At 59.8% G+C, this 54,028-nt stretch carries 60 protein-coding genes and 1 pseudogene (2 of these 61 cut by a window edge); 29 read left to right on the top strand and 32 right to left on the bottom strand.

What is annotated here, in order from left to right:
* Positions 1 to 320 carry the 5' portion of a DUF4864 domain-containing protein gene (locus tag RCH06_RS08175; protein ID WP_327080955.1) on the bottom strand. 151 nt of this gene lie to the left of the window's left edge, so the window shows 320 of its 471 coding nt (coding positions 1–320); the start codon lies at positions 318 to 320; the stop codon falls past the left edge of the window.
* A 201-nt stretch (positions 321 to 521) separates the two neighbouring features.
* Here RCH06_RS08175 and RCH06_RS08180 point away from each other — a divergent pair, with 201 nt between their 5' ends.
* The 4 genes from RCH06_RS08180 to gshA all read left to right on the top strand — a co-directional run bounded on the left by RCH06_RS08180 (position 522) and on the right by gshA (position 4,262).
* Positions 522 to 926, top strand: coding sequence for a TspO/MBR family protein (locus tag RCH06_RS08180; RefSeq protein WP_327080956.1), 405 nt, complete (start codon positions 522 to 524; stop codon positions 924 to 926).
* Position 927: 1 nt separating this feature from the next.
* The gene (locus RCH06_RS08185; protein WP_327080957.1) at positions 928 to 1,674 is read left to right on the top strand and encodes a GDSL-type esterase/lipase family protein; all 747 of its coding nucleotides are present in this window, start codon (positions 928 to 930) and stop codon (positions 1,672 to 1,674) included.
* A 106-nt stretch (positions 1,675 to 1,780) separates the two neighbouring features.
* Entirely contained in the window at positions 1,781 to 2,443 is a 663-nt protein-coding gene (locus RCH06_RS08190; RefSeq protein WP_327080958.1) for an alpha/beta hydrolase, read from the top strand.
* Between the two features lie 232 nt (positions 2,444 to 2,675).
* A complete protein-coding gene (gshA, locus tag RCH06_RS08195; RefSeq protein ID WP_327080959.1) occupies positions 2,676 to 4,262 on the top strand; it encodes a glutamate--cysteine ligase in 1,587 nt (528 codons plus the stop codon).
* A 144-nt stretch (positions 4,263 to 4,406) separates the two neighbouring features.
* On the opposite strand, the gene RCH06_RS08200 is transcribed toward gshA, so the two are convergent.
* The 3 genes from RCH06_RS08200 to RCH06_RS08210 form a co-directional block, all read right to left on the bottom strand.
* Positions 4,407 to 5,360 carry a ketopantoate reductase family protein gene (locus RCH06_RS08200; protein WP_327080960.1) on the bottom strand — a complete coding sequence of 318 codons (954 nt, stop codon included), beginning with the start codon at positions 5,358 to 5,360 and terminating at the stop codon, positions 4,407 to 4,409.
* Between the two features lie 69 nt (positions 5,361 to 5,429).
* Positions 5,430 to 5,660: an oxidoreductase-like domain-containing protein gene (locus tag RCH06_RS08205; protein WP_327080961.1), complete on the bottom strand. Its 231-nt coding sequence runs from the start codon at positions 5,658 to 5,660 to the stop codon at positions 5,430 to 5,432.
* A 17-nt stretch (positions 5,661 to 5,677) separates the two neighbouring features.
* Positions 5,678 to 5,947: a hypothetical protein gene (locus RCH06_RS08210; RefSeq protein ID WP_327080962.1), complete on the bottom strand. Its 270-nt coding sequence runs from the start codon at positions 5,945 to 5,947 to the stop codon at positions 5,678 to 5,680.
* Positions 5,948 to 6,073: 126 nt separating this feature from the next.
* On the opposite strand from RCH06_RS08210, the gene ylqF reads away from it, so the two are divergent.
* From ylqF to RCH06_RS08250, 8 genes and pseudogenes are all read left to right on the top strand, one after another.
* Entirely contained in the window at positions 6,074 to 7,033 is a 960-nt protein-coding gene (gene ylqF / locus RCH06_RS08215) for a ribosome biogenesis GTPase YlqF (RefSeq protein WP_327080963.1), read from the top strand.
* A 133-nt stretch (positions 7,034 to 7,166) separates the two neighbouring features.
* Positions 7,167 to 7,376 carry a dodecin family protein gene (locus RCH06_RS08220; RefSeq protein WP_327080964.1) on the top strand — a complete coding sequence of 70 codons (210 nt, stop codon included), beginning with the start codon at positions 7,167 to 7,169 and terminating at the stop codon, positions 7,374 to 7,376.
* 220 nt (positions 7,377 to 7,596) lie between these two features.
* Entirely contained in the window at positions 7,597 to 7,833 is a 237-nt protein-coding gene (locus RCH06_RS08225; protein ID WP_327080965.1) for a hypothetical protein, read from the top strand.
* 274 nt (positions 7,834 to 8,107) lie between these two features.
* Positions 8,108 to 8,821 (top strand): annotated as a pseudogene (locus RCH06_RS08230) (Crp/Fnr family transcriptional regulator).
* A gap of 200 nt (positions 8,822 to 9,021) precedes the next feature.
* Positions 9,022 to 9,219 carry a hypothetical protein gene (locus RCH06_RS08235; protein WP_327080966.1) on the top strand — a complete coding sequence of 66 codons (198 nt, stop codon included), beginning with the start codon at positions 9,022 to 9,024 and terminating at the stop codon, positions 9,217 to 9,219.
* Between the two features lie 7 nt (positions 9,220 to 9,226).
* Positions 9,227 to 9,715, top strand: a complete 489-nt coding sequence (locus RCH06_RS08240) for a Crp/Fnr family transcriptional regulator (RefSeq protein ID WP_327080967.1) — start codon at positions 9,227 to 9,229, stop codon at positions 9,713 to 9,715.
* Between the two features lie 535 nt (positions 9,716 to 10,250).
* Positions 10,251 to 10,379: a hypothetical protein gene (locus tag RCH06_RS08245; protein WP_327080968.1), complete on the top strand. Its 129-nt coding sequence runs from the start codon at positions 10,251 to 10,253 to the stop codon at positions 10,377 to 10,379.
* A gap of 107 nt (positions 10,380 to 10,486) precedes the next feature.
* The gene (locus RCH06_RS08250; RefSeq protein WP_327080969.1) at positions 10,487 to 10,879 is read left to right on the top strand and encodes a hypothetical protein; all 393 of its coding nucleotides are present in this window, start codon (positions 10,487 to 10,489) and stop codon (positions 10,877 to 10,879) included.
* A 155-nt stretch (positions 10,880 to 11,034) separates the two neighbouring features.
* On the opposite strand, the gene RCH06_RS08255 is transcribed toward RCH06_RS08250, so the two are convergent.
* Positions 11,035 to 11,415 (bottom strand): rhodanese-like domain-containing protein, encoded by a 381-nt coding sequence (locus RCH06_RS08255; RefSeq protein WP_327080970.1) that lies wholly within the window; start codon positions 11,413 to 11,415, stop codon positions 11,035 to 11,037.
* A 554-nt stretch (positions 11,416 to 11,969) separates the two neighbouring features.
* Between RCH06_RS08255 and RCH06_RS08260 the strand changes: the two genes are divergently transcribed.
* Positions 11,970 to 12,905 carry a DHH family phosphoesterase gene (locus RCH06_RS08260; RefSeq protein WP_327080971.1) on the top strand — a complete coding sequence of 312 codons (936 nt, stop codon included), beginning with the start codon at positions 11,970 to 11,972 and terminating at the stop codon, positions 12,903 to 12,905.
* A gap of 102 nt (positions 12,906 to 13,007) precedes the next feature.
* The gene (locus tag RCH06_RS08265; protein ID WP_327080972.1) at positions 13,008 to 13,442 is read left to right on the top strand and encodes an EamA family transporter; all 435 of its coding nucleotides are present in this window, start codon (positions 13,008 to 13,010) and stop codon (positions 13,440 to 13,442) included.
* Between the two features lie 9 nt (positions 13,443 to 13,451).
* Here RCH06_RS08265 and RCH06_RS08270 read toward each other — a convergent pair whose 3' ends face one another.
* From RCH06_RS08270 to RCH06_RS08285, 4 genes are all read right to left on the bottom strand, one after another.
* Positions 13,452 to 14,171 (bottom strand): 2,3-bisphosphoglycerate-dependent phosphoglycerate mutase, encoded by a 720-nt coding sequence (locus RCH06_RS08270; protein ID WP_327080973.1) that lies wholly within the window; start codon positions 14,169 to 14,171, stop codon positions 13,452 to 13,454.
* A gap of 269 nt (positions 14,172 to 14,440) precedes the next feature.
* Entirely contained in the window at positions 14,441 to 15,499 is a 1,059-nt protein-coding gene (locus RCH06_RS08275; RefSeq protein WP_327080974.1) for a c-type cytochrome, read from the bottom strand.
* Positions 15,496 to 16,164 carry a c-type cytochrome gene (locus RCH06_RS08280; RefSeq protein WP_327081071.1) on the bottom strand — a complete coding sequence of 223 codons (669 nt, stop codon included), beginning with the start codon at positions 16,162 to 16,164 and terminating at the stop codon, positions 15,496 to 15,498. The genes RCH06_RS08275 and RCH06_RS08280 overlap by 4 nt, the downstream gene beginning before the upstream one ends.
* Before the next feature lie 291 nt (positions 16,165 to 16,455).
* Positions 16,456 to 16,962, bottom strand: a complete 507-nt coding sequence (locus RCH06_RS08285; protein WP_327080975.1) for an RrF2 family transcriptional regulator — start codon at positions 16,960 to 16,962, stop codon at positions 16,456 to 16,458.
* 216 nt (positions 16,963 to 17,178) lie between these two features.
* Between RCH06_RS08285 and RCH06_RS08290 the strand changes: the two genes are divergently transcribed.
* The 3 genes from RCH06_RS08290 (at position 17,179) to RCH06_RS08300 (ending at position 20,376) form a co-directional block, all read left to right on the top strand.
* Entirely contained in the window at positions 17,179 to 19,455 is a 2,277-nt protein-coding gene (locus tag RCH06_RS08290) for a nitric-oxide reductase large subunit (RefSeq protein ID WP_327080976.1), read from the top strand.
* 103 nt (positions 19,456 to 19,558) lie between these two features.
* Complete coding sequence (locus tag RCH06_RS08295; protein ID WP_327080977.1) at positions 19,559 to 19,822, top strand: DUF2249 domain-containing protein; 264 nt, start codon at positions 19,559 to 19,561, stop codon at positions 19,820 to 19,822.
* A gap of 152 nt (positions 19,823 to 19,974) precedes the next feature.
* Positions 19,975 to 20,376, top strand: coding sequence for a SirB2 family protein (locus tag RCH06_RS08300; protein WP_327080978.1), 402 nt, complete (start codon positions 19,975 to 19,977; stop codon positions 20,374 to 20,376).
* A 103-nt stretch (positions 20,377 to 20,479) separates the two neighbouring features.
* Here RCH06_RS08300 and RCH06_RS08305 read toward each other — a convergent pair whose 3' ends face one another.
* Positions 20,480 to 20,977, bottom strand: a complete 498-nt coding sequence (locus RCH06_RS08305) for a tellurite resistance TerB family protein (protein ID WP_327080979.1) — start codon at positions 20,975 to 20,977, stop codon at positions 20,480 to 20,482.
* A 228-nt stretch (positions 20,978 to 21,205) separates the two neighbouring features.
* On the opposite strand from RCH06_RS08305, the gene RCH06_RS08310 reads away from it, so the two are divergent.
* On the top strand, positions 21,206 to 21,730 hold the full coding sequence (locus tag RCH06_RS08310; protein WP_327080980.1) for an RcnB family protein: 525 nt from the start codon (positions 21,206 to 21,208) through the stop codon (positions 21,728 to 21,730).
* A gap of 285 nt (positions 21,731 to 22,015) precedes the next feature.
* Positions 22,016 to 22,633, top strand: coding sequence for a hypothetical protein (locus tag RCH06_RS08315; protein ID WP_327080981.1), 618 nt, complete (start codon positions 22,016 to 22,018; stop codon positions 22,631 to 22,633).
* Between the two features lie 28 nt (positions 22,634 to 22,661).
* On the opposite strand, the gene trxC is transcribed toward RCH06_RS08315, so the two are convergent.
* Both trxC and RCH06_RS08325 read right to left on the bottom strand, forming a co-directional pair.
* The gene (gene trxC, locus RCH06_RS08320; protein WP_327080982.1) at positions 22,662 to 23,099 is read right to left on the bottom strand and encodes a thioredoxin TrxC; all 438 of its coding nucleotides are present in this window, start codon (positions 23,097 to 23,099) and stop codon (positions 22,662 to 22,664) included.
* A gap of 81 nt (positions 23,100 to 23,180) precedes the next feature.
* Positions 23,181 to 23,732: a cytochrome b gene (locus RCH06_RS08325; protein WP_327080983.1), complete on the bottom strand. Its 552-nt coding sequence runs from the start codon at positions 23,730 to 23,732 to the stop codon at positions 23,181 to 23,183.
* 220 nt (positions 23,733 to 23,952) lie between these two features.
* On the opposite strand from RCH06_RS08325, the gene RCH06_RS08330 reads away from it, so the two are divergent.
* Positions 23,953 to 24,504 (top strand): DUF2242 domain-containing protein, encoded by a 552-nt coding sequence (locus tag RCH06_RS08330; RefSeq protein WP_327081072.1) that lies wholly within the window; start codon positions 23,953 to 23,955, stop codon positions 24,502 to 24,504.
* Between the two features lie 45 nt (positions 24,505 to 24,549).
* Here the strand turns inward: RCH06_RS08330 and RCH06_RS08335 are convergent, their stop codons facing one another.
* Positions 24,550 to 25,122, bottom strand: coding sequence for a pseudouridine synthase (locus tag RCH06_RS08335; RefSeq protein WP_327080984.1), 573 nt, complete (start codon positions 25,120 to 25,122; stop codon positions 24,550 to 24,552).
* 133 nt (positions 25,123 to 25,255) lie between these two features.
* A complete protein-coding gene (locus tag RCH06_RS08340) occupies positions 25,256 to 25,864 on the bottom strand; it encodes a DUF938 domain-containing protein (protein ID WP_327080985.1) in 609 nt (202 codons plus the stop codon).
* 315 nt (positions 25,865 to 26,179) lie between these two features.
* On the opposite strand from RCH06_RS08340, the gene RCH06_RS08345 reads away from it, so the two are divergent.
* Both RCH06_RS08345 and gltS read left to right on the top strand, forming a co-directional pair.
* A complete protein-coding gene (locus RCH06_RS08345) occupies positions 26,180 to 27,160 on the top strand; it encodes a YcjF family protein (RefSeq protein ID WP_327080986.1) in 981 nt (326 codons plus the stop codon).
* A 180-nt stretch (positions 27,161 to 27,340) separates the two neighbouring features.
* Positions 27,341 to 28,540: a sodium/glutamate symporter gene (gene gltS, locus RCH06_RS08350; protein WP_327080987.1), complete on the top strand. Its 1,200-nt coding sequence runs from the start codon at positions 27,341 to 27,343 to the stop codon at positions 28,538 to 28,540.
* A 103-nt stretch (positions 28,541 to 28,643) separates the two neighbouring features.
* Here the strand turns inward: gltS and RCH06_RS08355 are convergent, their stop codons facing one another.
* A complete protein-coding gene (locus RCH06_RS08355) occupies positions 28,644 to 29,345 on the bottom strand; it encodes a uracil-DNA glycosylase family protein (protein WP_327080988.1) in 702 nt (233 codons plus the stop codon).
* A gap of 26 nt (positions 29,346 to 29,371) precedes the next feature.
* Between RCH06_RS08355 and RCH06_RS08360 the strand changes: the two genes are divergently transcribed.
* Positions 29,372 to 29,857, top strand: a complete 486-nt coding sequence (locus tag RCH06_RS08360; protein WP_327080989.1) for a DoxX family protein — start codon at positions 29,372 to 29,374, stop codon at positions 29,855 to 29,857.
* Positions 29,858 to 29,939: 82 nt separating this feature from the next.
* On the opposite strand, the gene RCH06_RS08365 is transcribed toward RCH06_RS08360, so the two are convergent.
* The gene (locus tag RCH06_RS08365; RefSeq protein ID WP_327080990.1) at positions 29,940 to 30,842 is read right to left on the bottom strand and encodes a peptidoglycan DD-metalloendopeptidase family protein; all 903 of its coding nucleotides are present in this window, start codon (positions 30,840 to 30,842) and stop codon (positions 29,940 to 29,942) included.
* On the opposite strand from RCH06_RS08365, the gene RCH06_RS08370 reads away from it, so the two are divergent.
* Positions 30,841 to 31,014 (top strand): hypothetical protein, encoded by a 174-nt coding sequence (locus RCH06_RS08370; RefSeq protein WP_327080991.1) that lies wholly within the window; start codon positions 30,841 to 30,843, stop codon positions 31,012 to 31,014. The two genes, RCH06_RS08365 and RCH06_RS08370, sit on opposite strands and share 2 nt — an antisense overlap.
* Before the next feature lie 35 nt (positions 31,015 to 31,049).
* Here RCH06_RS08370 and RCH06_RS08375 read toward each other — a convergent pair whose 3' ends face one another.
* Positions 31,050 to 32,351: a YbaY family lipoprotein gene (locus tag RCH06_RS08375; RefSeq protein ID WP_327080992.1), complete on the bottom strand. Its 1,302-nt coding sequence runs from the start codon at positions 32,349 to 32,351 to the stop codon at positions 31,050 to 31,052.
* Between the two features lie 229 nt (positions 32,352 to 32,580).
* Between RCH06_RS08375 and RCH06_RS08380 the strand changes: the two genes are divergently transcribed.
* A complete protein-coding gene (locus RCH06_RS08380; protein ID WP_327080993.1) occupies positions 32,581 to 33,042 on the top strand; it encodes a methyltransferase family protein in 462 nt (153 codons plus the stop codon).
* 80 nt (positions 33,043 to 33,122) lie between these two features.
* Here the strand turns inward: RCH06_RS08380 and RCH06_RS08385 are convergent, their stop codons facing one another.
* Complete coding sequence (locus RCH06_RS08385) at positions 33,123 to 33,776, bottom strand: mechanosensitive ion channel family protein (protein WP_327080994.1); 654 nt, start codon at positions 33,774 to 33,776, stop codon at positions 33,123 to 33,125.
* Between the two features lie 359 nt (positions 33,777 to 34,135).
* Entirely contained in the window at positions 34,136 to 34,354 is a 219-nt protein-coding gene (locus RCH06_RS08390) for a hypothetical protein (protein WP_327080995.1), read from the bottom strand.
* A 235-nt stretch (positions 34,355 to 34,589) separates the two neighbouring features.
* Here RCH06_RS08390 and RCH06_RS08395 point away from each other — a divergent pair, with 235 nt between their 5' ends.
* Positions 34,590 to 35,297 (top strand): SOS response-associated peptidase, encoded by a 708-nt coding sequence (locus RCH06_RS08395; protein ID WP_327080996.1) that lies wholly within the window; start codon positions 34,590 to 34,592, stop codon positions 35,295 to 35,297.
* Positions 35,298 to 35,468: 171 nt separating this feature from the next.
* On the opposite strand, the gene RCH06_RS08400 is transcribed toward RCH06_RS08395, so the two are convergent.
* The 6 genes from RCH06_RS08400 to RCH06_RS08425 form a co-directional block, all read right to left on the bottom strand.
* Positions 35,469 to 36,185, bottom strand: coding sequence for a phospholipase D family protein (locus RCH06_RS08400; RefSeq protein WP_327080997.1), 717 nt, complete (start codon positions 36,183 to 36,185; stop codon positions 35,469 to 35,471).
* Positions 36,186 to 36,205: 20 nt separating this feature from the next.
* The gene (locus tag RCH06_RS08405) at positions 36,206 to 36,625 is read right to left on the bottom strand and encodes a hypothetical protein (RefSeq protein WP_327080998.1); all 420 of its coding nucleotides are present in this window, start codon (positions 36,623 to 36,625) and stop codon (positions 36,206 to 36,208) included.
* Complete coding sequence (locus tag RCH06_RS08410) at positions 36,603 to 37,235, bottom strand: nucleotidyltransferase domain-containing protein (RefSeq protein ID WP_327080999.1); 633 nt, start codon at positions 37,233 to 37,235, stop codon at positions 36,603 to 36,605. Before RCH06_RS08410 ends, RCH06_RS08405 begins: the two co-directional genes overlap by 23 nt.
* Positions 37,236 to 37,687: 452 nt before the next feature.
* A complete protein-coding gene (locus tag RCH06_RS08415; RefSeq protein ID WP_327081000.1) occupies positions 37,688 to 38,821 on the bottom strand; it encodes a hypothetical protein in 1,134 nt (377 codons plus the stop codon).
* Positions 38,822 to 38,913: 92 nt separating this feature from the next.
* Positions 38,914 to 39,381: an ORC-CDC6 family AAA ATPase gene (locus tag RCH06_RS08420; protein ID WP_327081001.1), complete on the bottom strand. Its 468-nt coding sequence runs from the start codon at positions 39,379 to 39,381 to the stop codon at positions 38,914 to 38,916.
* A 113-nt stretch (positions 39,382 to 39,494) separates the two neighbouring features.
* Positions 39,495 to 41,309 (bottom strand): glutamine--tRNA ligase/YqeY domain fusion protein, encoded by a 1,815-nt coding sequence (locus RCH06_RS08425; RefSeq protein ID WP_327081002.1) that lies wholly within the window; start codon positions 41,307 to 41,309, stop codon positions 39,495 to 39,497.
* 138 nt (positions 41,310 to 41,447) lie between these two features.
* On the opposite strand from RCH06_RS08425, the gene RCH06_RS08430 reads away from it, so the two are divergent.
* Positions 41,448 to 41,927, top strand: coding sequence for a hypothetical protein (locus tag RCH06_RS08430; protein ID WP_327081003.1), 480 nt, complete (start codon positions 41,448 to 41,450; stop codon positions 41,925 to 41,927).
* 78 nt (positions 41,928 to 42,005) lie between these two features.
* Here the strand turns inward: RCH06_RS08430 and RCH06_RS08435 are convergent, their stop codons facing one another.
* Entirely contained in the window at positions 42,006 to 42,641 is a 636-nt protein-coding gene (locus RCH06_RS08435) for a DUF924 family protein (protein ID WP_327081004.1), read from the bottom strand.
* A gap of 156 nt (positions 42,642 to 42,797) precedes the next feature.
* On the opposite strand from RCH06_RS08435, the gene RCH06_RS08440 reads away from it, so the two are divergent.
* Positions 42,798 to 43,631 (top strand): undecaprenyl-diphosphate phosphatase, encoded by an 834-nt coding sequence (locus RCH06_RS08440; protein ID WP_327081005.1) that lies wholly within the window; start codon positions 42,798 to 42,800, stop codon positions 43,629 to 43,631.
* A gap of 73 nt (positions 43,632 to 43,704) precedes the next feature.
* Here the strand turns inward: RCH06_RS08440 and RCH06_RS08445 are convergent, their stop codons facing one another.
* From RCH06_RS08445 to RCH06_RS08460, 4 genes are all read right to left on the bottom strand, one after another.
* The gene (locus RCH06_RS08445; RefSeq protein ID WP_327081006.1) at positions 43,705 to 44,547 is read right to left on the bottom strand and encodes an alpha/beta hydrolase; all 843 of its coding nucleotides are present in this window, start codon (positions 44,545 to 44,547) and stop codon (positions 43,705 to 43,707) included.
* 231 nt (positions 44,548 to 44,778) lie between these two features.
* A complete protein-coding gene (locus tag RCH06_RS08450) occupies positions 44,779 to 45,606 on the bottom strand; it encodes a proteasome-type protease (RefSeq protein WP_327081007.1) in 828 nt (275 codons plus the stop codon).
* A gap of 42 nt (positions 45,607 to 45,648) precedes the next feature.
* Positions 45,649 to 48,261, bottom strand: a complete 2,613-nt coding sequence (mutS, locus tag RCH06_RS08455; protein ID WP_327081008.1) for a DNA mismatch repair protein MutS — start codon at positions 48,259 to 48,261, stop codon at positions 45,649 to 45,651.
* 213 nt (positions 48,262 to 48,474) lie between these two features.
* Complete coding sequence (locus RCH06_RS08460; protein ID WP_327081009.1) at positions 48,475 to 49,662, bottom strand: MFS transporter; 1,188 nt, start codon at positions 49,660 to 49,662, stop codon at positions 48,475 to 48,477.
* 172 nt (positions 49,663 to 49,834) lie between these two features.
* Between RCH06_RS08460 and cho the strand changes: the two genes are divergently transcribed.
* Complete coding sequence (gene cho, locus RCH06_RS08465; RefSeq protein WP_327081010.1) at positions 49,835 to 50,695, top strand: excinuclease Cho; 861 nt, start codon at positions 49,835 to 49,837, stop codon at positions 50,693 to 50,695.
* A gap of 22 nt (positions 50,696 to 50,717) precedes the next feature.
* Here the strand turns inward: cho and RCH06_RS08470 are convergent, their stop codons facing one another.
* Complete coding sequence (locus tag RCH06_RS08470) at positions 50,718 to 52,952, bottom strand: FUSC family protein (protein ID WP_327081011.1); 2,235 nt, start codon at positions 52,950 to 52,952, stop codon at positions 50,718 to 50,720.
* A 439-nt stretch (positions 52,953 to 53,391) separates the two neighbouring features.
* Positions 53,392 to 54,028, bottom strand: the 3' portion of a protein-coding gene (locus RCH06_RS08475; protein ID WP_327081012.1) for an inositol monophosphatase family protein. Its footprint extends 383 nt past the window's final position; only the last 637 of its 1,020 coding nucleotides appear in the window; the start codon falls outside the window, past its right edge; the stop codon is at positions 53,392 to 53,394.

Genomic DNA, 54,028 nt, shown 5'->3' on the forward strand with positions numbered 1-54,028 from the left:
TCCGGCTTCAGGAAAGCGACCGACGCCGGGCGGTACAGGGCCGGGTAGCTGTTGCGGACCAGTGCCAAAAACTGCGGTGCCGTGCCTACAATCTTGCGCACGTTGGGCGCGGCAAAAGAAAACGCCTTGACGGCATCGTCTTGGGCCAGCGCCGCCAACTGGCCTTCCACCACGCTGCGAATGCTGATCTCTTCAGCCGGCGTCAGCGGCGCTGCCTGCGCGGGTGTCAGCATGAAAAAAGCCGCCACGCCGATGGCCAGCCCGCCTGCCAAGCGGGACCAAAAAGCATAAAAAACGGGAAAACTCGGGTTGATTTTCATGGGTTGCTTTCCTTAAAACTGCCTGCCTGGGGTGTGTGCATCATGCCGTCACTGGCACTGCCAGATACGCGCTGTCTGCCGCAATGGATTCAGGCGCGTGGTGTCTACGCTTGCGTCCTACCCGATTTTCGGACGGTGCGGCGTTGCAGGGTGCAGTGTGGGTGTTAAAAAACTACATTTCTATCTGAAGCAGAAAGTTATATGGACAGCACCAGCAGCGCCGCTTGGTATGCGCAACTCGCCAAGCCTTTTTTTGCTCCGCCTGCGTGGCTGTTTGGGCCGGTGTGGTCAGTGCTGTACGTCGTCATTGCCATCAGTTTTGGCTATGTGCTGGTGCAGACACTTAAAGGGCGGCTGCCTTTTCGGGTGCTGCTGCCGTTCATTCTGAACCTGATATTCAATGCTGCTTACACGCCCATCCAGTTTGGCCTGAAGAACAACCTGCTGGCCAGCGTCGATATCTTGCTGGTGCTGGGCACCTTGCTTTGGGCGCTGAAAGTCATCTGGCGGCGCAAGCCCTGGGTGGCTTACGTCAATATTCCTTACCTGCTGTGGGTTGCCTTTGCCACGGTGCTGCAACTGAGCATTACCTGGTTGAACCGCTGATATGAAAAACCGTTCCCCTCGCCTGACGGGCGCTTTGTCGATTCTGGCCGTGGCGGCTTTGCTGGCGGTGACGGGCCAGGCGGCCTGGCGCATCAAGCAGTCAATGACGCTGGCCCGGCTGAGTGAGCCTTTGCAGGCCGCGCCGGTTGCGCCGCTGCAAAGCCTGCTGATCGTGGGTGACAGCACGGCGGTGGGCACCGGTGCGTCATCGCCCGCCCACAGCGTGGCCGGGCTGATTGCGCGTGACCATCCGCGTTTGGGCATCGTCAACCGCGCTGAAGACGGTGCGAAATTTAGCGATATTGACCGCCAGCTTGCAGGCAACGAGCGCTTTGACGCTATTTTGGTCATGGGCGGCGGCAACGACGTGATTCGCTTCACCGGCTCGGAAGCGCTGGAACACGACATCGCCAATGTGGCGCAAAGCGCGCGTGTCCGGGCCGGGCTGGTGTTCATCTTGCCGCCCGGCAATGTCGGCAACGCGCCGTTTTTCTTTGCGCCGCTGTCATGGCTGATGACGCAGCGCGCCAAGGCTTTGCACCGCTTCGTGCGCGAGGTCGCCGCCGACAACGGCGCGGTGTACGTCAACCTGTACCAGGATCGGGCCGATGACCCGTTTGCGCAGCAGCCAGACGAATTCAATGCCCGCGACGGCCTGCACCCCAGCGATACCGGCTACCAGCTCTGGTACGACACCTTGATGACCCAAGGCGGGTTTACCACCCGGCTGGCAGCGCTGGCGCGTTAGGGCGCATTAAAATCGGGCCCAGAAGCGGCCAGGATGGCTGGGTTGCCCCCAAGGCGACTGCGGCATCCTGGCTTTTTTGTCCTTTTTGTAGATTGGCAAGCCCCTTATGTCCCTTCAGATTATTGAAGCCCAAACCGGCGAAAACCCGGTCGCCACGATTCTCATCATGCACGGCCTGGGCGCTGATGGCCGCGACTTCGTGCCCATCGCCGAGCAACTGGATTTGTCCGCTATCGGGCCGGTTCGTTTCCTGTTTCCGAGTGCGCCGCACCTGCCGGTCACCATCAATGGCGGCTACGCCATGCCGGCCTGGTACGACATCGTGGGCGCGGACCTGGTCAGCCGCCAGGACGAAGCCGGCATGCGCAAGTCGCAGGCGTCGATGGAGGACATCATCGCCAACGAGAAAGCGCGCGGCATTCCGGCGCATCGCATCGTAGTGGCCGGTTTCTCGCAAGGCTGCGCCATGGCGCTGCTGACCGGCCTGCGCCACGGCGAGCGGCTGGCCGGTATTGCGGGCCTGTCGGGCTACTTGCCGCTGGCCGAGAAAACGCTGGCCGAAGGCAGCGCTGCCAATAAAGACGTGCCGATCTTTTTGGCCCACGGCTCACGCGATGGCGTGGTGGCGCTGCCGCGCGCCATCACCACCCGCGACGCGCTTACATCGCTGGGCTATCCGGTCGAATGGCACGAGTACCCGATGGAGCATTCGGTCTGTCCGCAAGAAGTGGCCGACCTGCAGCAGTGGCTGCTGCGCGTGCTGGCCTGAACAGCATTTTTTGAATGAAACAGGCTGCTTGCGCATGCTTGGCGGGCGCAAGCAGCTATTGAAAAAGTAGCGAATTGTCCGCTTGGAAATGACTTGCGGTCAGAATAAATGGGTGCTTGCTGGCCCAGCGTCACCGGGTTTGTTGCGCGTGCCAGCAAATGGCCTGCGTCAGCGCGCCGCATCTGCCTGTGATAACTTCCACGCCAATCCAAGAATCTGACGGAAACCCTCTATGACCCCCTTGCAAGCCAACGCCGACGCGAATTTGCAACAGCGCTTGAAAGCGCTCACGCCCGAGCAGTTCCAGGGCATGCGCCGTGGCATTGAAAAAGAAAGCCTGCGCGCCCAGCCCAGCGGCGCACTGGCGCTGACGCCGCACCCGAAAGCCCTGGGTTCGGCCCTGACGCACCCTAGCATCACCACCGACTTCAGCGAATCGCAGGTCGAACTTGTCACCAGCGCCCATGCCAGCCCCGAAGCGGCGCTGGACGAGCTGACGCAGCTGCACCAGTTCACCTACCGCGCGCTGCAGGGCAACGGCGAAGGGAGCGGCGACGAAATGCTCTGGGTGTCGAGCATGCCTTGCGGTTTGCCGACCGACGAAACCATTCCGATTGCGCGTTTTGGCAGTTCCAACGTCGGCCGCGCCAAAAGCGTCTACCGCATGGGGCTTAGCCATCGCTATGGCCGGCGCATGCAGACGATTTCGGGCATTCACTACAACTGGTCCTTGCCCGGCGTGACGAGTGAGCAGTACTTTTCATTGATCCGCAACTTTCGCCGGCAGGCGTTTTTGCTGCTTTACCTGTTTGGCGCGTCGCCGGCGGTGTGTTCGAGCTTTGTGGCCGGTCGTGAACACGAACTGCAGTCGCTGACCGACACCACCATGTACATGCCGTATGGCACCTCGCTGCGCATGGGCCGGCTGGGTTACCAGAGCGATGCGCAGGCGTCGCTGGCCGTCAGCTACAACAGCTTAGAAGGCTACGGCGCTTCGCTGCAGGACGCGCTGAGCCGGCCTTATCCGGCGTATGAAGCGGTGGGCATCCGCAACCCCGGCGGCGACTACAACCAGCTCGCCACCACGCTGCTGCAAATAGAAAACGAGTTTTACGGCACCATCCGCCCCAAGCGCGTGATTCACCCAGGCGAGCGGCCACTGCATGCGCTGCGCGAACGCGGCGTCGAATACATCGAAGTCCGGCTGATGGATCTGGATCCGTTCGAGACGGTCGGCATCAATGCGCAAACCATGCGCTTTATTGACGTGTTCTTGCTGCACTGCCTGCTGTCTGACAGCCCGCCTGATACCCCCGCTGAAATCGACGAACTCAAGCACAACCAGCACCAGACCGCCGCGCGCGGCCGTGAACCGGGCGTCATGCTCAAGCGCGACGGGGGCGAAGTGCCGCTGGTGGCATGGGGCGCAGAAGTGCTGGCCCAATGCGCGCCGATTGCCGCTGCGCTCGATGCCGCCCACGGCGGCACGCAGTACCGCGATGCGCTGGCGGCGGCCCAAGCAGGACTGGCGGACGCTTCCACGCTGCCGTCGGCGCGGGTGCTGGCGTCAATGACGAATGAGTTTGACAATTCATTCGTGAAGTTTGTCCGTGCCCAGTCGTTCAAAACCCGGGACGCCTTGCAAAGCCTGTCGCTGACGGACGAATCGCTGGCGCGCTTTACCGAGTTGAGCGAACAGTCCGTTCAGGCGCAAAAGAAGATTGAAGCGTCTGACGCGCTGCCGTTTGAGGAATACCGCCAGCAGTACGTGTCACCCAAGTGCCTTGAGGTGCCGGTGGCCGAAGCGGTAAACGGCTGAATTGTTGCGTGCTTTGCCTCTGGCAAAGGGCAGGGCGCATGCCCAAACGGCAAGGTAGCGATAAATTCATGCCAAATAGCCCGCTTGTGCATACAGCACGGGCGCAAGCAGCTATTAAAAACGTAGCAATTTATCAGGTGCGAATCAGGGCTTGATGCTATTTAGCCAAGGTTTCAGGCAGGCGTAGGCCATGTCATGAAACGGCGTGGCGATGCCGTGCTGGCGGCCCAGCCGTGTCATCAGGCCGCTGATGCCGTCCAGTTCCAGCGGTCGGCCTGCCGTCAGGTCATGGTGCATGGACGCAAACAGCCCGGGCGGAAACGCTTGCAAAATGGCCAGCGTGTCTTGCGCCTGCGACGGCGCAAACACCGCGCCTTCGGCCCGGCCCACGGCCATGACCTCGGCAATCGACATCTCGGCCAGCGCCAGCAACTCCGGGTCGTGGTAGACCACGCCAGCGGGCTTTCGCGTCAGGCAGGTCAATGCGGCATTGGTGGCCAGCACGGTGAACTTGGCCCATTGCGCGCTGCGGATGTCTTCAACCACATTAGCCTGCAGTGCATCAGCGCCAGCGGTGGCATTGACCGATTCGGCAAAGCGCCTGAGCAGCGGATCGCGGGTCGCACCCAGGCCGCCAAACGTGATCGACGACAAATTGGATAAGTAGCGCACCACGCCCGGCGCTTGCAGCTGCCCGGCGATGTAAGCCAGCCCGCCGAAAACCCGAGCACTTGGCGCACCCCGGGCCATGCGCGCCGCGCCATCAATGCCGTTTTGCAGGCTGATGACCGCACCGGCTGATTCCAGCGCGCCGCGCCATTGCTGCGCTGCGCTTTCGGCGTCGTAAAGCTTCACGCACGACAGCACCACGTCTGGCGGCGGATATTCGCCTGTATCAAAAGAAGCGGCGTCCGCCGCCTTGACGTTCGTGATGCGCCAGTTGCCGCGTGGCCCGAGCAGTTCGATGCCGTTTTGCGCAATCGCCTGCAGGGCGCGGCCACGCACGCCAAACGTCACGTCATGGCCGGCGCGTGCCAGCAAGCCGCCGACATAAGCACCAATGGCACCAGCGCCTATCACCAGAATCTGCAGGCTCATAGCGGGTTGTCCAGGGTTAGCAGCGTTCAGCGTCAAAGCTGATTTGCCGGCGTAGGCGGCAGGGCAGATTCACGGCTGCAGTTGAAGCAAGGCTTTTTCGCGCCAATAGGCGACCGCGCTGTAATAGGCTTCCCACACGCAGCCGTTGCAGCCGCGTCCGCAGCATGTCGTTGGTGCGGGCGGCGGCGTGCGCAGCGTGGCGCCCACGTCGCGGGCGCGCTGCTGCAGGGCGCAGAACAGGGCCAGCGCCTCGTCGTAGCTAGCCGGAAGGCACGCGTCAATCACCGGCAAGTCGGGCATGGTTGGGGGAGGTGAATTTACGGTTTGCTGGACGCCGACAGACGCCGTTTCAGATACAGACCCATGAATGCGCAGCCCAGCACCAGCGCAAACCAGCCAACCAGCGACGCATTGGCCACAATGCCCTGCATGCCGGGCGAGGTGATGAAATACGGCGACAACAACACGCCCAGGCCAATCAGCCCGAGCAAAATGGCCTTGAACAGCAATTCCTTGTTGGCTTGGGTGTCAGCCTGCCGGGTTGCGGCATTATTGGGGCGGCGGGTGGGTACGTTGGGTAAGGGCATGCAGCGATTTTCCCTCATTGCCATCGTGCGCCCCACAAGGCTGACAAGACGCGCGCCTGAAAAGGTGACAATTCAACCCATCACACTGCCGCCAGGCACCCGAACCAACCAAGAAAGAACTTCCCGATGGCCATCCAGTGGTTTCCCGGTCACATGCACCTGACCAAAAAAGCTATTGCAGAGCGCATCAAGGAAATTGATGTGGTGATCGAGCTGCTCGACGCCCGGCTGCCCGGCTCCAGCGCCAACCCGATGCTGGCGGAGCTGACCGGCTCCAAGCCCGCGCTCAAGGTGCTTAACAAGCAGGACCTGGCCGACCCGGCGCGCACCGCGCTCTGGCTGGACTACTACAACCGCCAGCCCGGCACCCGCGCCATCGGCCTGGACGCCAGCATGAGCACGCCGGCCAAGGCGTTGATTGAAGCCTGTCACACGCTGGCGCCCACACGCGGCAGCATGGTCAAGCCGATGCGCGTGCTGATCTGCGGCATTCCCAACGTCGGCAAATCCACACTCATCAACACCCTGACCGGCAAGCGCGCCACCAAAACCGGCGACGAAGCCGGCATCACCAAGGTCGAGCAGCGCTTGGTGCTGGCCGACGGGTTTTACCTGTGGGACACGCCCGGCATGCTGTGGCCGCGCATCATCGTCGCCAAAAGTGGCTACAACCTGGCGGCCAGCGGCGCGATTGGCCGCAATGCGTTTGAAGAAGAAGAGGTGGCGCTGGAACTGCTCGACTATCTGATTCCCAATTACCCGGCGATGCTGGAGTCGCGCTACAAGCTCAAGCTGACGCCCGAAAGCACGGACGAGCAGGTGCTCGAAGAAATTGGCCGCAAGCGCGGTGCGGTGCTGAGCAAAGGGCGCATCAACCTGCAAAAAGCGGCTGAAATCGTGATCTACGAATTTCGCGCCGCCACGCTGGGCCGCGTCACGCTGGAAACGCCCGAGGAGTTTGCCCAGTGGCTGGCCGCCGGGCAACTGCTGGACGCCGAGCGGCAGGTCAAAAAAGACAAGATCGAAACCAGTCGTCTGGTCAAGCTGAAGAAGATTCCACGCTCTGCAAAGCCCGATCTTCGTTAAGGCGCGCGTCAGTAGGCAGTCGCCGACGCGATGTCGGCGAAATGGGCCGGGCGGCAGGGGATGTGGTCTGACAGGCTTCTTTGGCAGTGCCTTCTAGGATTGAGGCTTGTTCAATCTATTACGGAGTCTCCCCATGAGCGTCGCCAAAGTTATTGAAGTCAGCGCCAGCAGCACCACCAGTTTTGAAGATGCCATCAACCAGGGTATCAGCTGCGCTACCGACACCATCGACAACGTTCGCGGTGCCTGGATCAAGGAACAAAAAGTATCGGTTCAGAACGGCAAAATCGTGTCGTACCGCGTGAACATGCAGGTTACCTTCGTCATCGACGGTGACGCGTAATACGATTTTGATGTCAGCTTCACGCTGAAACGGACAGCCAGGCAACCTGGCTGTCCCCGAATGTGCCATCGCTGCGTTTGTGGCTTTGGCGCTTTTTCGCTTTTACAGGGGTGGCTTCTCAAAGCAATTGGCAGACGCAATGTCTCGTCATCCTTAAGTAGCGAGATTTTTCGGCCCACAGCATTTCTTGCTGGATGGTCGTGAACAAGAGATTAACGCCATGCCTGAAAATCAACTGTCCGCCAGTGGCCACCTCCATCAAGACACCGCTGCATCGAAGGTCTTGCCTGAATGTGCTGTCTTTTCACCACCGCAAAACAAGCCAGCCGGCAGCGCTGCCAGTTCTTCAGAACGCAACGCAAAAATCAACCTGGCCAGTGAGTCAGTAGCTGGCGAAGAAGACCCGGGCGCTTCGCTCGACATGCCGTCGGGTGTGGATTCTCCACGGGCCAGTTGAGGGCCTGAACTGACGCTTTTAGCGTCTTTTTTCGCTCAGTGAACATCATTGACGGTGTTCTACAGGGCAGATATGTGCACAGTGCTGCTACGCGGCCAGTCTTCTGGCAATGGCGCAAAAAAGTTCACCTCCGGTCTCACTGATCTGGTTTTTAGCCCGATGATATGTGCGGTAGCGTACATATTATTCGGAGTGGGTTGCCTATACTTCGTGGCTTTTCAGTACCTCCGTCCGAGGTAGCAAGTCAAGCCAGATTCACCCCTGAAATTTCTACATGCCCGTTTCCCCTGATCCTAGAAAAAACCAGTTGATTGCCGCCCTGCCCGATGAGGAATGGCGGCGCTGGCTGCCGCAGCTTGAATTTGTGGAAATGCCTCTGGGGCAGGTGGTCTATGAATCAGGCAGCACGCTCAGTCATGTGTATTTTCCGACGACGGCGATTGTCTCGCTGCTGTACGTCATAGAAAACGGCGCATCAGCCGAGATTGCCGTCGTCGGCAAAGAAGGCATCGTCGCCATTTCCCTGTTCATGGGCGGCGAATCCACGCCCCGCCGGGGTGTCGTGCAAAGCGCTGGTTAGGGTTTTCGGCTCAAGGCACACGTCATCAAGGAGGAGTTCAAGCGCGCCGGTCTTGCACCTGCTGCTACGCTACATCCAGGCGCTCATCACACAAATGGCGCAAACAGCGGTTTGCACCGCCGCCATTCGCTTGACCAGCAACTGTGCCGCTGGCTGCTGCTCAGCCTGGACCGGCTGGAGGGCAATCAGTTGGTGATGACGCAGGAGTTGATTGCCAACATGCTGGGCGTGCGGCGCGAAGGCGTGACCGAAGGCGCGCTCAATTTGCAAAAAGCCGGGCTGATCAGCTACTCGCGTGGACGCATTACCGTGCTGGATCGCACCGGCCTGGAAAAACGCACGTGCGAGTGTTATGCGGTCGTCAAAAACGAATACGACCGGCTGCTGCCGAAAAAGCTGGCGATATAAATTTGCTGCACGGCAAAACCTGCATGTAGTCGCCCGTTTGCACGTGAGCTCAAGAATGATTGCTTAAGGTATTGAGTCACCGGCATCCGTCAGTTTGTGCGGGGCATACTTGGCCATTCCGAATGGAACTGTATTTGTCAGCTGCGCGGCTTTGAAATTGTCCCTTCCCTGAAGGGTCTGCAACATTCCCGAAAGCCCGCATGAACGCTGTCGACAACCACCTGATTGAAATCCTTCCCGTCAAGGACTGCGCGCGCTTGCTGGCCATTTGCGAGCCCGTGCAATTATTGCTGTCAGACGTTCTCAGCGAGCCGGGCAAGCCGACGCGCCATGTTTATTTCCCCATCCAGGGTTTTATTTCTCTGGTGGCGACAGTCGACGGAAGCCCCCGGCGTTGAAGTCGGCATGGTGGGCAGTGAAGGCATGCTGGGCGCGCACTTGGTGCTGGGTGTGCTCACCGCACCCCTTCATGCAGTGGTTCAAGGCTCAGGCGCTGCTTGGCGCATTGGGGGTGCGCCTTTCAAACGTGAACTCGCGCGCAGCACGGCGTTGCAGCGGTGCCTGAACCGCTACCTGTATGTGCTCATGGCCCAGCAGGCCACATCGGCCGCCTGCCTGCGTTTTCATTTGATTGGTCAGCGTCTGGCTCGCTGGCTGCTGATGAGCCAGGATCGCGCTCACTCTGACAGTTTTCATGTCACTCACGAGTTTTTGGCCTACATGCTGGGCGTGCGTCGGGTGGGTGTCACGGCGGCTGCCAGCGCCCTGCAACGCAATGGACTGATTCAGTACCATCGCGGCAAGATGAAAGTACTGGACCGCAGGGGACTTGAAGCTGCGGCATGCAGCTGTTATTCGACCGACCACCAGACCTATGACGATTTGCTTGTTTGATGCGCGCGACTTTGCGGACAGTCCGCTTCATGGGTTGCGCAAGATTTGATTCGGCGTGCAACGGTATCCGCATAGGCTGGGCACTTTTCTGGACCCGCTGCCGTAAGTGGGTTAGCGAACAGATTAATTAATCACAATAGATTACAACTCATGGCATGTCTAACAAAGAGCCCATGAGTAATTCAATACTTGATTACCCTGAAATTTGCTGGCCTGCGTCAAGCAGAGCAGTGCCGCCTGTCTGGCATGCGGAAATCAAGGTTGAAGACTGGGATCTGATGCTTCGCTCCGTCGTGGAAAGGCTCAGGCATGCTGCCGGCGATGGAGGCAAAGTCACTCCAGAACTCAATGGGCCCGGTTCCGTCGCCTCGCTCCAGGTCATCGTGCTGGAGTGCGCGGGCGCATTGTGTCAGTTGCATGCAGCACTCAGGCATGACCGGGTTCGTACCGACTAGAGGCAAAGCCGGTGTCGATTTGGGTTCATTTTCACTGGCGGGATGCTACGCAGCCCACAACTCCCCGCTAATCAATCAAGTTGAATGTCATCGCAGTGCTGGACACGCGCGCCCTGACACGGATTGACACGCAAGCCCAAGCTGCTCCATTCAAGGACACGCACTGCAAAACCCAGACGCTGAAGGCACTTGCCGGCCAGAAGCTTTGAGGCCGTTTTTTAAAACCACCCCGCTTGCGCTACCTTTCAAAGCCCGCTGCCTTCGGGCTGCAAGTGTTTTATTCTTGTCAGGTTCCCACCACCAACAGGTGATTTCCATGAATTGGCTTAAAAAACTCACCAGCACCCAACGCGCTGACAGCGGTCTGGAGTACACGCTGTGGCGCAAGCTGCCGCTCATCGCGGGGGTAGGCACGGCGCTGCCCTTGTCGGGCCTGGCGCTGGCGCATCTGCTGGCCGATGCGGAGCCCAGCGCTGCAGAGGCGCGCTGGCTGCAAATGATGGACTACATGGTCAGTGGCATGGTTATTTTTCATTGGTCAATGGTGGGCACTGTCGCCATTGGCTGCGTGATCGTTATGGTGATGAAAGGCCCGGGCTATGTGGCCGACGGCTACAGGGTTTCGCACAGCGACCAGCCACGCGCCAGCATGGAAACCGACGAGGAAGCCGCAGGCTACCGGCTGCCGACGGACGACGCCGTGTCCTGAGCCGCTCACGCCTTGACCCCACCCGCACACGGCGGCGTACAGGCCTGCGCCGCATCGCCACCCCCGAATGCCACAAAGCATGTCCCCAAAGCTGCGCATGAAAGGCGCGAACGGCAAGCGGTTTCACACCTGACAGTCGCTTCGCCGGGCAAGGTTTACTCGAAGGCCGGGGCTTCGGGCGTGACGACCGGTTTGCCTGCGGCCACCCAGGCATCAAAACCGCCAGCAATCGACTGCACGTTCAGGTAACCCATGTCTTGCAGAGCGACCGCGCTCAGGGCGGCGCGGCCACTGGTTTTGCAATACAGCACGATCTTGAGGTCGCGCGGCTGCAGCGCAGGGTTGCCGCTGAACTTGAATTCGAGCATGCCGCGCGAGATGTGTGTGGCACCGCTCAGGTGGCCGGCGGCGTATTCATCGGCTTCGCGCACGTCGAGCAACAGGTCGGCACCCTGAATGGCGCGCTCGGCATCCTGGACAGGAATTTCATGCACGCGGGTTTTGGCGGCAGCTACAAGGTCGTGGGCAGTTTTCATGGTGCAGTCCTGGTTTTAATAAATAAATTGCTATTAAATAAATAGCTGTTAGCGCCCATGTACAAAGCGCCAGAAGCCATTTTGATTGAAAAATGCGGATTTATCCTGTATTTGACGTGCGCCAAACCTGGGTGTTGGTCTATATGCCATTCTGGCACCCCGTCCGCAGGGCTGTTGGCCGTTCAAGTACTGAAAAGCCAGGCCTTTTCCTGATCGGAACAGCGTAGCGCTGCACTTTGCAGGTCAAATGGTCAATTTTTAGGCATTCCCCGCCAAGCCAGTGCTGGCGCGGGTTTGCCGGCTTTTGAACAGGGTTATCCACAGGTTGATCCACAGAAAATGAGGATAAACCCGTGCAAAGCGACTACAGTGCCCGTCCACACGCCAGACACCCGCCGCGCCTTTGTTCTTCATGGCGGATTGCCGCGCTGCCTTCGCAATGGCAGAGCCAAGTGGGCAATAACGGGCCGCGAGTCGCCGCGCTGCAAAGCTGAGGCCCTGCAAACACCCGCTGGTACCCATGCTTTAAGAGGCGCGGCGACAATCCGGCTCATATGAAAACCATTCTTCCCCTGCAATTGCTGGTTGCCCCCAGCCTTAACGATCCCCAGCCGCTCATCATTTACCACGGCCGCCGGTGCCCCGACGGCTTTGGCGCTGCGCTGGCCGCGTGGCTTTTCTACGGCGACAAAGCTGACTATTTGCCACTCGACCACGGTGAAATCAAGTCGCTGGAAGACCTGCCTGCGCTGGCCGGTCGGGCCGTCTACATCCTTGACTTCTCGTTTTCAGCCGATATCCTGCGCGGCATTGACGAAAGCGCGGCCAAGCTCGTCATGCTTGACCACCACAAGAGCGCCGCCGAAAAGCTCACCGGCTTTGCCTGCCGCTGCGGCGTCGTTCACTTTGACATGGACAAGTCCGGTGCGCGCCTAGCGTGGGAGTTTTTCTACCCCGATGCGCCCGTGCCCGCGCTGGTGCGCTACGTCGAAGACCGCGACATCTGGAATTGGCAGTATCCTGAGAGCCCCGGTTTTCTGGCCGCGCTGGACATGGAGCCGCTGGACTTTGCCCGCTGGGCCGAAATTGCCGCCTACAGCCCGGCGCAAACTGCCGAATTCATGGCGCGCGGCCAGGCGATGGACGAAAAATTCAGCAAGCTCGCCGACGACATTGCCGAGGGCGCGCAGCCCGTTACCTTCAACGGCCAGGCCGGTTTGATGCTCAACGCGCCCGGCGTGTTTCACAGCCTGATCGGCAACCGCCTGTCCGAAAAAAGCGGCACCTTTGCGCTGATGTGGCATGTGGGCAAAAGCGGCGGCGTCAAGGTCGGCCTGCGTTCGCAGCGCAACTTTGACTGCATCCCGCTGGCCGAAAGCATGGGCGGCGGCGGCCACGCGCAGGCCTGCGGCTTCAAGATGGGACTGGAGCGCCTGCCCGAGCTGCTCAGTGGCGTGTTCGTGGCCACGAGCACTGACCCGGCAGCGTGAGCCAAAGCAGATTGAGTCCGCAACGGCTGCGCCTTGCCGTGAGCCGGGCCAAGCCTGCACACCATTTACCAGTAAGCTCTGGCTAAACGCGACGCAAAATATATGAACTCATCTACAGGCTGGTTCTACTGGGCAGTTCTTTCGGCAGTTTTTGCCGCCTTGACTGCGATCTTTGCCAAGATCGGGATTCAGGGCGTCGACTCCGACCTGGCCACCCTGATCCGGACTGCGATCATCATCGTGGTGCTGTCGGTCTTTGTGATGTACGCGGGAAAATGGTCAAACCCGTTCGAGCTTTCCGGCAAAACCTGGCTGTTTTTGACGCTGTCCGGCCTTGCGACAGGCGCTTCATGGGTGTGCTATTTCCGCGCGCTCAAGATTGGCGAGGCTTCCAAGGTCGCGCCAGTCGACAAGCTCAGTCTGGTGCTGGTGGCCGTATTCGCGTTTGCGTTTTTAGGCGAGAGGCCCTCGCTGCGCGAGTGGACAGGGATTGCGATGGTGGCCGGCGGCGTGCTGGTGCTTGCCTTCAAGCGGTAGAAAACCAGCCTACAGAATTTCCGAGGGCGGCGTGGGCTCAATTCCCAATCTGAACGCTCGAATCACCTCAAGCGAGTTGTCCAAGTCATAAATCATGGGCACTGCGTTCGGCACTTCGACTTGAGTAATGTCATCGTCTGCGATGTGAGAAATGAGCTTCATCAGCGCACGCAAACTGTTGCCATGCCCGGTAATGGCTACCCTCTTGCCGGCACGCAGCGAAGCGGCGATGGTGGTTTCCCACAACGGACGCACGCGTTCAACGACCTGCGCCAGCGACTCACCTTGCGGAATTTCCTCCGCCTTCAGGGCGTTGTAACGCGCGTCAACGATGGCATGGTTCCCACCATCGCCATTTCCTAAAGGCGGTGGAACCAAGAACGAGCGCCGCCATTGCTGCACAGCCTGCGCACCGAAAGTGTTGATGGCTTCGGTTTTTGACAGCCCCGTCAAGGCGCCATAGTGGCGCTCGTTGAGCCGCCAATCGAGCACCGTTGGCACCCATACGCGTTGCATTCCTTCCAGCAAAGCCCATTGCGAGACGATGCACCGACTGAGCAGCGACGTAAACGCCAGGTCAATCAACAACCCTTCCTTGCGAAGCAGGGCACCTGCAGCCTGCATATCGATGCGCCCGCGCTCGGTCAGGCCGACATCAGCCCAGCCGGTGAACCGGTTGTCGCGGTTCCACTCGGACTCCCCGTGTCGAATCAGGATCAGTTGGGGCATTGACTTGCCAAACACCGCCGGTGGCTCCGGTTCGGTCTTGATCTGCCCAAGGCCCGCGTCATAGCGGTAAACCCGTTGCGGTCACTTTCAGCATGGCCATTTTCGATCGACCCGATGAAGTACTTGTCTACCCAGCGCTTGGCGTATGGTCGGGTCGCCGCGTGAGTCGAGAATTTCAGACGTGTCAAAACTTTGGCTGCATGTTTTTATGGTGACTCCAGTAATTGCTACCACTGGGCTTCAGCGCTGAAACGGGTTTGCGGATGAGCTCATGGGCTGCCCAGCACATGCCCGTTGACCTTTATGCCGTACAAGGAATCGTCGGTGTCGTGGTATTGCTTGCGCGTTTCGGCGACTGAACCCTTGAAGCGCGGGTCTTGCGGACGCTCATGGCTGTTCATGAACACGGCTACATCCCAGGCGTCTTGTTCGCTCAAAGTGCCGCCTTTTCCCAGTGGCATGTTGGCCTGAATAAAGCCCGACGCATTGGCCAGCTGATGCATGCCGGCGCCCCAGTTAAATGATTTGGGCCCCCACAGCGGCGGAAACACCTGCTTGTCGCCCACGCGCTGGCCGAGGCCGTCTGCGCCGTGGCACAGGGCGCAATTTTGCGCATACACCTTTTCGCCGCGTGCGTAGTCGGCGGGTTGCGCCGGTTTTTTGAGCTTGGGGTAGCCGCTGCCTGGCACAGCCGTTCCCACGGGCGCGCCCTTGGCCATCCAGAACGCATAGGTTTGCAGCGCCGTCATGATCTCGTCATCTACCGGCGGTGCCTTGCCGTTCATGCTGAACTCAAAGCAGCCCTGAATGCGTGAAGCCAGCGTATCCACCTTGCCGGTCTTGCTGCGAAAGGCCGGGTAATGAATGAACGATGCCCAGAGTGGCGCGGAGTTGGCCTTGCGGCCGGCATCCAGATGGCAGTTGACGCAGTTCAGGTTGTTGCCGACGTAGCGGCTGGCGTATTTGCCGGTTTCCATGAAAACCTTTTCGCCCAGGCGAATGACCTTGCCATAGTCCCCGTCGGGCATCGTGCTTTCGGCGGGCGGTGTGAAAGCGGCGGTGGTGGCGGCGCTGACGATAGCGGGTTTGGCGCTCGCCACGTCACTGGCTGGCTGCGCAGGCGGGCCAGGTCGGGCCGCAACAGAGGCGGTTTCAGGGCCGCTGCCAGAAGCCTGCGGCATGCTGGCAGGCGTGACCAGCTTGTGCGAAAAACGTGCGAACAGCACATTTCCGCCAATCGTCAGCACTGCCAGCAAGGCCAGCAGCACACCCGCAAACAGCATCAAGCCGTTCAGCGGCAACTTGGAAGGGGTAGGCTGTGGGCTCATGGACGACTTTCCGTTTTTGGGGGCTGGACAGCGCCTGCAGAACTCGCACCGCCTGGGGCGGCAAGTTTTTCGTAATACGCGGCGACGGCGCTCACTTCGGCATCGGAAAGCTTCTTGGCGATGCCCGGCATCAGTGCCAAGGGGCCAGGCGGGCGGCTGCCTGCTTTCCAGGCCTGCAACTGGCCGGTGATATAGGCCGCTGAAAGCCCGGCCAAGGGCGGAAACTGCTCGCCGACGCCGCTGCCACCCGGGCCGTGGCATTGCGCGCAGGCTGGCACCTGGTCTGTCCACCGGCCTCGCGTCGCCAGCCAGGCGCCGGTATCAGAAGGGGTTGGCTGGGCGGGATCGGATGCGAAAAAAGGCGCTGGCAACTGGCTGAAGTACAGCGCCACCGCCTGGCGCTCGGTGGCGGTGAGGTTTTTGGCCATCGGCTGCATGACGGCATTCATGCGGTTTCCGTTTGCGAACGCGTCAAGCTGCGCCTGCAGGTACGCCTGGCCGGTTCCGGCGAGGCGCGGAAAAGCGGCCATGCCTTCGCCCTTTGCGCCGTGGCAGCTGATGCAGGCCGCCACGCCTTGGGGCGTGCCCTGGCTGGCTATTTGCTGGCCTTGCTGGCTTTGCTCTGGGGTGGGTTTTTGCGCGAAGCCGGGCGCTGAAAGCGCCACGGCCAGCACGATCAGTGCGGATCGCCAGGCTTTTAGGCTGGCACGGGGCTGCGGCGGCGCGGCGTTGCGAAATGCAGGGCAGGGCGTTTGTGGAGTCACTGGATAGGCCTTCCTGGAGGGTGATTCGATGCCATGCGCTCAGCCAGAACAGGCTGATGCCGCTGTGTGTGGGTTGCCTCGTAAAAAGTTTAAAATGCAGTGCGTGCCGTGTGCTGTAGGACAGCATCGGAATTGACGCCCAAATGGAACTAAAAAAGAACCCGGGTTTTTGTATTTTTCGCTTGCAGGGTTTCAGTCTGGTTTTTCAAGCCCGGCAACCGCAGCCTTGGTTTCAGATGCAATCGGCTGCGTCCGGATCGGAATGGACTTGAAGACGGATTGCGGCGCAGCCGGGCTGCTGGTGGCCATCAGGATTTCCAGCGTGACGCCATCAAGCACCGCCAGGTAGGCAGCCGTCGCCTGATAGAGCGTGTCTTGCAAAATGCAGTCGCTGCTCAGGCGGCAATTGCTTTTTCTGGGGTCAAAACACTCGGCCATGTAGAAGTCGGGTTCGGTGCTGCGCACCACCGCCCCAATGTTGATTTGCGCGGGTTCCTTGCCCAGCCTGAGGCCGCCCTTGCGCCCCCGCAGCGACTCGACAAAGCCCAGAATTCCCAGCTGGTGTACCACCTTAGTCAGGTGGTTTTTGGCGATTTCATGGGCATCGGCAATGTCCTGGATGGTCACCAGCCGGTCGCGATGAGCCGCAAGGTACATCAGGGTGCGCAAGGCGTAGTCGGTGTAGGTGGTCAGTCGCATGACGTGATGAATCTCTGTTGAAGACAAGAAAGCAACGCGTCAGGCCAGCCGCGTTGAAAACCCGCCTGATTTTAAAGAGGGCAACAGATTTTCAATCAGCCAGAAATTAAATGTGTATTTGGCCTCGATCTTTCATTAAAGATGCAATTAAAATACATGTTATTAAATTTGAAGTTTTTTGAATTTTTCAACCCGCAACCACCAAGGAAATTTGCCATGCAAGCAACGCGCAAACTCTGGACCTGGCTTGCTGTCATCTGTGTGCTGTCTTTTGCCGTATTGGGCTGGGTCGGAACAGAGATTTACCTGACAGCACCGCCAATTCCCAAACAAGTCATCAGCACCAAAGGAGTCGTGCTTTTCTCCGAAGGACAGGTTCAGCGCGGCCAGAAAGCCTGGCTGTCTGCCGGTGGCCAGCAACTGGGTTCGGTCTGGGGCCACGGCAGCTATTTGGCGCCTGACTGGTCCGCCGACTGGCTGCACCGCGAGGCGCTGGCTTTGCGCGGTGTCTGGGCGCAACGCGATTTCGGGAAAGACTTTGAGGCACTGGGCGTGGGCCAGCAGGCCGAACTCAACGCCAGGCTGAAAACCGAGATGCGCGGCAACACCTATGACGCCGCCACCGGCAACGTCACCCTGTCGCCCGAGCGCACCGAGGCCGTGCAGCAAGTGGTCAAGCATTACACCGACCCGTTCGGCGATGCGCCGTCGCTCGACAAGCTGCGCGAACAATACGCCATGAGTTCAGGCTTGCTGCCTGACGCGGACGACCTGAACGCACTGCCAGCGTTCATTTTCTGGTCTTCCTGGTCTGCCGCCACCGACCGGCCGAATGAAACCGACCTGAGCTACACCAGCAACTGGCCGCATGAACCGCTGGTGGACAACACGCCGACCGCCAGCGCCGGCATGTGGTCGATTGCCAGCATCATCTTCATGATTGCAGCGATTGCCGGCATGATTTTTTACCACTCGACCCACAACGAAGGCGGCGATCCGAAGCCGCCCAAGAACGATCCGCTGTTTGACCTGAAGCCGACGCCGTCGATGAAGGCCACGCGCAAGTATTTCTACGTGGTGATTGGCCTGATCATGGCGCAGGTGGGCATGGGGGTCATCACGGCCCACTATGCGGTCGAAGGCCAGAGTTTCTTCGGCTTCCCGCTGGGCCAGATCCTGCCGTTCACCGTGAGCCGCACCATCCACACCCAGTTCGCCGTGCTGTGGATTGCCACCGCCTGGCTGGCCACCGGCCTGTACATCGCCCCGGCCATTTCCGGCCACGAGCCCAAGTACCAAAAGCTGGGCGTCGATGTGCTGTTTTACGCGCTGCTGTTCATCGTGGTGGGCTCGACCGTCACCGGCTGGATCGGCGCCTTGCAGCATCTGGGCACTGAATTCAGTTTTTGGGTCGGCAACCAGGGCCTTGAATTCACCAGCATGGGCCGTGTGTGGCAAATCCTGCTGTTCATCGGGCTGCTGTTCTGGGTGACGTTGCTCGGTCGCGGACTGATGCCTGCTTTGAAAAAGCCTTCTGAAAGCCGTGGCCTGATCGCCATGGTGTTTCTGGCCGCGCTGTGCATCGGCGGCTTTTACGCCACGTCGCTGACCTGGGGCCAGACCACGCACTACTCGATGGTCGAGTACTGGCGCTGGTGGCTGGTGCATTTGTGGGTCGAAGGCTTCTTTGAAGTGTTTGCCACCGCCGTCATTGCGCTGCTGTTCACCCGTCTGGGCCTGATTCGTGCCAGCACGGCCAACAGTGCCATCGTGCTGGAAACCATCGTGTTCCTGTTCGGCGGCATCTTGGGCACGCTGCACCACCTGTACTTCACCGGCACGCCGACCTTCGTGATTGCGATTGGCGCGATGTTCTCGGCACTCGAAGTGGTCCCGCTCGCCATGATCGGGTTTGAGGCCTACAACAGCTTCCAGCGTTCCAAGGCCGCACCTTGGGTGCAGTCTTACAAGTGGTCGATCATGTGCTTCATTGCCGTCGGTTTCTGGAACGTGGTGGGCGCCGGTCTGCTGGGCTTCACCATCAACACGCCGATTGCGCTGTACTACCTGCAGGGCCTGAACATGACGGCGGCCCACGGCCATGCCGCACTGTTCGGTGTCTACGGCATGCTGGGCATCGGTTTGCTGCTGTTCTGCCTGCGCGGCCTGTCTGACCGCCTGGCCTGGTCCGACAAGCTGCTGGCGGCCATGTTCTGGTGCCTCAACATTGGCCTGGCCATGATGGTGTTCATCTCGCTGGTGCCTGCCGGTATTTACCAGGCCTGGGCCAGCATTACCCAGGGCATGTGGTTTGCGCGTTCGCCGGAAGTCGTGCATTCGCAATTCATGGAAACGCTGGTCTGGATGCGCGTTCCGGGTGACGTGGTGTTTGCCATCGGCACGGTGTTCCTGGCCTGGTTTGCCATTCGCCTGCTGACCGGCGGCAAGAAGCAGCCGGTGCTGGTGGCCCCAGGCCGCGTCAAACGGGCTTGATAAAGCGAGCGCAGCGCGGCAATGGATTGCCGCGCTGCGCTCGCAATGGCGATGAGTTAGCCCTCACTTTTGCATTCCTTGTTAATCCTTCAGGAGAATTTTCATGAGCCACAACTGCGCGCTTCCCGTCACATCCGAAGGCGTCTATCCCTTCGATGCACGCGGCGTTGCCAAGCGCTTTCGCCACGCGGCCATTTTTGGTGCGCTCGATTCGCTGCAACCCGGCGAAACCATGCGTTTTTGCAACGACCACGACCCGTTGCCGCTGCTGTCGCAGATCAACGCCCGTTTTGGCCCTAATGTCAGCATCGCCTATGTGCAGCGCAACCCGGGCGAAATCGTGATTGATTTCAAAGTGCTCGGCTAAACCCGCGCGCACGGCTTCGCTTCTGGCAGGCTGTCAGAATGGCGGATTTGCCATGTCGCCACCAGGTGCCAGGACGCGGGTTGAAGACCGGCGGACCTGGCACTGCTGTTTTCGCTGTTTCGCATTGACCTGCCACACCTGCGCATAGAACCATGAACTACCTCGCCCTGAAGCACCTGCACATTACCTTCGCCGTCCTGAGCGGCAGTTTTTTTCTGTTGCGCGGTGTGTGGATGCTGCTGGACTCGCCCCTGCTGCAGCGCCGCTGGGTGAAGGTGGTGCCGCACGTCGTCGACACGCTGCTGCTGACATCGGCGCTGGTGCTGATCTTCTGGAGCGGCCAATACCCGTTTGTGCAAGCCTGGCTGACGGCCAAGGTGCTGGCGCTGGTGGCCTACATCGTGCTCGGCACCATCGCGCTCAAACGCGGCAAGACCAAGGGCGTGCGGGCGTTTGCACTGCTGGCGGCGCTGGCAACCTTTGCCTATATCGTGGCGGTGGCACTGACGCGCAACGCCAGCGTGGTCGGGCAGATGCTGGGGCTTGGCAACTAACTGCCGGCAAGGGCCAGCAAGGCGTTTTAATGCCAAAAAGTGCCGCTTGCGCATACGCTGCGGGCGCAAGCAGCTATTAAAAATATAGTGTTATAACGCGACCTCAAGCCGGATGAAATGCGTTGTCAGCGGCTTGGCAAGCCAGACCGGACGCTTCCTTCGCCCGCATCTTGGCGCCAATATATTCGCCTTGCGTGACGTGCAGCAGTTCGGCAACCTTGCCGATCAGTCCGTTTTCATGGGCGTCCAGCTGGCCATCGGCATAGGCGATCTGCCACAGGTTTTCAACCATCTGGATTTTTTGCGGATGCGCAAAGCTGTCGTTAATGCGCGATGTGAACTGGAAATAGTCAGACGCACTTTTGGCGGTTAATTCGGCCAGCGCCATCAGCCGGTTGACTTCGGCTTCGGCCAGGGCAAATTTCTCGTGCAGGATTTTTCGCAGCATGGCGTGCTCTGCCGGCGCGTGGGCCTGATCGGCCCGCAAAACATCGACCAGCAGCACGGCCGTCGCCAGTTTGAGCGACGCATCGCGCTCCTGCGGCGACTCGCCGGGCGGGCTCAGGAAGGTATCGAAAAGTTCTTTCAAGGCAGACAGCATGGGGTTTCCTGGTGGGGCTGCAAAGCAGCGCAGTCAAAATATTATTGGATGTTGATTACCGGCTGGGGAAATGAGTTCCCGAAATTTTCAGCAGCCAGGGACGGGCAAGTCTTGCGCGAAAGTAGCCTTTTTCCTACATAGGGACGCCGGGCAGGGGCGCAAGATGACTCGGCTGATGGGCAAATTTCAGCCTTTTTCAGGCTGGATTGTTCAACCAAAGGAGTTGTTATGAAAAAAGCAGGTTTTAAGACAGCGTTGACGGCTGTTGCACTGGTTTTTAGTGGCCTTGCGCTGGCACAGGGAACACCTGCTCCCAACGCAGCCCCGGCAGCAGGTTCGCCGTCCGGATATGACAGCCGCCCCGCGTCCGGCCAGCCACCCGCCATGCACCAAGGCCAGCGAAAGCACATGAAAGACGGTCAGCGCAAGCGCATGAAGGACAAACATCACATGCGGCCCCGGCATGAAAGCGCCGAGTCCAGCCAAGCCATGCCGATGCACGGCCAGGCCATGCCGATGCACGGCCAGGCCGGCTCGGGCATGCAAGGGCAGGGCGCCGGCCCGGATCACAACTTGTACAAAGGCGCTCGGCTGTCTCAGGAATACCGCAACCGTCAGTATGTGGTCGACAACTGGCGCGACCACAACCTGACTGCGCCACCGCGCGGCCACCAATGGGTGCAAACCGGCGCTGACTACGTGCTCGTGGGAACTTCAACGGGCATCATTGCGCAGGTGATGATGGCGCAATAAGCGCGTCAGGTGTTTTTTGGGAAAGCCGCTTTTGGGCGGCTTTTTTTACGCCAGCATCCGTCTGAGCGCCGGGCGGCAGGTAAAGATTACATCTGAAAACCAATGAAATCGCGAGGTAAATATGGGGTAAACCTTGGCTTTCCTTACAGAGCCTTCACAAATGCAGGATAACAATGAAGCCACTGAATCACACGGGTGCTTTAGACCCGGATTGATTCAGGCACAGTTCAAGCCGCCGTTGGCCCAGTGAGCTGTGGCCAGTCCATCCAAAAATTGGAGAATCCCATGAAATCGAAATTTTTGACCGCTTCTTTGTTGGCTTCCGCCTTGTTTGCCGGGCTGGGCATGGCCCCGGCGATGGCCCAGGGCACGAATACGCCGCGCATTGACCAGGCGCAGCAGGCGATCAGTGCGCGCATTCAGCAGGGGCTGGCGTCAGGCCACATCACGCCGTCCGAAGCGCAGGTGCTTTACCGGCGCGACCGAGAAATCCAGATGCGCGAAAACCAGTACAAAGCCTACGGCAATATCAATCCGCAGCAGCGCCAGCAACTGCGTGACGACCTGAGCGCGCTCGGCGCTGAGGTTGAACGCATGATGAACAACCGCGATGTGGTCAGGCCAGCGGGCAATGCCGCGCAAACACCCGGCATTGACAACCGGGATGCGCAGATCAGCCAGCGCATTGACGAGGGCTTTCGCTCAGGCCGTATTACCCAGCGCGAAGCCCGCAAGCTGCAAAGCCGGCAGCGCGAGATTGCACGCCACGAGGCTTACTTCAAGTCTGACGGCATCGTGACGCAGCAGGAACGGCGTCAACTGCGCAATGAACTGGCTGCGCTGAGCGATGACGTAGAGCGGATGATGCGCAATAACCGCAACCAGCACAACGGCCGCAATTAACTTGGGCTAAAACGCAGTCCGCCTGCCTTCAGCGCAGGTGTGACTGCACCCAGCGAACGATGTCGGCTGCCCCCATCGCGCCCGGCTGGCGCGCAATTTCGCGGCCATCCTTGAACAGTGCCAGCGTTGGAATGCTGCGAATATTGAAGCGCGACCCCAGGCTGGGAACGGCTTCGGTGTCGACTTTGACTACGCGAACCTGCGGCTCCAGTTGCGCTGCTGCCTGTTCATAGGCGGGCGCCATCTGGCGGCACGGGCCGCACCACGGCGCCCAAAAATCAACCAGCACCGGAATCTGGTTGCGGCTGATGTGCTTGTCAAACGCCGCTTCGTCCAGCGCTGCGGAATGCGCGGTGAACAGCGCCTTCTTGCAGCTTCCACAGGTCGGTTCGCTGCCGAGCTGGTCGGCGTGAACGCGGTTGGTGGTGTGACAGTGCGGGCAAACGATGTGAAGTGGATCAGTCATGAAATGCATCTTTGGCCTGAAGGTGAAATTGCAAGCACGCCGGGCCGTGGCCCAGCGCGCCAAGCGCTGAATTCAGACAATTCAGGCCGGTGTTGTGAGCAGCATGGCGCGCAAGGTGTTGTCGCGTTTGAGGTAGTGGTCAAACAGCGCGGCGACCGCATGCGCGCCGATCAGGAAGTAGCCGATGTTGCCCACCAGCTCATGAACTTCCTTGATCTGGCCCGCCAGCGGCTTGTCGGGCCCAATCAGCGCGGGAAGCGCCAGGCCAAAAAATGGAATCGGCTTGCCGTACGCGCTCAGCATGAACCAGCCCGCCAGCGGCATGCCGATCATCAGGACGTAGAGCAGCACGTGCATGAGCTTGGCTGCCAGCGCCTGCCAGTGGGGCATGGCCGGCTCAATGCGCGGAGCGGCGTATTTGATGCGCAGTGCCAGGCGCAGCCAGACCAGAAAAAATATCAGCAGGCCGAACATGAAGTGCAGGCTTTTTATTGTCTCGCGCAGCGCGCTCCCTTTTTCAAACAGCCCGCGCAGCTCAATGCTGGCGTACACCACAACAAACAAGGCCAGCATCAGCCAGTGCAGCGAGATGGAGGCCATGTGGTAGCGGTTGGGCAGTTTTTGAGGGGTCATGACGGGTTTTTTTCATCGGTGGGTGGTGCCAAAATTATAAAAATTGCCAGATTAAGAGCGGCTTAAGGTCTTCATAAATGTATAAATTTTTCATTCTGAATCAAAGGGTTACGATGGTTTTGCCAGGGCGCAGCGCTCGCGTTATTTGTCCATGTCGGCGTCTGAAACGACAATACGCGTTTGATACTTCCAGGAGTGCCCGGTTTTGAATTTTTCTTGTATGTGCTGCCGTCCCGTCGTCTGGCTGGCGGGGCTTTTAAGCAGTGCAGCCCTGCTGACGGGTTGCGCGGCTCCGCTGAAAGCCTTTCCATCGCAGGAAGATTTCAGCTCCACCGTGACCTACTCCCGGCTGTTTGACGCCACGCCGGCGCAAACCTGCGAAGCCGCCAGACGGGCGCTGCTGAGCCAGGGTTACCTCATCGGCACGTCGACCAAAGACCTGGTCGAAGGCCGAAAGAGCTTTCAGCCCGAGCCGGAGTCGCACCTGCAAATGGAAATCAGGATTGTCTGCGCGCCCGACACGCCCGACGGCAAAGTCAGCCTGGGTTTTGTGACCGCCCTGCAAGACGTTTATGCGCTGAAGAAGAGCAACAATTCGGCCAGCCTGGGCGTGGGCGCGCTGGGGTCGGTGTCGCTGCCTTTCAGCTCCAGCAACGATTCGATGGTCAAGGTGGCCAGCAAAACCATCTCCAGCGACATTTTTTATGACCGTTTCTTTGACCTGGTCAGGCGATTTTTGGTAGCCGACGAGGCGCAAGAGATTACCGAGTGATGCGCGCAGAAGTTCAGCCCCGCGCCCGCGCTGTACTTCACCGATTCACGGACGCGTTTCATCCCCGCGCCAATGGCCCGGCGGCAGATCAGCCAGCGCATAAGGCCCGATGGCGGCGCGAATCAGCCGCAGCGTGGGAAACCCCACCGCCGCCGTCATGCGCCGCACCTGGCGGTTGCGGCCTTCGCGGATACCCAGTGCGATCCAGGCGGTCGGAATGGACTGGCGAACCCGAACCGGCGGGTCGCGCTCCCACAATCCGGGCGGCGGCGCCATCAAATCGGCCCGCGCCGGCCGGGTCGGGCCGTCGTTGAGCTGCACGCCGCGCCGCAACGCCTCCAGCGCGGCTTCATCCGGCAAGCCTTCGACCTGCACCCAATAGGTTTTTTCCATCTTGAAGCGCGGGTCGGCAATGCGCGCCTGCAACGGGCCGTCGCTGGTCAGCAGCAGCAGGCCTTCGCTGTCGGCATCCAGCCGCCCGGCCACATAAACGCCGGGCAGGTCGATAAAGTCCTTCAATCCGCGCCAGCGGCCTTCGGGCGTGAACTGGCTCAGCACCCCGTAGGGTTTGTTGAAAAGGATCAGGCGCGGCGGGCTGTCGGGGCGGGAAACGGTCATGGCCGGGGAGAATAGCACTTGCCATGCGGCGAGAGCGCCAAACTCCGGATTTATGCATTAAACAGGCTGTTAGCGCACGGCTGGCGTGCGCTAACAGCTATTAAAAAAGAAGCGCCTTGCGGTCTTGGGCGCCTCAAGCCATCCGCGTCCACACCAGCAGCAGGTTATTGGCCGGCATCGCGTGGCGGGCAGCCAGTTGCAAGCCGGCGCGGGCGGCTTGCTGCTCTACATCTTCACGGCGGCGCAGGCCCCAGTCGGGGTTTTGCTGGCGCAAATGCTGGTCAAACACCTGGTTGCCGGTCGAGGTGGCAACGCCATTTTCCAGATACGGGCCATAGGTGATGAGCTGCCCACCGGGTGCCAAGTGCCGCGCGCCGAGTTGCATCAGCGCCGCGCAAGTGGCCCACGGCGCAATGTGCAGCATGTTGGCGCAAAAAATCGCGTCGAACAGCGCGTCGTCAGGCAGCCACTGCGCTGCCAGCACATTGAGCTGCAGGGGAATTTGCACATTGCGCAGACCTTCCTGGGCGACCCACGCCGAAATCGACGGCAGCGCATCGGCCTGGGCGTCGCTGGGTTGCCAGCTCCAGCCGGGTAGGCCGGCAGCAAACCAGGCGACATGCTGGCCGGTGCCCGAGGCAATTTCCAGGGCGCTGCCTTCTCTAGGCAATAGTTGCCGCAGCGCATCGAGCAGTGCTTGCTTGTTGCGGTCGGCGGCAGGGCTGAAATCGGGTCGGGACATGGCAGGCGGCTTGAAGCCGAGGGTTTTAAGAGTAAAAAGTGGTGTGGGCGCATGCAGTGTATGCGCTGACAGCTATGTAAAACATAGCGTGTTCAGCCTTGCAGCGGATTTCCAAATCCACATCAAACCGCGTGAGAAATTTTCCGGCAGGGCGGGTGGCGGGAAGGCAGTTTTATCATGCCAAGTCACCGCGCTCCTCTGGGCACGGCTTGGCGCGCAGCTTTTAAAAGTCACTGCGTTCCGCGCGACCGGGCTTCAATCGCACCGGGGCCGACGCCAAATTTTCAAATCCATCCGCTTTAAGGAAACCTCCCCATGACCCCAGAACAACAAAAAGCGCTGCTTGGCATTGCCTTGTTTGCGGCCTTTTCTGATGGCAACAAAGCCGATGCCGAGCGCGAAGAAATCCGCCGCATCGCCGAATCCCTGTCCACCGAAGCCGGCGCACCCAACCTGACGCGGCTTTACCAGGATGTGCTGCTCAAGCGCCTGGACATGGCCGGCATGGTGCAACAACTGACCGACCCCGGCCACCGCCAGCTGGCCTACGAAATGGCCGTGAGCGTCTGCGATGCCGACGGGCAACAGACGGCGGCAGAACGCAGTTTTCTGGCCGACCTGCGGCGTCAGCTGGGGCTGGACGCCGCGCAGACCGAGGCGTTTGACCAGCAGGCCGAGGCGCTGGCCGGCGTGGCCGCGCCGGTTGCCGTGGCTGCGCTGCCTGTGGCTGTGCCTGTTTCAACGCCCGTCACCGCCCCAGCGGCTGCCGCACTTGCCGTGAATGCAGCGGAACTGGACCGTTCCATCCTGAACCATGCGCTCATCAATGGCGCGCTGGAACTGCTGCCGCAGTCGTGGGCGTCGATGGCCATTATTCCGCTGCAGGTCAAGATGGTCTACGGCATCGGCAAGGCGCATGGTGTCACGCTCGACCAGGGCCATATCAAGGAGTTCATTGCCGCTGCCGGCGTCGGCCTGACCTCGCAGTACCTGGAGCAGTTTGGCCGCAAGCTGCTGGGCGGCTTGCTCGGCAAACTGGCGGGCAAAACCATCGGTAACGTCGGCAGCGCGGGCACGGGCATGGCGTTTTCGTTTGCCACCACCTATGCGCTGGGGCAGCTGGCCAAACGCTATTACGCCGGTGGCCGCGTCATGAGCACTGCGCTGCTGCGCGAAACCTACCAAGGCCTGCTGGAGCCCGCCAAACAAATGCAGACGCAGTACCTGCCGCAAATTCAGCAAAAAGCCGCTACGCTGGATGCGGCGCAGGTCATGGCGATGGTGCGCGGCGGTTAATGTCAGGCGGGCGATAGTCCTTGGGTTTGAGTGTTTGAAGGGCAAGGCGCGCATCACCGGCACGCAAGAGCCGGTCTATAAAATAGCCGGTTTTTGGCCTCGGGCGATGTGTTTCAGGTGGTGTACTGCATCGCAAAGACGGGTCTGCCTTGACCACTCAACCGTAAAGGAGCCCCCGTTTTGATCACTCTTCAGCTCGACATCGCCCAGACCGTCGGCACTGCCGCCGTGTTGCTGGTGGTGGGCGAATACATCAAGAACCACGTCAGCCTGCTGGCCCGCTACTTCATTCCCGGCCCCATCATTGGCGGCATTCTGTTTTCGCTGATTGCGCTGGTCGGCCATGAAACGGGCAGTTTCACCTTTCAGTTCTACGACAACATGCGGGCGTTTTTGCTGCTGGTGTTTTTCACCACCATCGGCTTTTCGGCCAGCTTTGAGCTGCTGAAAAAAGGCGGCCTGGGCGTGGCGCTGTTCCTGGCTGCGGCCGTCGGGCTGGTGCTGATCCAGAACACACTGGGCGCGGCGATGGCTGCCGCCCTGGGCATTAATCCGCTGATTGGCCTGGCGGCTGGCTCGATTGCCCTGACCGGCGGCCACGGCACCTCGGCCGCCTTTGGCCCCTTGCTGGAGCAGGCTGGCGCTGTGGGCGCGCTGCCGGCGGCCATTGCTGCCGCCACTTACGGGCTGGTGGCCGGCTGCGTGATTGGCGGGCCGGTCGGCACGCTGCTGATGCGCCGCAACGGCCTGAAAGGCCGCAGCCTACAAACCACCTCCGACGGCCCTGGCGTTATCGAGACCGCTCCCGACGCGGGCCTGACCAGCACCGATACCGTGATGTACGCGACCATTCTGGTCACCGTGTCGATTGGCGCGGGCACGCTGCTGGTGAACTGGCTCAAGGATTTGGGCCTGACGCTGCCCGCCTACCTCGGCCCGATGCTGGTGGCGGCAGTGGTGCGCAATATCATCGACTGGCGCAACTGGCAGCTGCCGATGCGCCAGTTCGAGGTGGTGGGCAACGTGTCGCTGGCGTTTTTCCTGGCGATGGCGCTGATGTCGATGAAGCTCTGGGAAATGGCGCAGGTCGCCGGCCCGCTGCTGCTCATCTTGCTGGTGCAGACGGCGGTGATGTTTGCCTATGCCTACTTTGTCACCTTCCGCGTCATGGGCAGCGACTACGACGCTGCCGTGATTGCCGCCGGCCACTGCGGCTTTGGCATGGGCGCCACGCCCAATGCCATGGCCAACATGCAGGCTTTTGCCGGGGCCAACGGCCCGTCGATGAAAGCGTTTTTCGTCATCCCGCTGGTCGGCTCGCTGTTCATTGACTTTTTCAACGCGGTGATCATCACCGGCTACATGAACTATTTGAAGTAGTGCGCACGGCAGTGCCTGATCCAAGCTCAGGCACCACTTTTTAGGTCATTTAACGCGCTTGCGCAGGCTGGACGGGCGCTGCCAGCTATTAAAAATAGAGCAATTAAAAAGTTGGCACCAGTGCCTCAAGCCGCGCCGCCAGCAACGCCGGAAAGCGCTTGAACCACACCGCATTGGCGGGCGACGGATGCGGCAGCGGTGCCAGCCGCAGTGGGCGCGTCTGCCCGTCGTTTCGATAGTCAATCGACAACGTGGCGGTGTAGCGGTCTTCACGCAACCAGAATGCTTGCAGCGCTGCGGCTGTTGGCGCGGGCTGACCGATGCCGAACCAGAAAAACGCCTCGCGCCCCAGCATCATCACCGTGTGGCCTTGCCAAGCATGCAGCAGCAAACCGGCCACCAGCGGCTGAAACCGCCGCTTCGCCGCCATTGACCAGGCTTTGTTGCCCACCGGCTTGTAGGGCACGGTGTTGAGCCAGAAGACATTTGCCCCAGCGGCCACTGATGCGTCAAACGAGGGCGCGGGTGCGGCTTGCGGCAACCCCAGCGCGTGCCGATACAGCCCGGCGCGCACCAGCTGGCCGCCCCGACCGACAAACGGCAGCTGGTGTTCGACTTCGGTGCGGCCCGGGTCGCGGCCAAAAATGCACAGCGGCGCGCTGGCGGGGCCTAACCCGAATATCGGCGCGCGCCAGTCGCGGTGATGGGCGGTGTAGGCGCTCCGGTCAATGCCCGCCAGCGTTTCGGCCAGCTGGCCGAAGGCGGTGCGCTGGGCGGCCGTCAGTTCAACAGGTGTTGCAGTCATGCGCGCAACATAGCAGACTGCGGGCTATGCAACATTCTTCTTCCTCTCGCGCCGCGCCCACCGCCTCGGCTGCATCGACACTTTCGCACGCTCACGCCGATGGCCGCGTGACCCGTTCAGCCGCGATGAACCGCTGGCGTTGGGCGGGCCTGGCGTTTGTCTTTTTGTGGTTTGCCATTGGCGGCGTGGCGCATTTTGTGCTGACCGAGACTGAAATGCGCATCGTGCCGCCTTACATTCCCTGGCCGCGCACCACCGTGCTGGTCACGGGCGTGCTGGAACTGCTGGGCGCTGCCGGGCTGCTGTGGCGTGCGCCCCGCCGGGCGGCAGGCATCGGCCTGATTTTGCTGACGTTGGCGGTGACACCGGCCAACCTTTACATGCTGCAGCACACCGAGCTGTTCCCGACCGTGCCGTATTGGGCTCTGGTGGCGCGGATACCGCTGCAAGTGCTGCTGCTGGCGCTGATTGCCTGGAGCTGCGGGGTGGTTGGCCGGCGGCCCAGAATTTAAGTCAAATCGGCCTGTAGCGCATACAGTGCGTGCGCTGGCAGCTATTTGAACCATAGCGCCTGCTTGCGGCAACCCAAGCGCCTCAAGCGTCAATGAACAGCGCCGGGTCGACCATGGTGCGGTTCAGCATCACGCCCCAATGCAAATGTGGCCCGGTGACGCGGCCCGTGGCGCCCACGGCACCCAGGCGCTGGCCGGTTTTGAGCGTGTCGCCGGGCTTCACGTCGATGGCGCTGAGGTGGCAGTACATCGTCAACAGGCCGCAGCCGTGATCGAGCCAGACGGTGTTGCCGTTGAAGAAATACTCGCCCGTGTCAATGACCCGGCCCGGCAGCGGCGCGTTGACAGGCGTGCCGGTGGCGGCGGCGATGTCCATGCCGCTGTGCGGATTGCGCGCCTGCCCGTTAAAAATGCGCCGCAGCCCGAACGAGCTGGAGCGCCGTCCCGGCACCGGCACTTTCATGTGCAGGCTGGCGGGCAGCGGCAGGGGTTCGGTGAAGGTGGCCATCACGCCGGCCTGGTGGTCGCGCTCGCGTTCATAGCGCGCGTTGTCGTTGGCCGACAAATCGACGGTCTTGGGCGAGACTTTGAGCCGCTGCTCGGTGTAGAGCTTGGATGCGATGCGGTAATTAAGGGGGCGCGGTGCGGCATCCGGGGTTTCTTTGACGGTGATGCTGGCCGTGCCGGGCGTAGCCGACAAGGGAATGCCGACCAGCGCCGTCCACTCGATCACATCGCCCAGCACCAGCAACGGCATCGTGCCCGAATGCGCCAGTGGCCGTGCCGCCGCTGGCCCCAGCGAAAGCCGGGCCACGCCGCCGGGCACCTGCAAGTCGTGCGGCCACAGCGCAGGCGCGGGCGGTGACGCGGCGTGGGCGCTGGCCGCCCAGACGGACGCGGGCAGGGTGAGCAAGCTGGCAGCAGCTGCAAGCGCCTGGCGGCGGTTGGGTTGGGTGAGCAGCGTGTGCGAAAGAGGCAGGGGCATGGCGTGTCGATCCATAAAAAAGGCAGCGGCGTTAAATTTAATGGCTATTTCAACGGCGTATTTTCAGCGCTTTTGGCGGCTGGTGGCTGGCAGTTACATGGGCGTGAATACCGTCACCGAAACGCGGCAGGCAGCGCCAATCCTTGGCGCAATAAACGCCGACATGGATTGATGCGCTGCGCATGCAGTGACGGCTGCCCGGAAGGCTCACTTCAAATAAACCGCCTCAAAGCGCGCCAGCACCCGCGTGCCGCCCAGCAGGCTGAGTCGCTGGCCGTCAATGCGCTGGCCGGTGGTGGCGATGAGTGCGTCAAGCACCTGGCGCTCCAGCGTGTTGAGCGCCGGCTCGCACAGCCGCATTGAGCTGGCCAGCTGGTCAAACTTCAGCGCGTTGCCGTTCAGCGCATACGCGCCGCCCAGTGCGTTGCAGCCGCTGAAGCCCATCAGGCGCTGGTCTTGGCTGGCCAGCGTGATGCGCACTTCGCGTTCCTGACCGGGCTGCATGGCGACGGCTTGCCCGCCCAGTTCAACCAGTTTCCAGTAGGTATCGCGCAGCGTGGCTGTGGCCGGGTTGGCGGCTGATGCTGGGTTGCCCGTCGGAGCAGCAGCTTCATTCACCGGATCAATTTTGGCGGTTCGGCGCAGGTCATGGTTAGCCGATGATTTCAGGGGCTGCCCTTTGTCGTCGAGCTGGCGCAGTGCGCCCTCTGCAGTCAACCTGAAAAAAGAAGGCGTTGCGGCACCGCTCATCAGCGCAATCAGCTTGCCCTGGTGGTCGGCGGTCCAGCGGCCCGCCTCGGCCATCGGCTTGACCGGCCCGACCGTTGTGCCCAGATAGGTGCGGCGCAGGCGGTAGCTGCCGTCGGCTTGCATGGTGACGGTGTAGGCAATGCCCCTGCAGCCCGCGCAGGGCAGCACGCCGGCAAAGGTGGCGGGCAGGACAAACGCTGATGCTGGCGCAGACGAGGCCGCAGGCGAACGCGAAGGCGTGTACGCAGGTGCAGGTGCAGGTGCAGGTGCAGGTGCAGCCGCAGGGGTGGATACCGACGCGCCTGCCGGGTGGGCCACTTCGGGCACGGCGGCCAGCAGCAGATTGACCCGGTTCGGCGCGCGCTGCGTCAGCACCGGATAGTCGCGCGCAGTGGCAAATTGGGTTTGGCCGTCCACGCTGATGGTGGCGCGCAGGCTGTAGCGCATGCGCGGGTTGATGGCGCTGCGCGGCACCAAAACGCTGTAGGCCAGCGGCACTTGGCGGCGACCGAAGGCTTCACGCGACTCCCCCAGCACGGTGGCGGCCACATCAGCGCGCGAAACGTCTTGCACCTGAACTGTCAGTACCGCGTCTGGCGGCATGGCAATGCGCTGCAGATAAGACACGTTGCCGCTGACAGTGACGTAATCTGCGGGTGGCTGCGTTTGCGCCTGCGCCGCCGGGCTGAGACACAGCATCAGCGCCGTGCTCAGGCCGCCGAAGAAAAGAGGGGAGTTTTTGAGGCTTTTGAAAATCATGGCGTCTGCAACTCGCTTTCGTCAAGTGAACGGAAAAATCGTAAAAATTGGCGCATCAGGAGCCAGCTGGCTTTGCGCAAGGCATCCTGAGCATCGGGCAGCCATTGTCAGACAGGCGATTGGCCGGGTGCGTCATCCAACGCCGCGACTTGGGCTGCCTTGGGGCCAGTCGATGCGGTCAAAATATGGTTATCTTTCACCCACTGCAAGCCCGGCTTGCCAACGCCCCATGCGCCTGCTTGAACTGAAAATCCCGCCGCCTTTGGTGACCCTCATGACGGCGGCTGCGATGTATGGCGTGGCCAAGCTGCTGCCGGTTTGGGCCCTTTTGCCCACTTTGCGCACGGGTGCCGCGCTGACGCTGGTCGTCGTGGGCGTGTCGTTTGACGCGGCGGGGCTGATCGCCTTCAGGCGTGCCAAAACCACCGTCAACCCGATGACGCCGCAGCGCAGCACTTCGGTGGTCAGCACGGGCGTTTACCGCTTCACCCGAAATCCGATGTACCTGGGCCTGGCATTTTTGTTGACGGCCTGGGCCGTTTACCTGTCGTCGGCGTGGGCGCTGCTGGGCGTGCCGGTGTTCATGGCGTACATCACCCGCTTTCAAATCCAGCCTGAAGAACGCGCGCTGGCTGCCCTGTTTGGGCAAAGCTATGTTGACTATTGCGCTAGAGTGCGGCGCTGGCTGTAGCGCAGGCGGGGCGGTCGCAAGCAGCTATTGTTTTTATAGAATTTTGGCGCGCGCCGGCATGACCGGCAAGACGCGCTGGCTCAGCGTGAAACGTTTTGCGCAGGTTCTGGCGGCAGCGTTTCCGGCGTTTCGGTCACGGGTGGCACTGGCGCCGCGCCTCGCACGGGTATCGGTATTCCGCCCCGCCAGCGCCGTAGCACCCGCTGAAAAATCAAGGCATTGGGAATTTGCAGCAGCGTGCCTTCTGTGGCGTTGTCGCTCTCTTCCAGCGTGGTGTAGAGCAAGTTGATGTCAACCACCCGCCCGCGCGGGCCGGGCTTGTCGGCGGCGTCCATCAGCTCGATGCCTTCGCCCAGACGGAAAGGCCGTGCGGTAAAAATCAAAAACGCACAAAATAGATTCGACAACACGCTCCACGCGGCAAAAAACGCCACCGCACCTACGGTGGCAAAGCCGGTAAACGCCGTCCAGAGCACCGTGGCGGACACGCCCATGCGCTCCAGCACCATCATCGTCGCGGCCATCATCAGCGTCCAGCGCAGCAGGCCCTTGAGCGTCATCGTCAGCTCTTGCGGCAACTGGTAATGCCGGTCCAGGCGGTTCACCAGCCGGCGCAGCATGTACTGCAGCAACCAGGCACCCAGCAGGATCAGGAAAATCTGCACGCCCGGAATGATGATTTCAAGCCAGTCCAGCGTCCAGTCGGGCAAATAAGTCGTTAACGGTCGGCGCATGTCGGGGAAGTGGTGGGCAAGGGGGGTTTAGTTTCAGATCGCAAGCGTGGCAATCTCGCGTTGGCAGTAACGTCGGTCTTGAGTGGCGTGCCGGGGATGCGCAGATTGTCGAGCATGGGCGGCACGCGCCGGTGCATGCCGGCGCTCAGTGCGCTTTTGCGCCGCTGACAGGGTTGTGTGGCCGATGTGCTGTCCGGTCTGATTCCGGCGTCCAAGGTCACGAGCGTAAACGCCCAGGGTTGGCACTTCGACCGCGTTTAGCGGCGGCCTGCAACGCGGCCAGGCGTCACGCCGCTGGCCTCAAGCGTTAATCAGTGCGATTTTCAGGCCACCCGGCGTCGGGGTTGACGCCGTGGGCTTTAGTCTTTCGCCAGGGTGATCTGGCCGGCTTTGACGTAGTCGTTGAACTGCGTCAACGGAATCGCCGCCACGCCCGGAATGCCCGGTGCGGCTTCCCAGCTCAGCGTTGCGCTGTCCGGTGCCAGCTCGACTTCAAGCGGCCCTTTCGGAATTTTGATCGGCGCGCCATCGCCTGGCGTGAAGGTGACGGGGCCGGTAACGGTAGCGAATTGGGTCATGCTGAACTCCTGCAAGGTTGCGGCGCTGTCGGGTGAAGCGCCAGCGTGCCATTGTGCGCAACGGATGGCGCAATGGATGTCGGCAAAAGTCGTTGATGTGAAGCCAGCAAGCGGGGCAGGCAAAGCGTGGCTTCTTTCATTCACATCGTTTTGAACGCACTTGCCGCCGAGCGCCCTGTCAATTCTCTGGGCATGACCGCAGCGATTGACGGCTGCACTGCGATAGCATCAGCGTATGAGTACCCGTTACGAAAGCGTTCACAGCGCCTTGCTTTACCCCGATGCGTTCCGCGTGGATGCCCCTGCTGTTGCCGTGGGGCGCGAAGTGTGGCCGCGCCAACCCGGTGTTTTTATCCGCGTGGGGCCAGCCCCTGAAACCGAACCCACCGAGCAGCCCGCAGACATTGACCCGCCGCCGCGCGAGCCGCCCAAGCGTGAACTGGCAGCCGGCCAGTTTGGCCTGGTGCCGCGCTGGGTCAAGTCGGCTTCTGACGCCAAGCTGCGTTCGACCAAGCTGGTCAATGCGCGCTGCGAAACCGTGACCACGTCCACCAACTTTCGCGAGGCCTGGCTCGCCGGACAGCGCTGCATCGTGCCGATGACCGCGTTCATGGAAGACGACTGGCGCAGCGGCAAAGCCGTGCCCACCCGCATTGCCCGCGTCGACGGCCAGCCGATGGGCGTGGCAGGTTTGTGGGAAAGCTGGACGGGGGCCGACGGCGAAGTCATCATCAGCTACACCTTGCTGACCGTCAACGCCAACACCCACGCGCTGATGAACCGCTACCAGCAACCCGGCAATGAAAAACGCATGCTGGCGATCTTGAACGAAGGCGCCTACGACGCCTGGCTGGGCGCCCGCCCTGAAAAGGCCAAAGAGTTCATGCGGGCCTATCCGGCCAACTGGCTGACAGCCAACCCGATGGAGAAAAGCCGGCAGTGAGGGGTTGGGGCGAGGATTGGGGGTCGCATGAGCCTGTTGCGTCAAGTTCATGCAGTTTAGGCACTTGCGTTAGCTGAAAAATTTATGCGAAAAGTGCCTGTAACCGTTTAAGAGGAAGCGGAACCAGCTACGAAATTCGTAGCGAATTTCAGGGTTGACTTTCCGTCCAACTCAAACCGGATGAAAGTCGTGCGGCCACAAAAAGTAAGGCCCGAAGCGTGACTTGGCGACAAATTCAATTCCGGCGCTGGCTCCTTTCGATGTCAACGCATGTTTATCGCCTTCAAGCGCCAAGTAGCCTTGCCCTGCCGCGCGTTCCATGAACTGCACCGTCTTCAAACCCAGCTTTTGGGCCAATTTGGAAGTGGTCAGTTTCTCGCTTACGGCTTCAGCTTCGGCTCCTTTGTGGGCATCCGGGCTGATGGCTTCAGGCTCATTCGTCACCCGTTCCAGCGAAATGCGCACCTCGTCACTGATTCGGATGATGCGCTGGGCTTCTTCATAGGCGTCTTTGTACAACTGGCCGTCTTCGGAGCGCTGAATCAGAATGCCCATCTCGTTGTTGTTGACCTGGCTGAACTCATACAGGTTCAGGCTGGTGACGATACACATTTCCTCGTTCATGTAGCACTTGGCATGCAGGTTTTTGCAAAAGCTGGTGCGGATATAAGTCAGACCACGCAGCCATTCAATCTCTTGCGGCTGTAATTCGCTTTTTCCATAGACGATACGAACATCAATTTTTAGCCGGTTTTTATCCGCCAGCAACTCCTTCATACGGTCGTTGAGCTTGAGGAAGGGGCTGATCAAAATCAGTCGGTCTGACGCGCCTTTAATCATTTCCTCAAGAAAGTAGTTGGTCGCGCTGGTGTTCAGAAACTTTGCCATGTCGTGTGTTGTTCTCAGGTTCAAGTCGGCGCGTTGAGCGCATCAGCCACTTTTTGTGTGGCAGCTATCAGGTCCAGCACCAGACGTAGATCAATCTCCAGCAAGCCTTCGTATTCGCCCAGATTGCGTTTGTTGTGGCACAGGTCCAGCACCCGCCAAACCTCGGGGCCCAAGCCGAGCGTGTGGGGCAGCAGCTGGAAAACGATGTATCGGTTGCTGGCGCGAAAGCCTTTGGCGCGCAGCGCGGCCAGGCACAGCGCATGGGCTGCGTTGTAGGCCAGATCAAAACGGCTCTCCAGCGCCAGCGCGGTGTTGCGGGCATCCGTCAGGCGGGCGATGCCGGTGCGTGTCAAGCCGGCCAGTTCAGCGGCGTCTGGCGCTTCGGCTTTGAGCGCTTTGCCGGGGCCGCTGAGGTTATCAAGTGGTGTGTTGTTGGCCATGCGGCAGAGTGGTTTCCTGGCCTATCAGCCAGACCTTGGGTTGTTGCATCACGCGGGTGATAAAAGCATTGTCGCTTTGCAGCCGCGTCGCAAAATCAACCGGCGTATAAAGCGCCGGGTTGATGGTGCGGCTAAGGGTTTGGGAGGCAACTTCCAACGCCGCGAACATATCGCCATAACCCAGCGAGTCACTGACCACCAGCAAATCGACATCACTGTGCGCGGTATCGGTCTGCTTGGCGATGGAGCCAAATACAAAAGCATGTTCAATTTGCGCAGCCAGCGGCACCAGCGCAGCGCGCAGCACATCGGCCAAGCCCGTGGTTTTCAGCACCAGCCCGCGCAATTCGGCAAACACGGGAGCCGCTGCGTTGGCCTGGTAATGTTTCTGGTTGCCCTGCTTGCTGATGGTCAGCAAGCCTGCCTCACTCAACCCCGCCAGCTCGCGCTGCACTGCCCCGGTGCCCGATTGCGCCAGTGCAATGATCTCGTTGGCGTAAAAGCTGCGGTCCGGCGCGCCAAACAGAACGGCCAGAACCCGCTGGCGCACCTTGGGGAAGAGTGCGTCGGCGATAGATGAGGAATCAGGTTGTGTTGTTGAAATACCCATATTGGGGTGTATCGTACCCTGATTGGGGTTTTTTTTGATTAATTTAGTGAAAAAAGCTCTTGGCGCATACAGGGTAAGCGTAAGCAGCTATCAAAACCGTAGTGAATATCAGTTTGACGTGGCTATCGACTGCCGTTTTACTTTATGCAGCGTTTTGCCTTTGGCGTCTTTTCATTCCATCCATCCGTTGGCAGAGGGCCTTGCAAAGCCACGGCGGCCATTATCAGATTAAAAAAAGATAGTTTGGGGGAAAAGGTAATGCATGCAAGTGCAGTACTTTGTTTGTGACCAGTTACTCTAAAAAGAGCTCTTGCGATGGAACTGATAGAGCGTCATATTGTTCAAGCGTATAGTCAAATTATTGTGCTGATCAAAGCTATTTGAACTAATACAAGTTGAAAATTAGTTTTCCAAATCTATTTGAGTTAATTAGTCTATTTATTTACTAAAAATCAATTTGTAGTTGGAACAACTTCAAAACAATTATTGCAAAGCTGCTGCTTAATATAAGCTAAATGCATTGTGTCGACTGGCTTTTTGCAACTAGGACAGGAAAAAGCTTCGCCAATTTGCATCTGAAATTTTTGTAAGAAAGAATCTGGAAGAAAAATTCTACGAATTTGCCTAATATCATCTTGAACAGTTATTGTTTCCAAAGAAGTATGGTTGAGATTTGTACGAGTTATATTCAGATGGTTATAGCACCCGTAATCTATAGAGTAAACGTTGAACGTTTCTCCCGGCATGTCTTTGTGTGAGTATCCTTTCTTACGAAGGTGAAGAACTCTAAAATCAATAAGACTCAAAATGTGAGGATTTGATGAATGCTTTTCACTAAGCATAAAATGGCTAGATTTTTTCTTTATAACAATTTCTTCAACGATTAATTGAAGGAGAACTTTTTCAGATTGATGCTCATCGATTTGTTTTTTCTTATCGGTTTCGTACCAGCCAGAAGTAGCCAGTCGAACATTTTTTACTGATATGTGTCGTGACGTAGTTGATTTAAATTGATCATAAGAATGAATAAAAAGATTTATAAAATCTCTAGGTATACCTGCGCTTGCAATACAAAGTTCACCTAGCGCTTTGTTCGTTAAGAAAGCGTTGATAAAAGTAGCTGGAGATTTATTGTTTGACTTAATTATTGCTGCTACCACTTGGGGATTTATTGCAGATAAATGTTTATATAAAAGATCATTAAAAAAATCTCTTGTCTTGTTTTTCTCTAATTCAAATATATAGCGATTGTCGAGTTGATAGCCAAAAATATCTCCCCCATCCTCTAGGCCATAAAATTTCTCTTTTGTTTTATGACCTAAATCTGTTCTATTCGGGATTGCACCGATCTTAAAGCTGAATTTGCTTGAAATGAAAACTCGCTTGATAAATTCAGCCAAATGTTTCTGAGTTTCGATGGGTATTTCTGACCATTCGTCAATTAAACATATTATGCGATTTAAATCTAACCAAGAAATTAGTGCTTGTAAAGATGTATGTATTTCTTGGATACTTACATAAAGAATATCTGATTTTAGTTCGATCTGTTTCGATAAGTTTTTGTTAGATGCAGATGCCTCGGGCATGGCTGCTAATTTTAATTGAAACTCTGAGTTTGAATTTTTTTCTTCAGTAATTGATATGCTTCCGAGCCGCTTTAAAGATCGTCCTTTAAGTTCTAAGTTAATTTTTTTAATTCTTGAGAAATATTTTTTAGTGCATCTTGATCTAGTACGTCTGATGCTATAGTTATAATGTGATCTCTCCCAAATATAAGTCTCACATTTATAGAGAATGCATCAACTATTGACTGTATTATTCCTTGAAAGATAAGTAGTGCGGATTCTTCAGGTGTAGTGACTGAGCTATTAATGAGCGGTAAAATATTTCTAGCATCGATATAAATACTTAGTCTTCTGCTTACTTCAAAATTCTCGTTAATTTTTTCTTGAAGTGCTTTGAGTAAGTGCGTTTTACCAGACCCACGTCGACCATATATTGTCTGATTATTTACGTTATCTATACTTTCTAATGAATTTTCTCCTACATATAATTCTAAATAGTTTGAAGATATTATATTTTCTGCGCGAATGACGTCAGCTAAGCCACCAATAAGGGTTCGAACTGATTTTTCATTAATTTTCATAGTTTTATTATTTGTATTAATTGTGATTAATTGTGATTAATTGTGATTAATTGTGATTAATTTTATTTGTTACTAATTTTATTGGTAATAAAAAGATTAAAAATAAAAAGTATTCATTTTCCCCAAGAATCCTTCAACCCCACAGCCAAATTAAACACCGGCTTCCCCAATTGGTGGTCCTCGCAATCAGCCACAAAGTAGCCATGCCGCTCAAACTGAAACTTGTCATCCGCTTTGGCATTGGCCAATGACGGCTCGACGATAGCGGTCACCACCTTCAAGCTGTTCGGATTCAAACTTTCGAGAAAGTCCTTGCCACCTGCATCCGGCTGGGCATCCAGAAACAGGCGGTCGTACATGCGCACTTCGGCTTCTATGCCGTCGGCCACGCCGACCCAGGTGATGGCGGCTTTGACTTTGACGCTGTCTGCACCTAGCGTGCCGCTTTTGGTGTCGGGCACCAGGGTAGCCAGCACTTCGGTGATGTGGCCGTTGGCGTCTTGGGTCGCGCCGGTGCATTCGATGACGTAGCCGCCTTTCAGGCGCACCTTGTTGCCGGGGAAAAGGCGCTTGTAGCCTTTGGGCGGGACTTCTTCGTAGTCTTCGCGTTCAATCCAGACTTCCTTGCCAATGGTGAAGTGACGCACGGGTGATTCGGTGCCTTCGGCCGGGTGGGGCAGGGCGGGCAGGCTGCAAGGCTCCAGGTGGCCGGCACCCATGACTTCGTCCCAGTTCGTCAGCACCAGCTTGACCGGGTTCAGCACCGCCATGCCCCGGTGAGCCGTGAGTTCGAGCTTTTCGCGCAGTGCGCCTTCCAGCGTGCTGTAGTCAATCCAGCTGTCGCTCTTGGTCACGCCGATGCGCTCGGCGAACAGTTGCAGGCTTTCCGGCGTGTAGCCGCGCCGGCGCAGGCCGACGATGGTTGGCATGCGCGGGTCGTCCCAGCCGCTGACTTTGCCTTCATTGACCAGTTGGGCGAGCTTGCGTTTGCTGGTCAGCACATACGTCAGGTTCAGGCGCGAAAACTCGTACTGGTGCGGGTGCGGCGTGGCAACCAGGCCGCCTTCGGCCAGGCGGTCGAGCAGCCAGTCGTAAAAGGGCCGCTGGTCTTCAAATTCGAGCGTGCAAAAGCTGTGGGTGATTTGCTCCAGCGCGTCTTCAATCGGATGGGCAAAGGTGTACATCGGGTAGATGCACCATTTGTCGCCGGTGTTGTGGTGGGTGGCGCGGCGGATCCGGTAGATGGCCGGGTCGCGCAGGTTGATGTTGGCGCTGGCCATGTCGATTTTTGCTCGCAAAACCATAGCGCCATCCGCATGCTGGCCGTCGCGCATTTCGCGAAAGCGGGCCAGGTTTTCAGCCGGGGTGCGGGTTCGAAACGGGCTGTCGGTGCCGGGCTTGACGAAGTCGCCACGATTCAAGCGTATTTCTTCGGCGGTTTGCTCATCGACGTAGGCGTGGCCAGATTCGATCAGGTATTCGGCGGCGCGGTACATAAAGTCGAAGTAGTCGCTGGCCTGGTACAGGTTGGTTTCGCCGTGGTTATGCCAGTCAAAACCCAGCCATTTCACGGCGTCGATGATGCCGTTGACATATTCGGTGTCTTCTTTTTCGGGGTTGGTGTCGTCAAAACGCAGGTGGCACACGCCGCCGTATTCGCGCGCCAGGCCAAAGTTGATGCAGATGCTTTTGGCGTGGCCGACGTGCAGGTAACCGTTGGGCTCGGGCGGAAAGCGCATGCGCACTTTGGCCGGGTCGGGCTGGCCGGCGGCGTGGTGGGCGGCATCGCCCGGACTGCCCCCCCAGCGACGGCCTGCATAGGTGCTTTCTTCCAGGTCTTTTTCGATGATCTGGCGCAGGAAATTGCTGGGCTTGTGGGCGTCTTTGTCGGCAGGATTGGCGGCTTTGGAGGGGGCAGATGAGGTCATCGGCTGATTTTAGGCGGTAGTCGTCAGGGCACGTTACGTTTGGCAACTCTCTTCACTGTGCGTGCGGTAGGCCGCTGCAGCTTTGCCGCGTTTAATAACTTCATGGGCGTTTTTCGCCCTTCCTTCAGGAGAATTTTTATGAAGACAGTCATCCAACCCAACCGTTCTGTCGTCGTAGCCGGTCTTATGGCTACGCTGGCGGTGGCTGCCATGAGTTTTGCGGGTAATGCGCAGGCACGGGACAACGTGTATTGGTCGGTCGGCGTGGGCACGCCCGGTGCGGTGGTGAATGTGGGTAACGCGGGGCCTGTCTATCAGCCCCAGCCGGTCTATGTTCAGCAGCGGCCTGTTTATGTGCAGCCGTCCCCTGTCTATGTGCAGCCTGCGCCGGTTTATTACCAGCCGCGTCCGGTGTTCGTGCGGCCACAGCCGGTTTATGTAGAGCAGCAGCCGGTTTATTACCAGCGCCCGTATGGCCATTACAGGCGTCATGAAGGTCACGGCGGTTATTACCGGCCTGAAGCGCGCGGTGAAAACAGGGGCTATGGCCCCGGCTATGCGCCTGTGTATTACGAGCGCGACGGTCGCTACGACAATCGGTATGACGGTCGCCGTTAAGCCACCCCACTGAAAAAAAGCCTGCTTCGTGCAGGCTTTTTTATGGGACAGTCTCGCACGCGGATGACACCAGAATGGCTACTGACCAAAGCGCGGGCCGATGCGCAAAAACTCATCCTCTTCGGGCGTACTGCGCCGCCCGCAGGCTGCATTGCGGTACGGAAAGCGCCCAAACCGGGCCATGATGTCGTGGTGCTGATGCGCAAAGTCCAGGCTGCCTTGCAGCCTGGGTTTCAGGTCAGCAGGGGCTTCGGCGACCAATTGGGTAAAGCAGGCCACGCTTTGTTTTTGCAGTGCGCCGTCTTCAGCATGCATCAGCGGCAGGTAGATGAAGACGCGGCCCACCCACGGCAGTTGCCGGTCTTCTTCATGTGCCAGCGTTTGCAGCGTGAGTTGCTGCGCGCGCGCGTCGCCGTCAAACGCCCGGCTTGTGCCGCGAAACATATTGCGCGTAAATTGATCGAGCAATAAAAGCAGTGCCAGCCGGCTGTGAAGCGGTGTTTCCCAGTCTTGCAGCCCGCCTTGTACGGCAAGGCGCACGGCGACGCCAAAGCGGTCACTGATCTCGCGGTCGAGTGCGGGGCCGCCACGAAACCAGCGTTTATTGAAATTTTGGGTGGGCCAGCCAAGCGCCAGGCCATCGCCCAGCCAGAAATCGAGAATATCGGTGCAAAGCGTGGGCGCTGAAGCGCTGGCGGGCGTGGGTTGGGTCATGCCCGCCAGCTTATCAGCGGTTTGGCCAAGCCCTCAAACGCAGCGGGCCTTGCGTGCGTTCAACGGCGTTGCGGAGCAAGGGCGAAAGCGCTTGGTGCTCTTCAGCTTCGCTTAAGCGCAACGGCGATAATCAGGCCCATTTTGAATGGAGCCAGCGTGGATATTGCACTGTTGATCAAAGCCGCCATCATGGGCATTGTTGAGGGGTTGACCGAATTTCTTCCTATTTCTTCGACCGGACATCTGATTTTGGCCGGCGCATTGCTGGGTTTTGACGATGACAAGGCCAAGGTGTTTGACATTGCCATCCAGACCGGCGCTATTTTTGCGGTGATTTTGGTGTACTGGCAAAAAATCCGCAGCACCCTGATTGCGCTGCCAAATGAAAAGCAGGCGCAGCAGTTTGCGCTCAATGTGCTGGTGGCTTTTTTGCCGGCGGTGGTGCTGGGCTTGTTGTTTGGCAAGGCCATCAAGGCGCATCTGTTTACGCCGGTGGTGGTGGCCACGGCCTTCATCGTGGGCGGCTTCATTATTTTGTGGGCTGAAAAGCGCCAGAAGCGCAATCCGGCCAGCGTGCGTGTGCATGAAGTCGAGTCGATGACCACGATGGATGCCCTGAAGGTCGGGCTGGTGCAGTGCCTGGCCATGATTCCGGGCACCAGCCGCAGCGGCTCGACGATTATTGGCGGCATGCTGCTGGGCTTGTCACGCAAGGCGTCTACAGACTTTTCGTTTTACCTGGCCATTCCCACGCTGATTGGCGCGGGTGTCTACAGCCTGTACAAAGACCGTGCGTTGCTTGCCATGTCTGACTTGCCGATGTTTGCGGTTGGGCTGCTGTTTTCATTCCTCAGCGCGTGGCTGTGCATTCGCTGGCTGCTGCGCTATATCGCCACGCACGACTTCGTGGCTTTTGCCTGGTACCGCATTGCGTTTGGCATCGTGGTGCTGGCGACCGCCTGGAGCGGCCTGGTGGTCTGGGCCGATTGATGGCCTGCGCGCATTGCCGGCTTTGGCGGCCGGAATGCGCGGTTGATGGCAAGGCAAATGGGCGGCTTGCGCCTTAGCCCATCAGGTTCAGCAGCATCGCCTCGATGGCTGCCGCCGTCGCCAGTGGTTTTTCCATGGGGAAAAGATGGCTGCCGTCGAGCATCATGATGCGGCCTTGCGTGACTCTTTGGGTGATGGCCATGCCCACCTGTTTCATCTCGACCGACTGCCGCCCGCCGATGAAGGCGACCGGGCATTTGAGCGGATTTTTCTTGAGCAGCTGATCCATGTTGTCGGGCAGGGTGTTGTAGATGCTGGTTTCCACATCGCGGTCAAAACTCAGCAGGCGCTGGCCTTGGGCGCTGCCGTTTTCGTCGTGCGTGCCGTGTTCGATGTAGTCCCGCAGCACCTGTTCGTCCCAGCGCGCAAAGGCTTTTTTGCTGCGAAAGTGCGCCAGCACTTCATCGCGGCCCAGCCACTGGTGGCGGCGCTTGCGGCTGATGGCACCGGGCGAAATCGAACCCACCAGTTGCGCGCGTTTGGCCACGCTCAGCGCTTTGGCGCGCCAGCCGCCCACAATCGGCGAATCCACCATCACCACGCCCCGCACCGGCTGGCCGCCCAGCACCGGGTTGGACGCCGCACACATCAAACTTAAAAAGCCGCCCAGAGAATGGCCGACCAAAAAAGCCGGCTGGCCGGATTTTTCGACCTCTGCCTTGGTGAAGTCCGCCAACTGCTGCACCAGGTTGGGCCAGTTGCTGGTGACCGGATAGCGCGGGTCGTGGCCAAATTTTTCAATCGCCTTGACCTGAAAACCCCGCGCCTGCAGGCTCTGGAACAACACGCCGTAGGTGCTGGCCGGAAAGCTGTTGCCGTGGGAAAAAATGATGAGGGGTTTGGAAGAGGTGGACACGTCGGTTTAAAGAGCCCATCAGCGCGGGTTGCACCTGAAGGGCCAAAAGTGAAAAAAGTTCGATGGACACGGGCCGGTATGCTGGCGCGCATGCGTTTTGACCAGAAAACGACTCATTAATGCTAAAAAGTGCCGCTTGCGCACGCTGTATATGCGTTACTAGCTATTAATAAAGTAGCGAAAATACCTGATTTTTGTATTCTGTGCTGGCCAGTCAAGCGGGTTGGCGCGCTAGATCAGTTTGTCATGGGCGGTGTTGATTTTCCTCAGCGCTGCATGGCGATTGACCGGCATCTTGATAGGCGTGTCAGTATGCGCGTCGTCCCACACCGGGTCTTCAATGCTGTCAAACACCTGGCGCAATTTTTGGCCCCAGCTGTTGTGCATCATCTGGTAGTAGGGGTTGTCGTGGTCAATGCAGATAATCTTGTCGGTTTGAAACGCATTGGCTTCATACACCACCAAGTCCAGCGGCATGCCGACGGACAGGTTGGACTTGATGGTCGAATCCATCGACACCAGCGCACATTTGGCGGCTTCGTCCAGCGGTGTTTCGGGGGTAATGACCCGGTCCAGCACGGGCTTGCCGTACTTGGACTCGCCAATCTGGAAGTAGGGCGTCTCGTCGGTGGCTTCGATGAAGTTGCCGGCTGAATAAATCTGGAACAAGCGCATGCCCTCGCCCTTGATCTGGCCACCGAACACAATCGACACATTGAAATTCACGTCGTCATTCTTCAGCGCCTGGGCATCGCGCGCATAGACGCGGCGAATGGCCGAGCCCAGAATGCGGGCGGCGTCGAACATGCTTTTGGCATTCCAGATAGTGATCGGCTCGCCGCCTTCGCGGTCTTTGATCTGCTCGGTCTGCAGCATCTCGCGCACTGATTGCGAAATCGACAGGTTGCCGGCGGTCAGCAAGACCATGAAACGGTCGTCAGGCTTTTCGTAAACAATCATTTTGCGAAAGGTGCTGATGTGGTCAAGACCGGCGTTGGTGCGGGAATCGGACAGAAAAACCAGTCCGGCATTGAGCTTGATGGCGACGCAGTAAGTCATGGCGTGATGAGGGGGTTGGGCGTACAAAAGAAAACCTGGAGTTCAAGCGGCATTAGCCAGTTTTTTGAGCTGGTAAAGGGCGTCAAGCGCTTCTCGGGGCGTCAAGATATCAGGGTCGAGAGCGGCCAGCGCCTTGTCAAGGGCGCTTGGGTCGGCAGCCGGTGCTTCGGGCGGCGGGGCAAACAGGTCGACCTGGGCGCTGGCCTGGCTTTGCTGGGTTTCCAGCGCCGCCAGCGCATGGCGCGCATGGTTGACGACGGCGGCGGGCACGCCTGCCAGTTTGGCGACGGCAATGCCGTAGCTTTTGCTGGCTGGGCCGGGCTCGATATGGTGCAAAAAAACAATGTCGTTACCCGATTCGATGGCGCTGACATGCACGTTGACCGCCGCGTGGTGCTGGGCCGGAAATTCGGTCAACTCGAAGTAATGCGTGGCAAACAGCGTGAAGGCTTGACCTTTGTTGTGCAGATAAGCGGCAATGCCGCCGGCCAGCGCCAGCCCGTCAAACGTCGAGGTGCCGCGCCCGATCTCGTCCATCAGCACCAGCGAATGCGGGGTGGCGGCATGCAAAATCTGCGCGGCCTCCAGCATTTCCAGCATGAAGGTGGATTTCGCGTTGGCCACGTCGTCAGCCGCACCAATACGGGTGTGAATCGCGTCAATCGGCCCAAGCCGGCAGGCTCTGGCGGGCACATACGAGCCGACGCTGGCCAGCAGCACGATCAGCGCCACCTGTCGCATATAGGTCGATTTGCCGCCCATGTTCGGGCCGGTGATGATCTGCATGCGGCTTTTGCCGGTCAGGTTGCAGTCGTTGGCGATGAAAGCGCCGCTGCCCGTCTCTAGCAGGCGCGCTTCGACCACCGGATGCCGGCCCTGGCCGATGTCAATGCACGGCTCTTTCACGAAACTGGGCGCGCACCAGTTCAGCGTCAGTGAGCGTTCGGCCAGTGCGCACAGCGCATCGAGCGCAGCAATCGCGCGCGCCAGACGGCTCAGGCTGGGTACAAACGCCTGCAGCTGGTCGAGCAACTGCTCGTACAACCACTTCTCGCGCGCCAAAGCGCGTTCCTGCGCCGACAGCGCCTTGTCCTCAAACGTCTTGAGTTCGGGCGTGATGTAGCGCTCGGCATTTTTCAGTGTCTGGCGGCGGCGGTAGTCGGCGGGCACTTTGTCGAGCTGGCCCTGCGTGACTTCGATGTAAAAGCCGTGCACCTTGTTGAACTGCACACGCAGGTTGGCAATGCCGGTGCGCAGCTTTTCACGGCCTTCCAGTTCCAGCAAAAAACCGTCGCAGTTGGTCTGGATGGCGCGCAGCTCGTCCAGATCCGCATCGCAGCCGTGGTTGATGACGCCGCCGTCGCGTATCAGCGCAGCCGGTTCATCGAGGATGAAGCGGGCCAACAACTCAGCGCAGCCTGCCGGGGGCTGAATATCTTCAAAAATAGTGGTTAAAAGTGGCGCTGGCGCACTGTCCACGGGCGCAAGCAGCTCTGCTTTTTGTAGCGTCAGCTGCAAGGCGACCAGTTCGCGGGGCCGCACCTGGCGCAGCGCGATGCGGGCGGTGATGCGCTCCACGTCGCTGCAGCCCTTGAGCCGGGCGCGCAAGGTTTGCTGCGCACCGCCGCGCAGCTGGGCGATGGCTTCGAGCCGGCTGGCAGCTTGCGCGCGGTCGCGGCGCGGGCTCAGCAGCCAGCTTTTCAGCGCCCGGCTGCCCATGCCGGTGGCGCAGGTATCTAACAGTGAAAACAGCGTGGGCGCGTCTTCGCCGCGCAGCGTTTGCGTGAGTTCGAGGTTGCGCCGCGTGGTCGGCGGCAGCTCGATCAGCTCGCCCGAGCGCACCACCTGCAAACCCTGCACATGGGGCAGGGCGCGGCCCTGGGTGTGTTCGGCGTAACCCAGCAGGGCCGAGGCGGCGGCATGCGCTTCATGCAGGCTTTCGGCATTCCACGCGGCCAGCGACGCCACCTTGAATTGCTCCAGCAGGCGGCGCGCGCCCAGCGCGGCGTCAAACTGCCAGGCCGGCCGGGCGCTGGCGGCGCAGCGCTGGCTTTGCAGCCGCTGCTCGAACGCGGGCGTGACATCAATGTTGTAGACCAGCTCGCTTGGGGCAATCCGGGCCAGCCAGGTTTCCAGTTCGCCGCTGGCGCAGTGGGCCAGATGAATCTCGCCCTGCGTCACGCTGAGCCAGGCCAGCCCGCAGGTGTTGCGCGCGCCCTGGTGCACGGCCAGCAAGATGGATTCGGTCTTGTCGCTCAGCAGTTCGGTGTCGGTCAGCGTGCCGGGCGTGACCACGCGCACCACTTTGCGCTCAACCGGGCCTTTGGAAGTCGCCACGTCACCGATTTGCTCGCAAATGGCCACCGATTCGCCCAGCTTGATCAGCTTGGCGAGGTAGTTTTCAAGCGAATGAAACGGCACGCCCGCCATGACGACCGGCCCGCCCGCTGACTGCCCGCGCCGGGTCAGCGTGATGTCGAGCAGGCGCGCGGCCTTTTCGGCATCGCCAAAAAAGACTTCATAAAAATCGCCCATGCGGTAGAAAACCAGCGTGTCGGGATACTCGGCCTTGATGGCGTGGTACTGGGCCATCATCGGCGTATGGGGAGCCTGGGCGGTTGGGGCAGGAGAGGCTGAAAAATTCTCTTTTGGCATCAATGACTTATGTTTTTAAAGACAAGTTGCACCGCAACTACCCAGCGCAGGTTGGGATTTGCTTTCTGTGCAATTGTGTTTTCCGCATCAACTTGAAACTCGTTGGGTTGCAAGAACTTACGGGTTCAACATTGTCGGTCATCGGTTATTCCAGCGTTTCGCGTCGACGTGGCGGCACTACTTCGCGACATTGCGTGAGCCGGACATGCCGGCTCACGACGCCTTTGCACGGCGCAGCGCAAGGACAAGCAACGCTATTGCGCTCAATACCGCTCCGCCATAAAAGGTCGCCTGCGACCCGTGCGCATCCCACAGCCAGCCTGCCAATCCACTGGCGATCAGCATGGACAGGCCGCTCACGAGGTTGAAAAAACCGTAAGCCGTTCCCCGAAGATCGGCGGGCGCCGTGTCTGCCACCATCGTCGCCAGCAGTCCTTGCGTCATCCCCATGTGAACGCCCCAGAGCGCCACGCCTACCAGCAGGGTTTGCCACCCTTGGCCGCTGGCCAGCGTCAGGTCGGCGGCTATCAGCACGACCAGCCCCATCGCCAGGAGCTTGTCATGGCTCATGCGGTCAGAGAGCCATCCAAAAGGATAGGCCGAACCCGCATAGACCAGGTTCATGGCCACCATCACCAGCGGAACCAGTGCAGTGGCGACACCGGTTTGTTGAGCGCGCAGCACCAGAAATGCTTCGCTGAAACGGGCCAGCGTAAATACGGCGCCGATAGCGACCACCCACCAGTAACCGAGTCCAAGGCGGCGCAGGTTGTCCCGCTTGATTGGATTCGTCCTTTTTTCATTTGCAGGGCGCTCGGGTTCCTTGACGCCGAACATCAGCAATGCAACGGCCAACAACCCCGGAATCACGGCCACCCAAAACACTTTGCGGTAGTCGTTGGCCCAAAGCAGCATGAGACCCACCGCCAGAAGGGGGCCGGTAAATGCCCCCACGGTATCGAGCGACTGGCGCAAGCCAAAAGCGGCGCCGCGCATTTCAGGCGGAGCGATTTCGGCCACAAGCGCATCGCGCGGAGCGCCCCGGATGCCTTTGCCGACCCGGTCAAGCAGCCTGGCCGCCACCACGACCCCCGTGCTGGTCGCGATGGCGAAAATCGGTTTGGTCAAAGCGCCCAGCGCGTAGCCAACGACCGCCAAGCCCTTGCGTTTGCCCAGATAGTCGCTCAACGCGCCAGAGAAAACCTTGACGATCAACGCCGTGGATTCGGCCAGGCCCTCGATGATGCCTACGGTGAATGCACTGGCACCGAGCGTTCCCACCAGGAACAAAGGCAGCAGGCTGTGAACCATCTCGGAGGAAATATCCATGAGCATGCTGACAAAGCCTAAAACCCAAATTCCACGGGGAATACGGGCAGGGGAGGGGGCGGGTTTAATCATGGGGATGCCTATTTGCGGTTAGCAATACGTCCTGTGGCGGCTGTCAGAACTTACGGGGTTCAGGTTTGATTTTGTACAGTGCCTGCAAGCCCAGCAAGGAAAACATGGCCATTTTCTCCTGCTTCGCGGACTTTTCCGGTCCGCCCTAAACTGTGCAATTCTGAAAAACTCCATGCATCTGCCCAACCGACGCCACCCCGAATTTTCGCCTGCGCTGGCCTATGAATACCCTGTGCACCTGCGCGAAGCCATCGCGGGCATGCCGTCTGCGCCTGGGGTGTATGTGTTTCATGGCGAACCTGAAGACGGCTTGCCGCTTTATATCGGCAAAAGCATCAACCTGCGCAGCCGGGTCCTGTCGCATCTGCGCAATCCGGATGAAGTGCGTCTGTTGCGCCAGACCCGCCGCATCAGCCACATTCGCACGGCGGGCGAGATTGGCGCGCTGCTGCTTGAAGCCAGCCTGATCAAGCAGCAGCAACCGTTGCTGAACCAGCGGCTGCGGCGTAGCCGGCAGCTGTGTTCCTTGCGCATCGTGGGCGGGCTGCCGGAGGTGGTTTATTCCAAAGACATCAATTTTGCGACTACGCCGTGTTTGTACGGTTTGTTTGGCAGCCGACATGGCGCGCTCGAAGCGCTGCGCCAGCTCGCTGACCAGAACCGGCTGTGCTATGGCGCGCTGGGGCTGGAAAAGCTCAGGCCGGGCCGGGCCTGCTTTCGGGCCATGCTGCATCAGTGCGCCGGCGTGTGCCGGGGTGACGAAAGCGCAGACGCGCACCGCAGCCGGCTGATGGCCAGCCTGAACGGCCTGCGCGTGGCCTGCTGGCCTTATCCGGGTGCCATTGGTCTGGTCGAGCGCGATGGGGACGACTGCCAGATTCACGTCGTGCGCAACTGGTGTTACCTGGGCAGCGTGCGCAGCGAAGCAGAAGCCCGTCAACTGGACGTGGTGGCAACGGGCTTTGATGCCGATGGCTACAAGATACTGTGCAAGCCCGTTTTGAGCGGCAAGGCCGAGATCATCCCGCTGTGATTGCGCGCCAGGCGCAAGCCCGTCAGGCGTGTATCCGGCTGGCCGCCAGACGCAGTTCACGGGCCATGGCGCAGGCCAGTTGCAGGCGGCGCAGGAGCCAGGGCGTCAGGTCGGCGGCCACCAACATGTCGGGTCGCTCCACGTAGGGCTGGCCTGCCATGCTGAAACCGGGCGGAGTTTGATTTGATACGGCGGGTGCCTGGCCCAATAGCTCGGCTTCAATGCATTGCGCGGCGTGTTCCAGCGCCGGTGTGGCCTGGGCCAGGTCAAGCTGACCACGGCGCAGCAGCAACAGGGATTTGACAGCGGTTAACTGGGCCAGCAACTGGTAGCTGCGCGCCTGCAGGGTTTCCAGCGGCTCCAGCGGCGGGCGAACCTGGCGCGGCTCAGCCATGCTGCGCTGCGTAGCCAGCGTCAGCGCTGACAGGCTGTCGTAGGCTTCGCGGCGCGCCAGCCGCCAGTTCACGTCGGTGGTCTGGGCGGTGTCGAGCAGCGCCAGGGCGAGCTTGGCATGCTCGCCTTGCGCCTGCATGCTGCGCTTGACCAGTCCGGGAATCTGGCTGCGCTCCCAGGACGGCAGCACATAGCTGAACAGCCAGGCCAGCAGGGCACCGAGCACGGTGTCGGCCAGCCGCTCGCCAATCGCAAACGTGGGTTGCAGGCCCACCAGCAACAAGTGCGCCTGCAGCAAGCCGCTGATGGTGGCGGCAATCGTGGTGTACAGATAACGGCGCAAGGCAAATGCATGCGCCATGCCGGCGCTGAGCGCGACGATCAGGAACAGCATCTTGCCGCCGGGGTGCGTCATGAGCAGCGCCATGACCAGCAGGCAGCCCAGCACCGTGCCGGCGACGCGGGCATTGCGGCGCTGGACCGTCTGCGCCAGATTGCCGCGCATTACGACCACGATGGTGATCAATATCCAGTATTCATGCGTGGCCCACGGCAGGTGCAGCGACACCCCATAGCCCACCGCCACGGCCAGCGTGGCGCGCAGCGCATAGCGCAGGGTCGGGGCGCGCCAGCCCAGTTGCCCGAGCAGGGGTTTCCAGCTCCATTGCGTGGCACTGACAAACAGCTGCCACTGGTTGCGCACCAGGCTGAGCTCAGGCGCAACGTCGCCGCGCGCCAGTGCCGCCATCTTGACGGCCTCGTCATTGATGTGGCCGATGCGGTCGGCCATGCTGTGCAGCAGGGCCGCTGCATCGGGGGCGTCCGTGCGGATCGGTTGTGGCGCCAGCGCTGCAGGGGTTTGCGTCCTGGCCGGCAGCACGCCAGCCAGTTGAGGTCGCAAATCGCGGATCGGCGGGATGGATTTTTTGCGTCGGCCCAGCAGCAGCGCCATGCCGAGTGTCTCCAGTTCGTCGGCGGTGGTGTTCAGCGTTTGCTGCAATGCGGGCAGCACGGACACCGCGCCGCGTTGCGTCAGCAGCACATCCAGGTCCAGGTCACAGGCCAGCTGGTGGTCGCGCGCTTCCAGCAGGCTCAGCAGCATGGCGGCGTATTGCTGGCGCGGGGCGGTGGTGGGGGATTCCAGCACCACATCGCGCGCGGCCTGCAGTTGGTCGGCCAGGCTGGCTTGCCGATTCAGCATGGCTTCGAGCAATGCTTGGTAGTTGGGGTCGATGTCGAAGCGCTGGGCCTGCGTGCGCAAAATCTGCGCAAAACTGTGCAGGCATTCCGCCAGCAATTGCGCCCGAAAGCGCTGGTTGAGCAGGTGCGTGGTCAACACGGCCCACAGCAGATACAGCCCCGCGCCAGCCACAAACCAGGCGGTGTGCTGCAAGACTTGCTGCAGTGAACTCATCGGCGGCGCAGCCATCGAAAACAGCATCGAAAACAGCAGCGAAAAGCAGATCGGGCCGCCGCGCTTGCCCCAGGCCATCAACATTACGGCCAAAAACGTGCCGGCCACCAGCACCGCGCCCAGCAGCAGCGTGTCCTGGCGCGTCAGCTGCACCAGCATGAACAGCGGTGTGCCCAGCAGCGGCGCGGGCAGCACCTGCATGACTTTGCGCCGGCGTGGCGAGGGCACGTCCGGCAAGCTGGTGATGATGACGCCGACGGCTGCGCTGGCAGCAGCGGCGACGCCAGCTGACTCGAACAGCGCCAGCATGATCAACACCAGACCGAGCGCGACCGTCAGGCCATTGGTCACGTAGTGGCTCAGGGCAATGCGCAATGCGTTCTGTGTCCTGCCGTGAAGCCGCGTGACCTGCTTGGCAAGAAAGGTCGGGTCAGTCGGGTGTCGGTTCATGATGCGTGGCTTTTACGTTGGCGAATCAGGGCCAGTCCGGCTTGGCTGCGCAGCGGCCTGCAGGCTGCAGGCATTTTGGCAAATTCGCCATGAAGGGCAATGCGGGCCGCGCTGGCGAAATCAGTGTAGCTGCGTGCCGTGGCCATCACAGCGCGGTGGCGCAGACACGCTTTATTCAAGGCAATTCGGGTTTTCCGCGTAAAGACGGAGCGGCGTGGCGGTCCGTGAAATGCTTTTTACGGCAAATCTGCCGTGGGGCCAGTGGGTTGATGCGCCGCCCGACAAGGTGCGTCTTGACAGCGCGCTGGTGCATTGTTTTCAGCGCAGCGAAAGTAATGCAGGGAGCATCAACTGGCCCAGGCACTGAGGCCCGGGCGGTTGGTGTGGACGCAAACTGTGCTTGCCGGATATTTCGGCAGGCTTCACCTCAAGCGGGTGATTAGAACGGCGCGTCAGGCGTCTGTTCGGCAACTGTGTCGGCAACCGGGTCGGCGCTGGCCGGGGCCGCTGGGCTGGCGCGCTGGATGCGCTTGGCCTTGAGGGTTGGCTTGGCAACCACAGCGGGTGCTGATTCGCTGCCTTCTTCTGTAGGGGCCGTCGGGGCTGACGCGTCTTGCACGGCCTGGCGTACCGTGGCCTTGTCGCCGGCACCGGCAAACTTGCTGTACTTGCCCAGCGTGCTGATCAGCTGGCCGTAAATGCGCGGGTTGCCGGCCACGCATTCGCCGTGGTCCATGAAGTCGGATTCGCCGGTGAAGTTGCCGATCAGGCCGCCCGCTTCGGTAATCAGCAACGAGCCGGCTGCCACGTCCCAGGGCTTCAAGCCGGTTTCAAAAAATCCGTCGGTCAGACCGGCGGCAACATGCGCCAGGTCGAGCGCTGCCGCACCGGGGCGGCGCACGCCGGCGCACTGGCTCATCACTTCGCCCAGCATGTTCAGGTACGGTTTGAGCTTGTCGCCGGGACGGTAAGGAAAGCCGGTTGAAATCAAACATTCCTGCAGGCGCGTGCGCTTGCCAACGCGGATGCGACGGTCATTGACATAGGCGCCACGGCCCTTGCTGGCGCTGTAGATA

Origin of the sequence: Polaromonas sp. CG_9.5 (assembly GCF_035984465.1) — a bacterium.
Classification (GTDB): domain Bacteria; phylum Pseudomonadota; class Gammaproteobacteria; order Burkholderiales; family Burkholderiaceae_C; genus Polaromonas.

Coding starts and splice junctions, on each gene's coding strand:
- RCH06_RS08180 (WP_327080956.1), top strand. CDS start 522: ATGGACAGCACCAGCAGCGCCGCTTGGTATGCGCAACTCGCCAAGCCT.
- RCH06_RS08185 (WP_327080957.1), top strand. CDS start 928: ATGAAAAACCGTTCCCCTCGCCTGACGGGCGCTTTGTCGATTCTGGCC.
- RCH06_RS08190 (WP_327080958.1), top strand. CDS start 1,781: ATGTCCCTTCAGATTATTGAAGCCCAAACCGGCGAAAACCCGGTCGCC.
- gshA (WP_327080959.1), top strand. CDS start 2,676: ATGACCCCCTTGCAAGCCAACGCCGACGCGAATTTGCAACAGCGCTTG.
- RCH06_RS08200 (WP_327080960.1), bottom strand. CDS start 5,360: ATGAGCCTGCAGATTCTGGTGATAGGCGCTGGTGCCATTGGTGCTTAT.
- RCH06_RS08205 (WP_327080961.1), bottom strand. CDS start 5,660: ATGCCCGACTTGCCGGTGATTGACGCGTGCCTTCCGGCTAGCTACGAC.
- RCH06_RS08210 (WP_327080962.1), bottom strand. CDS start 5,947: ATGCCCTTACCCAACGTACCCACCCGCCGCCCCAATAATGCCGCAACC.
- ylqF (WP_327080963.1), top strand. CDS start 6,074: ATGGCCATCCAGTGGTTTCCCGGTCACATGCACCTGACCAAAAAAGCT.
- RCH06_RS08220 (WP_327080964.1), top strand. CDS start 7,167: ATGAGCGTCGCCAAAGTTATTGAAGTCAGCGCCAGCAGCACCACCAGT.
- RCH06_RS08225 (WP_327080965.1), top strand. CDS start 7,597: ATGCCTGAAAATCAACTGTCCGCCAGTGGCCACCTCCATCAAGACACC.
- RCH06_RS08235 (WP_327080966.1), top strand. CDS start 9,022: ATGAACGCTGTCGACAACCACCTGATTGAAATCCTTCCCGTCAAGGAC.
- RCH06_RS08240 (WP_327080967.1), top strand. CDS start 9,227: ATGGTGGGCAGTGAAGGCATGCTGGGCGCGCACTTGGTGCTGGGTGTG.
- RCH06_RS08250 (WP_327080969.1), top strand. CDS start 10,487: ATGAATTGGCTTAAAAAACTCACCAGCACCCAACGCGCTGACAGCGGT.
- RCH06_RS08255 (WP_327080970.1), bottom strand. CDS start 11,415: ATGAAAACTGCCCACGACCTTGTAGCTGCCGCCAAAACCCGCGTGCAT.
- RCH06_RS08260 (WP_327080971.1), top strand. CDS start 11,970: ATGAAAACCATTCTTCCCCTGCAATTGCTGGTTGCCCCCAGCCTTAAC.
- RCH06_RS08265 (WP_327080972.1), top strand. CDS start 13,008: ATGAACTCATCTACAGGCTGGTTCTACTGGGCAGTTCTTTCGGCAGTT.
- RCH06_RS08270 (WP_327080973.1), bottom strand. CDS start 14,171: ATGCCCCAACTGATCCTGATTCGACACGGGGAGTCCGAGTGGAACCGC.
- RCH06_RS08275 (WP_327080974.1), bottom strand. CDS start 15,499: ATGAGCCCACAGCCTACCCCTTCCAAGTTGCCGCTGAACGGCTTGATG.
- RCH06_RS08285 (WP_327080975.1), bottom strand. CDS start 16,962: ATGCGACTGACCACCTACACCGACTACGCCTTGCGCACCCTGATGTAC.
- RCH06_RS08290 (WP_327080976.1), top strand. CDS start 17,179: ATGCAAGCAACGCGCAAACTCTGGACCTGGCTTGCTGTCATCTGTGTG.
- RCH06_RS08295 (WP_327080977.1), top strand. CDS start 19,559: ATGAGCCACAACTGCGCGCTTCCCGTCACATCCGAAGGCGTCTATCCC.
- RCH06_RS08300 (WP_327080978.1), top strand. CDS start 19,975: ATGAACTACCTCGCCCTGAAGCACCTGCACATTACCTTCGCCGTCCTG.
- RCH06_RS08305 (WP_327080979.1), bottom strand. CDS start 20,977: ATGCTGTCTGCCTTGAAAGAACTTTTCGATACCTTCCTGAGCCCGCCC.
- RCH06_RS08310 (WP_327080980.1), top strand. CDS start 21,206: ATGAAAAAAGCAGGTTTTAAGACAGCGTTGACGGCTGTTGCACTGGTT.
- RCH06_RS08315 (WP_327080981.1), top strand. CDS start 22,016: ATGAAATCGAAATTTTTGACCGCTTCTTTGTTGGCTTCCGCCTTGTTT.
- trxC (WP_327080982.1), bottom strand. CDS start 23,099: ATGACTGATCCACTTCACATCGTTTGCCCGCACTGTCACACCACCAAC.
- RCH06_RS08325 (WP_327080983.1), bottom strand. CDS start 23,732: ATGACCCCTCAAAAACTGCCCAACCGCTACCACATGGCCTCCATCTCG.
- RCH06_RS08330 (WP_327081072.1), top strand. CDS start 23,953: ATGTGCTGCCGTCCCGTCGTCTGGCTGGCGGGGCTTTTAAGCAGTGCA.
- RCH06_RS08335 (WP_327080984.1), bottom strand. CDS start 25,122: ATGACCGTTTCCCGCCCCGACAGCCCGCCGCGCCTGATCCTTTTCAAC.
- RCH06_RS08340 (WP_327080985.1), bottom strand. CDS start 25,864: ATGTCCCGACCCGATTTCAGCCCTGCCGCCGACCGCAACAAGCAAGCA.
- RCH06_RS08345 (WP_327080986.1), top strand. CDS start 26,180: ATGACCCCAGAACAACAAAAAGCGCTGCTTGGCATTGCCTTGTTTGCG.
- RCH06_RS08355 (WP_327080988.1), bottom strand. CDS start 29,345: ATGACTGCAACACCTGTTGAACTGACGGCCGCCCAGCGCACCGCCTTC.
- RCH06_RS08360 (WP_327080989.1), top strand. CDS start 29,372: ATGCAACATTCTTCTTCCTCTCGCGCCGCGCCCACCGCCTCGGCTGCA.
- RCH06_RS08370 (WP_327080991.1), top strand. CDS start 30,841: ATGGCGTGTCGATCCATAAAAAAGGCAGCGGCGTTAAATTTAATGGCT.
- RCH06_RS08365 (WP_327080990.1), bottom strand. CDS start 30,842: ATGCCCCTGCCTCTTTCGCACACGCTGCTCACCCAACCCAACCGCCGC.
- RCH06_RS08375 (WP_327080992.1), bottom strand. CDS start 32,351: ATGATTTTCAAAAGCCTCAAAAACTCCCCTCTTTTCTTCGGCGGCCTG.
- RCH06_RS08380 (WP_327080993.1), top strand. CDS start 32,581: ATGCGCCTGCTTGAACTGAAAATCCCGCCGCCTTTGGTGACCCTCATG.
- RCH06_RS08385 (WP_327080994.1), bottom strand. CDS start 33,776: ATGCGCCGACCGTTAACGACTTATTTGCCCGACTGGACGCTGGACTGG.
- RCH06_RS08390 (WP_327080995.1), bottom strand. CDS start 34,354: ATGACCCAATTCGCTACCGTTACCGGCCCCGTCACCTTCACGCCAGGC.
- RCH06_RS08395 (WP_327080996.1), top strand. CDS start 34,590: ATGAGTACCCGTTACGAAAGCGTTCACAGCGCCTTGCTTTACCCCGAT.
- RCH06_RS08400 (WP_327080997.1), bottom strand. CDS start 36,185: ATGGCAAAGTTTCTGAACACCAGCGCGACCAACTACTTTCTTGAGGAA.
- RCH06_RS08405 (WP_327080998.1), bottom strand. CDS start 36,625: ATGGCCAACAACACACCACTTGATAACCTCAGCGGCCCCGGCAAAGCG.
- RCH06_RS08410 (WP_327080999.1), bottom strand. CDS start 37,235: ATGGGTATTTCAACAACACAACCTGATTCCTCATCTATCGCCGACGCA.
- RCH06_RS08415 (WP_327081000.1), bottom strand. CDS start 38,821: ATGCCCGAGGCATCTGCATCTAACAAAAACTTATCGAAACAGATCGAA.
- RCH06_RS08420 (WP_327081001.1), bottom strand. CDS start 39,381: ATGAAAATTAATGAAAAATCAGTTCGAACCCTTATTGGTGGCTTAGCT.
- RCH06_RS08425 (WP_327081002.1), bottom strand. CDS start 41,309: ATGACCTCATCTGCCCCCTCCAAAGCCGCCAATCCTGCCGACAAAGAC.
- RCH06_RS08430 (WP_327081003.1), top strand. CDS start 41,448: ATGAAGACAGTCATCCAACCCAACCGTTCTGTCGTCGTAGCCGGTCTT.
- RCH06_RS08435 (WP_327081004.1), bottom strand. CDS start 42,641: ATGACCCAACCCACGCCCGCCAGCGCTTCAGCGCCCACGCTTTGCACC.
- RCH06_RS08450 (WP_327081007.1), bottom strand. CDS start 45,606: ATGACTTACTGCGTCGCCATCAAGCTCAATGCCGGACTGGTTTTTCTG.
- mutS (WP_327081008.1), bottom strand. CDS start 48,261: ATGCCAAAAGAGAATTTTTCAGCCTCTCCTGCCCCAACCGCCCAGGCT.
- RCH06_RS08460 (WP_327081009.1), bottom strand. CDS start 49,662: ATGATTAAACCCGCCCCCTCCCCTGCCCGTATTCCCCGTGGAATTTGG.
- cho (WP_327081010.1), top strand. CDS start 49,835: ATGCATCTGCCCAACCGACGCCACCCCGAATTTTCGCCTGCGCTGGCC.
- RCH06_RS08470 (WP_327081011.1), bottom strand. CDS start 52,952: ATGAACCGACACCCGACTGACCCGACCTTTCTTGCCAAGCAGGTCACG.